This window comes from Asaia krungthepensis NRIC 0535, from assembly GCF_025995175.1.
GTDB classification, from domain to species: domain Bacteria; phylum Pseudomonadota; class Alphaproteobacteria; order Acetobacterales; family Acetobacteraceae; genus Asaia; species Asaia krungthepensis.
Genome location: NZ_BAPV01000007.1, coordinates 1 through 46,449 on the forward strand (window position 1 = coordinate 1; position 46,449 = coordinate 46,449).

General features: G+C 60.2%; 44 protein-coding genes and 1 tRNA gene. 23 read left to right on the forward strand and 22 right to left on the reverse strand.

Annotated features, from left to right (window positions below; translation table 11 throughout):
• Positions 1-174 precede the first annotated feature (174 nt).
• Positions 175-1,536: a PepSY-associated TM helix domain-containing protein gene (locus AA0535_RS05320; RefSeq protein ID WP_264814879.1), complete on the forward strand. Its 1,362-nt coding sequence runs from the start codon at positions 175-177 to the stop codon at positions 1,534-1,536.
• 27 nt (positions 1,537-1,563) lie between these two features.
• On the opposite strand, the gene AA0535_RS05325 is transcribed toward AA0535_RS05320, so the two are convergent.
• Positions 1,564-1,953, reverse strand: a complete 390-nt coding sequence (locus AA0535_RS05325) for a hypothetical protein (RefSeq protein ID WP_264814880.1) — start codon at positions 1,951-1,953, stop codon at positions 1,564-1,566.
• A gap of 472 nt (positions 1,954-2,425) precedes the next feature.
• Between AA0535_RS05325 and AA0535_RS05330 the strand changes: the two genes are divergently transcribed.
• From AA0535_RS05330 to arsH, 3 genes are all read left to right on the forward strand, one after another.
• Positions 2,426-3,286: a glucose 1-dehydrogenase gene (locus tag AA0535_RS05330; protein ID WP_264814881.1), complete on the forward strand. Its 861-nt coding sequence runs from the start codon at positions 2,426-2,428 to the stop codon at positions 3,284-3,286.
• Between the two features lie 160 nt (positions 3,287-3,446).
• Entirely contained in the window at positions 3,447-3,800 is a 354-nt protein-coding gene (locus tag AA0535_RS05335) for an ArsR/SmtB family transcription factor (RefSeq protein WP_264814882.1), read from the forward strand.
• Positions 3,801-3,838: 38 nt separating this feature from the next.
• Positions 3,839-4,531 (forward strand): arsenical resistance protein ArsH, encoded by a 693-nt coding sequence (gene arsH / locus AA0535_RS05340; protein WP_264814883.1) that lies wholly within the window; start codon positions 3,839-3,841, stop codon positions 4,529-4,531.
• On the opposite strand, the gene AA0535_RS05345 is transcribed toward arsH, so the two are convergent.
• Both AA0535_RS05345 and AA0535_RS05350 read right to left on the reverse strand, forming a co-directional pair.
• Complete coding sequence (locus tag AA0535_RS05345) at positions 4,509-5,384, reverse strand: sugar phosphate isomerase/epimerase family protein (RefSeq protein ID WP_264814884.1); 876 nt, start codon at positions 5,382-5,384, stop codon at positions 4,509-4,511. The genes arsH and AA0535_RS05345 overlap by 23 nt on opposite strands.
• The gene (locus AA0535_RS05350) at positions 5,381-6,187 is read right to left on the reverse strand and encodes an alpha/beta fold hydrolase (RefSeq protein WP_264814885.1); all 807 of its coding nucleotides are present in this window, start codon (positions 6,185-6,187) and stop codon (positions 5,381-5,383) included. Before AA0535_RS05350 ends, AA0535_RS05345 begins: the two co-directional genes overlap by 4 nt.
• Positions 6,188-6,492: 305 nt before the next feature.
• Here AA0535_RS05350 and AA0535_RS05355 point away from each other — a divergent pair, with 305 nt between their 5' ends.
• Positions 6,493-6,678, forward strand: coding sequence for a DUF2256 domain-containing protein (locus tag AA0535_RS05355; protein WP_264814917.1), 186 nt, complete (start codon positions 6,493-6,495; stop codon positions 6,676-6,678).
• Between the two features lie 118 nt (positions 6,679-6,796).
• On the opposite strand, the gene rpsI is transcribed toward AA0535_RS05355, so the two are convergent.
• Positions 6,797-7,282: a 30S ribosomal protein S9 gene (gene rpsI / locus AA0535_RS05360; protein WP_023977906.1), complete on the reverse strand. Its 486-nt coding sequence runs from the start codon at positions 7,280-7,282 to the stop codon at positions 6,797-6,799.
• Between the two features lie 5 nt (positions 7,283-7,287).
• On the reverse strand, positions 7,288-7,764 hold the full coding sequence (rplM, locus tag AA0535_RS05365) for a 50S ribosomal protein L13 (RefSeq protein ID WP_023977905.1): 477 nt from the start codon (positions 7,762-7,764) through the stop codon (positions 7,288-7,290).
• 234 nt (positions 7,765-7,998) lie between these two features.
• On the opposite strand from rplM, the gene AA0535_RS05370 reads away from it, so the two are divergent.
• The 5 genes from AA0535_RS05370 to AA0535_RS05390 all read left to right on the forward strand — a co-directional run bounded on the left by AA0535_RS05370 (position 7,999) and on the right by AA0535_RS05390 (position 14,046).
• Complete coding sequence (locus AA0535_RS05370) at positions 7,999-9,420, forward strand: hypothetical protein (protein ID WP_264814886.1); 1,422 nt, start codon at positions 7,999-8,001, stop codon at positions 9,418-9,420.
• 2 nt (positions 9,421-9,422) lie between these two features.
• The gene (locus AA0535_RS05375) at positions 9,423-10,322 is read left to right on the forward strand and encodes an SDR family oxidoreductase (RefSeq protein ID WP_264814887.1); all 900 of its coding nucleotides are present in this window, start codon (positions 9,423-9,425) and stop codon (positions 10,320-10,322) included.
• Positions 10,319-10,804 (forward strand): hypothetical protein, encoded by a 486-nt coding sequence (locus tag AA0535_RS05380; RefSeq protein ID WP_264814888.1) that lies wholly within the window; start codon positions 10,319-10,321, stop codon positions 10,802-10,804. The genes AA0535_RS05375 and AA0535_RS05380 overlap by 4 nt, the downstream gene beginning before the upstream one ends.
• A gap of 180 nt (positions 10,805-10,984) precedes the next feature.
• On the forward strand, positions 10,985-12,454 hold the full coding sequence (locus tag AA0535_RS05385) for a phosphomannomutase (RefSeq protein ID WP_264814889.1): 1,470 nt from the start codon (positions 10,985-10,987) through the stop codon (positions 12,452-12,454).
• 149 nt (positions 12,455-12,603) lie between these two features.
• Positions 12,604-14,046, forward strand: coding sequence for a mannose-1-phosphate guanylyltransferase/mannose-6-phosphate isomerase (locus tag AA0535_RS05390; RefSeq protein ID WP_264814890.1), 1,443 nt, complete (start codon positions 12,604-12,606; stop codon positions 14,044-14,046).
• Positions 14,047-14,155: 109 nt separating this feature from the next.
• Here the strand turns inward: AA0535_RS05390 and AA0535_RS05395 are convergent.
• Positions 14,156-14,231, reverse strand: a tRNA-His gene (locus AA0535_RS05395).
• Between the two features lie 308 nt (positions 14,232-14,539).
• On the opposite strand from AA0535_RS05395, the gene AA0535_RS05400 reads away from it, so the two are divergent.
• Positions 14,540-15,994, forward strand: coding sequence for a SulP family inorganic anion transporter (locus tag AA0535_RS05400; protein WP_264814891.1), 1,455 nt, complete (start codon positions 14,540-14,542; stop codon positions 15,992-15,994).
• Here the strand turns inward: AA0535_RS05400 and AA0535_RS05405 are convergent.
• On the reverse strand, positions 15,980-16,426 hold the full coding sequence (locus AA0535_RS05405; RefSeq protein WP_264814892.1) for an RrF2 family transcriptional regulator: 447 nt from the start codon (positions 16,424-16,426) through the stop codon (positions 15,980-15,982). The genes AA0535_RS05400 and AA0535_RS05405 overlap by 15 nt on opposite strands.
• A 1,179-nt stretch (positions 16,427-17,605) precedes the next feature.
• On the opposite strand from AA0535_RS05405, the gene AA0535_RS05410 reads away from it, so the two are divergent.
• Positions 17,606-18,931 (forward strand): hypothetical protein, encoded by a 1,326-nt coding sequence (locus AA0535_RS05410; RefSeq protein WP_264814893.1) that lies wholly within the window; start codon positions 17,606-17,608, stop codon positions 18,929-18,931.
• Positions 18,932-19,049: 118 nt separating this feature from the next.
• On the opposite strand, the gene AA0535_RS05415 is transcribed toward AA0535_RS05410, so the two are convergent.
• The 9 genes from AA0535_RS05415 to AA0535_RS05455 all read right to left on the reverse strand — a co-directional run bounded on the left by AA0535_RS05415 (position 19,050) and on the right by AA0535_RS05455 (position 29,618).
• Entirely contained in the window at positions 19,050-19,469 is a 420-nt protein-coding gene (locus AA0535_RS05415) for a host attachment protein (protein WP_264814894.1), read from the reverse strand.
• 79 nt (positions 19,470-19,548) lie between these two features.
• Complete coding sequence (locus tag AA0535_RS05420; RefSeq protein ID WP_264814895.1) at positions 19,549-20,421, reverse strand: inositol monophosphatase family protein; 873 nt, start codon at positions 20,419-20,421, stop codon at positions 19,549-19,551.
• Positions 20,422-20,477: 56 nt separating this feature from the next.
• Positions 20,478-21,782 (reverse strand): GTPase HflX, encoded by a 1,305-nt coding sequence (gene hflX / locus AA0535_RS05425; protein WP_264814919.1) that lies wholly within the window; start codon positions 21,780-21,782, stop codon positions 20,478-20,480.
• 27 nt (positions 21,783-21,809) lie between these two features.
• Positions 21,810-22,103 carry an RNA chaperone Hfq gene (hfq, locus tag AA0535_RS05430; protein ID WP_264814896.1) on the reverse strand — a complete coding sequence of 98 codons (294 nt, stop codon included), beginning with the start codon at positions 22,101-22,103 and terminating at the stop codon, positions 21,810-21,812.
• A gap of 125 nt (positions 22,104-22,228) precedes the next feature.
• Positions 22,229-23,614: a nitrogen assimilation response regulator NtrX gene (ntrX, locus tag AA0535_RS05435; RefSeq protein ID WP_264814897.1), complete on the reverse strand. Its 1,386-nt coding sequence runs from the start codon at positions 23,612-23,614 to the stop codon at positions 22,229-22,231.
• Between the two features lie 20 nt (positions 23,615-23,634).
• A complete protein-coding gene (locus tag AA0535_RS05440) occupies positions 23,635-25,989 on the reverse strand; it encodes a sensor histidine kinase NtrY-like (RefSeq protein WP_264814920.1) in 2,355 nt (784 codons plus the stop codon).
• A 248-nt stretch (positions 25,990-26,237) separates the two neighbouring features.
• The gene (locus AA0535_RS05445; protein WP_264814898.1) at positions 26,238-27,206 is read right to left on the reverse strand and encodes a helix-turn-helix domain-containing protein; all 969 of its coding nucleotides are present in this window, start codon (positions 27,204-27,206) and stop codon (positions 26,238-26,240) included.
• Positions 27,207-27,277: 71 nt separating this feature from the next.
• Positions 27,278-28,372, reverse strand: a complete 1,095-nt coding sequence (gene dusB, locus AA0535_RS05450; RefSeq protein WP_264814899.1) for a tRNA dihydrouridine synthase DusB — start codon at positions 28,370-28,372, stop codon at positions 27,278-27,280.
• 205 nt (positions 28,373-28,577) lie between these two features.
• Positions 28,578-29,618: a threonine-phosphate decarboxylase gene (locus tag AA0535_RS05455; protein WP_264814900.1), complete on the reverse strand. Its 1,041-nt coding sequence runs from the start codon at positions 29,616-29,618 to the stop codon at positions 28,578-28,580.
• A gap of 8 nt (positions 29,619-29,626) precedes the next feature.
• Between AA0535_RS05455 and cbiB the strand changes: the two genes are divergently transcribed.
• Together cbiB and bluB are read left to right on the forward strand one after the other, a co-directional pair.
• Positions 29,627-30,685 carry an adenosylcobinamide-phosphate synthase CbiB gene (gene cbiB / locus AA0535_RS05460; RefSeq protein ID WP_264814901.1) on the forward strand — a complete coding sequence of 353 codons (1,059 nt, stop codon included), beginning with the start codon at positions 29,627-29,629 and terminating at the stop codon, positions 30,683-30,685.
• Between the two features lie 31 nt (positions 30,686-30,716).
• On the forward strand, positions 30,717-31,373 hold the full coding sequence (gene bluB, locus AA0535_RS05465) for a 5,6-dimethylbenzimidazole synthase (protein WP_264814902.1): 657 nt from the start codon (positions 30,717-30,719) through the stop codon (positions 31,371-31,373).
• 76 nt (positions 31,374-31,449) lie between these two features.
• Here bluB and AA0535_RS05470 read toward each other — a convergent pair whose 3' ends face one another.
• Complete coding sequence (locus tag AA0535_RS05470; protein ID WP_264814903.1) at positions 31,450-32,361, reverse strand: LysR family transcriptional regulator; 912 nt, start codon at positions 32,359-32,361, stop codon at positions 31,450-31,452.
• A gap of 241 nt (positions 32,362-32,602) precedes the next feature.
• Between AA0535_RS05470 and AA0535_RS05475 the strand changes: the two genes are divergently transcribed.
• Positions 32,603-33,070, forward strand: a complete 468-nt coding sequence (locus AA0535_RS05475; RefSeq protein ID WP_264814904.1) for a hypothetical protein — start codon at positions 32,603-32,605, stop codon at positions 33,068-33,070.
• 55 nt (positions 33,071-33,125) lie between these two features.
• Here AA0535_RS05475 and AA0535_RS05480 read toward each other — a convergent pair whose 3' ends face one another.
• Genes AA0535_RS05480 through cobU form a run of 3 tightly spaced genes read right to left on the reverse strand, consistent with a single transcriptional unit; the run spans position 33,126 to position 35,764 of the window.
• Complete coding sequence (locus tag AA0535_RS05480; RefSeq protein WP_264814921.1) at positions 33,126-34,643, reverse strand: cobyric acid synthase; 1,518 nt, start codon at positions 34,641-34,643, stop codon at positions 33,126-33,128.
• Positions 34,644-34,657: 14 nt separating this feature from the next.
• Complete coding sequence (gene cobO / locus AA0535_RS05485; protein WP_264814906.1) at positions 34,658-35,260, reverse strand: cob(I)yrinic acid a,c-diamide adenosyltransferase; 603 nt, start codon at positions 35,258-35,260, stop codon at positions 34,658-34,660.
• Between the two features lie 9 nt (positions 35,261-35,269).
• Positions 35,270-35,764: a bifunctional adenosylcobinamide kinase/adenosylcobinamide-phosphate guanylyltransferase gene (cobU, locus tag AA0535_RS05490; RefSeq protein ID WP_264814907.1), complete on the reverse strand. Its 495-nt coding sequence runs from the start codon at positions 35,762-35,764 to the stop codon at positions 35,270-35,272.
• A gap of 48 nt (positions 35,765-35,812) precedes the next feature.
• On the opposite strand from cobU, the gene cobT reads away from it, so the two are divergent.
• Both cobT and AA0535_RS05500 read left to right on the forward strand, forming a co-directional pair.
• Positions 35,813-36,835, forward strand: a complete 1,023-nt coding sequence (gene cobT / locus AA0535_RS05495) for a nicotinate-nucleotide--dimethylbenzimidazole phosphoribosyltransferase (protein ID WP_264814908.1) — start codon at positions 35,813-35,815, stop codon at positions 36,833-36,835.
• Positions 36,836-37,609 (forward strand): adenosylcobinamide-GDP ribazoletransferase, encoded by a 774-nt coding sequence (locus AA0535_RS05500; protein WP_264814909.1) that lies wholly within the window; start codon positions 36,836-36,838, stop codon positions 37,607-37,609. It begins immediately after the preceding gene.
• 108 nt (positions 37,610-37,717) lie between these two features.
• Here AA0535_RS05500 and sodC read toward each other — a convergent pair whose 3' ends face one another.
• Positions 37,718-38,263 (reverse strand): superoxide dismutase[Cu-Zn], encoded by a 546-nt coding sequence (sodC, locus tag AA0535_RS05505; RefSeq protein ID WP_373319282.1) that lies wholly within the window; start codon positions 38,261-38,263, stop codon positions 37,718-37,720.
• A gap of 257 nt (positions 38,264-38,520) precedes the next feature.
• Between sodC and AA0535_RS05510 the strand changes: the two genes are divergently transcribed.
• The 3 genes from AA0535_RS05510 to AA0535_RS05520 all read left to right on the forward strand — a co-directional run bounded on the left by AA0535_RS05510 (position 38,521) and on the right by AA0535_RS05520 (position 40,540).
• A complete protein-coding gene (locus AA0535_RS05510) occupies positions 38,521-38,760 on the forward strand; it encodes a DUF1272 domain-containing protein (protein ID WP_264814910.1) in 240 nt (79 codons plus the stop codon).
• A 146-nt stretch (positions 38,761-38,906) separates the two neighbouring features.
• The gene (locus tag AA0535_RS05515; RefSeq protein WP_264814912.1) at positions 38,907-39,992 is read left to right on the forward strand and encodes a catalase family peroxidase; all 1,086 of its coding nucleotides are present in this window, start codon (positions 38,907-38,909) and stop codon (positions 39,990-39,992) included.
• Positions 39,989-40,540, forward strand: a complete 552-nt coding sequence (locus AA0535_RS05520; RefSeq protein ID WP_264814913.1) for a cytochrome b — start codon at positions 39,989-39,991, stop codon at positions 40,538-40,540. The genes AA0535_RS05515 and AA0535_RS05520 overlap by 4 nt, the downstream gene beginning before the upstream one ends.
• A gap of 642 nt (positions 40,541-41,182) precedes the next feature.
• On the opposite strand, the gene AA0535_RS05525 is transcribed toward AA0535_RS05520, so the two are convergent.
• Complete coding sequence (locus AA0535_RS05525; RefSeq protein ID WP_264814914.1) at positions 41,183-41,650, reverse strand: hypothetical protein; 468 nt, start codon at positions 41,648-41,650, stop codon at positions 41,183-41,185.
• A 1,100-nt stretch (positions 41,651-42,750) separates the two neighbouring features.
• On the opposite strand from AA0535_RS05525, the gene AA0535_RS05530 reads away from it, so the two are divergent.
• The 3 genes from AA0535_RS05530 (at position 42,751) to AA0535_RS05540 (ending at position 46,324) form a co-directional block, all read left to right on the forward strand.
• Positions 42,751-44,187: an O-antigen ligase family protein gene (locus AA0535_RS05530; protein ID WP_264814915.1), complete on the forward strand. Its 1,437-nt coding sequence runs from the start codon at positions 42,751-42,753 to the stop codon at positions 44,185-44,187.
• Positions 44,188-44,330: 143 nt separating this feature from the next.
• Positions 44,331-45,293: a CobW family GTP-binding protein gene (locus AA0535_RS05535; RefSeq protein WP_264814916.1), complete on the forward strand. Its 963-nt coding sequence runs from the start codon at positions 44,331-44,333 to the stop codon at positions 45,291-45,293.
• A 5-nt stretch (positions 45,294-45,298) separates the two neighbouring features.
• Complete coding sequence (locus AA0535_RS05540) at positions 45,299-46,324, forward strand: WD40 repeat domain-containing protein (RefSeq protein ID WP_264814923.1); 1,026 nt, start codon at positions 45,299-45,301, stop codon at positions 46,322-46,324.
• Positions 46,325-46,449: the final 125 nt, after the last annotated feature.

Consider the following 46,449-nt stretch of genomic DNA (forward strand, 5'->3'; position numbering starts at 1 on the left):
CAAGCTCCAAGCTCCAAGCTCCAAGCTCCAAGCTCCAAGCTCCAAGCTCCAAGCTCCAAGCTGCTTCTTCCTCATCCCGTTCCCTGTCAACAGAATGCAATTGACTATCACTTGCGCAGTCTCTAGCGATGGCCGTGCTCAAGCTCTCGTGAAGGGACAGCTCTCATCGATAAGGTGCGCCACCCTATCCTGTCTCTTCTGAGGGGACGCCGTGACGCTGTGCGCCCAGCGCAGGCACGACGCGGCGTATCGAAGGTCGATGCGCTGCTATGGCCATTGCGTCGCGGGCGCCCTTCGATGCTTCTGCTTCATCGCTATGTCGGACTTGTTCTGGCACCGCTTCTCGTCGTGATCGGGCTGACCGGGAGCATCAGCGTGTTTCGCGTCGAGCTCGATCGGATGATCAATCCGGATTTCTTCGTCACAGCGCATGAGAGTGCGGCCCTGCCTCTGGGCAGAATCGTGGAAACGATACGGTCGCGCCATCCCGGACAGACCCTGATCGCTGTCGATTATCGCCCCGCGCCGCACGGGACGATCCACGCCTACCTCTCGCCCGCTACCGACAAAGCGGGGCGCACATTGCCGGATGAGTTCTTTCTGGACCCCTCGGATGCGAAGGAACTCGGTAGCCGTGTCGCCGAGGGCTGCTGTCTGGCGCGACGCGTCCTGATTCCGTTCATCTACCGGGTGCATTATTCCCTGGCTGCCGGACCGACCGGTTTATGGATCGTCGGTATTACGGCGCTGGTCTGGAGCCTTGACTGCCTGAACGGCATTCTGCTCACCCTCCCCCCGGTCACACCGCCCTGGCGACGGGGCTTCTGGCCGGGCTGGAAAAAGGCGTGGCTGATTGCGCGCCCCCGCTCTGCGTCGCGTCTGTTTTTCGATATCCATCGTGCATTCGGCCTTTGGCTCTGGATCCTCCTGCTTGGCATGGCGGTAAGTGGGGTGGCACTGTCCCTTGGACCGCAGATTTTCCAGCCGGTCGTGCGCACGTTCTTCCCTATGGCTGCACCCGTGCCGCCCGTGCCATCACCGAATGGCGCGCATCGCCTGAGCCTGGATGAGGCAGAGTCACGGGCCTATGGTTTTGTCGTGGCGCATGGCGTCACAGCGCGCCCTGCCGCCCTTTTGCTCGGTACGGCACCCGAAAGCGCGATGTTCTATCTTTTCAGCGACGATGACAGTTTTCCTGCGGGATTCGGCAGCCCGATGATCACGGTTGATCGCGAGACCGGCGCGATCATTCAGTCGGAATTCCCGCCGCACGGACGACTGGGCGATATGATCCTGCAGTTCCAGGACCCGTTTCACAGTGGCAGGCTGGCAGGATTGGCCGGTCGTATCCTCGTCTGTTTCAGCGGTGTCGTGACGTCCCTGCTCTCAATCACCGGTATCCTGATCTGGCAGCGTAAACGTCGTGCCCGGCTGGAAGCAGCGCGCAAAGTCATGTCACGACAGGCCCCTGACCCTGATCGTGCGCCTCCCAATCACACACCCTGCGCTCAACCTAATAAGCCCGGCAGGGTCTGACTGCCTCGTCTGTAATCGAGCCGACGTTCAGTCCAGAGCAAGGAAAGGTCCGTCGGACAGAACCTCGATGGATAACACACCGGGGCCGGCAATGATCCGCTCGCCCAGCGGCAGGATGGCGTTCCCTGTTGTCCAGCGCGCATTCGGCTCCCCTGCATCGCCCCATCCGTCGAGCACATCCGCCTCGCAATGGGTGGCAATGGCGAGGGTATGATCGGAGTCGAAAAGAGTCATCTTGCCGACCAGCACCCCACGCGGTGTTCCGTCTTTCATCACGCTACTGGCGTGACACAGGGAGACAAGGCGGAGTGCCCGGATCTGACCGGGGATGAGGAATACCCATGTCCGGCCATTCCTGCGCGCGGCCCGTATCCGCCGCCCGCGTTCATCGACGAGATGAAGATCGGGATCATCCATTAGCTTCAGGGCAGGGCTCCCCTCATTCTCACGCGGTTCCTTCCGGAAAATGCGATGGGGAATGACGACCTCAACCCGTCATGACCTTTCACGCCCTCGGGATCGATAACCGCTTCTTCTGGTGTGCTCTGTAACTGGTTCCACCCGTGCAGGCCAGTATCTCGCAGGTAGCAGCTTCGAGAGTATGACCGCTTATTGTTTCCTCGCCGCTCCAGGCAAATGAGACGAGGCCCGGTGAACGATACCGGGTGAACGGTATCGAGCGAGAAAGCAGAGGGAGAATTCATCAGAGAGCGGTACGAAAGCGACCTATGTCATTGGTCCGGCTACAGAGGTTTTTCGCGATAATGAATAGCCATGCATCACAAAACCTCGATCACGTCAGAAAGACAGGAACGACCCTTCCCGCCTCGCATTGATCACAGGTCCGTGAAATCGGGACCTACAATGTTCCACGATCAGGAGAGTGTCCATGCCAGAGCAGATCCCGCCCCAGTCGCAGTCCCATCAACCCGGTATCGAAAAAGAGATGCGCCCTCTCGCAACCCATATCAGGGCAAACTATCGCGGCAGCGGCAAGCTTGCAGGCAGAAAGGCAATCGTGAGTGGTGGCGATAGCGGCATCGGGCGCTCGGCTGCCCTGCATTTTGCCCGTGAAGGGGCGGATGTCGCGATCCTCTATTTCGAGGAGCATGATGACGCTGATGAAACAAAGAGACTCATCGAAGCCGAGGGGGTCAGATCCCTCGCCCTCTCAGGCGATATCCGCTCCAGCCATTTCTGTAACGAGGCTGTCAGCCAGGTTGTCGAAGCCTTCGGTGGGCTGGATGTTCTGGTCAATAATGCGGGCTGGCAGGTCGTCAATCAGGACAGCGCAACCATTACCGACGAGGAATGGCAGCGTCATATGGATACCAACATCAATGGCTATTTCTATCTGACGCGTGCCGCCCTGCCCCATCTCAACAAGGGAAGCGCCATCGTCAATACCTCGTCGATCAATGCCTATCGCGGAAGCGCCGGGCTGCTGGCCTATTCTACCACCAAGGCCGCCGAGATGGGGTTCACCCGCGCCCTGGCGCTCGAACTGGTGGAAAAAGGCATCCGCGTCAATGCCGTCGCTCCGGGGCCGGTCTGGACACCCCTCCAGCCTGCCAGTTGGGGTCCCATAGACCCGGAACAGGTCTCGGCTCTGGCCAGTTCGGTGCCGATGGATCGATGTGGCGATCCGTCCGAGCTCGGCCCGGCCTATGTCTATCTGGCGAGTGAAGATGCCTCCTTCGTGACTGGCCAGACATTACACGTCAATGGCGGAACCATCATCAACGGTTGAGCACACACCCCGATCCTTCCTTTTGATACGGGGAGGCAAAGGGGCGAGGGAACAGTTCCCCGTCGCCCCTTTGCTCTCATCGAGGCCCCTTCGGCTCAGACCAGAACAATATGACTTCCTCGCTGCTTGCTTCGCTCAATATATCTGTTATTCTGGATATATGGATAATTCAGACGCCCTGGCCGCCTTCTCTGCGCTGTCGCAGCCTTCGCGACTGGCGATCTTCCGGCTTCTCATCCAGCACGAGCCGGAAGGATTAAGGGCGGGGGAAATCGCACAGACTCTGACCCAGCCCCAGAATACCATCTCGACCCATCTGTCGATCCTGCAACGCGCAGGGCTTCTGACCTCGGAACGTCAGGGAAGGGTAATCACCTATCGTGCGGCGCTGATTCAGCTCGAGGCGTTGATGCAGTTCATGCTGGCCGAGTGTTGCGCCGGGCGTCCTGATCTCTCGACACCCATCCTCTCTGGCCTACGCCCGTGCTGCATGGGGGCCAAGCCCGAGGGATGAACTCTTGGGGGCACGCATTTTATGAAAGGGTTTCTCTAGTGCCGGACAGCAGCCTCTTCGATTCCCGTCACCTTCCGCCGATCGACATGTCGCGCCTTGAACCGGCAGATCATGCTGCTCACAGGCCTCGCATCCTCCTGCTTTACGGCTCGCTGCGTCCACGCTCGTTCAGCCGTCTGCTCGTAGAGGAGGCCGAACGCATCCTGACCGCCTTGGGCGCCGAGACCCGTATCTTTGACCCGGCGGATCTGCCACTGCTTGACACTGTGCCTGATACGCACCCCAAGGTGCAGGAATTACGTGCTCTGTCCTCATGGTCGGAAGGTCATGTCTGGTGCAGTCCGGAACGCCACGGCACGATCACGGCAATCTTCAAGAACCAGATAGACTGGTTGCCGCTCGAACTCGGCTCCATTCGCCCCACGCAGGGACGTACGCTTGCCGTCATGCAGGTTTGCGGCGGCTCCCAGAGCTTCAACAGTGTGAACGCCCTTCGTGTATTGGGACGCTGGATGCGGATGCTCACCATCCCCAACCAGTCCAGCGTACCGATGGCTTACAAGCAGTTCGACGAGAATGACCGCATGATCCCCTCGACACTCTATGACCGGGTGGTCGACGTCATGGAGGAGCTCATGAAATTCACCCTTCTGACCCGCGACCGCGCCGATTATCTGGTTGACCGCTACAGTGAGAGGCGCGCCAGTTTCACGCTGCCCGAAGCGCTTTAGCCGCGTGATCATCCCAGGCGCGGCGTAGCCCCTGTTTCGAATGGCGTATCACGTCTTCAAGATCCTGGTCGTACAGGCTGTCCGGCACATCTGAAGAGAAGATTTCGAGCGTGCAGACACCCCGGAACCCGGCCTCCCATGTGGCATGCAGCAACGGGCCAAGCGGAATGGCACCCGAGCCGGGAACAATCCGGTCCATGCCTGAAAGCGGCGTGCGCCAGTCGCTGGCCTGGACCACAAAGATACGGTGCCCGGCGCGACGGATGGCCGCACTGCAATCCGGCTGCTGCCAGATATTCCAGTAATCGAGGCACAGCCCACAGGACGCATGACCGACGGCATCCAGCAGATCGAGTGCCTGATCGATAGTCCAGATCGCCGTCTCGACATTGATGGAGGTGGGATTGAGCGGCTCGATGGCGATCTTGACCCCAAGATCGGCGGCGAGAGGTGCAAGGCGGCGCAGATAATGCACCGTCTCATCGAGGCAGCGCTGCATGTTCCCGTCATGCGGCGCCCCCGTGTTCATGACGAAGGATGCGCCCTCGGCATGGGGAGCGAGCGTTTTCAGGCTCTGCGCGAAGGCGTCGACACGCGCCTCGACAGCTTCTGGCTGAGGCGCCATCCTGCTGCCGAAAAATGTGCGTATGCGTGGCTGCACGGCGCTGATTGCCAGACCTGACTGAGACGCCAGCTCCATCTGCGCGGCCGCACGCGAAGGGTCGAGCTTGGCCTCGCAAACTTCGATGGCATCGACGCCAAGCGACGCATAATGCGCAACGTCCTCCTCGAAGGACCAAGGCTGTGTGGTGAATTCGTTGACCCCGAAACGGAAAGGAAAGCTTCCGGTCATGCGATGAACTCCAGAACGGCACAATTGAATTTCTCGGTTTCGTCGATGAACAGCATGTGCGAACTCGCCGAAAAACGCAGTTCTCTGCATTGCGGCATGTTCTGCGCCACCCAACTCGGCCCCTCCGGCACCAGAACCGCGTCCTTCTCGGCAACCATCATGAGGGCGGGCAGCTTCAAATGGGGCAGGACATCACGCCAGTCATGGACCGTATGATCCTCCATCATCGCCGCTCGCGCATGGGCGGGGCTCTTGGCCATCTCGGACAGGAGCATGGCACGTTCTTCTTCTGGCAGCTCGGAGGCACAGCAATCGGCCAGATTCTGACGGTCGAACGCATCAGGCGTCAGGGTGAGTTTCTGAATGGTCTCGGCGAGGCCCGCCTGATCGTAACAGGCCGCATGACCATGCTTCCATTCGGAAGAATAATATTGTCGCGGTGTCTGCTGCACGAAGATTGCATCGCGCAAACGCACAGGGCCGAAGAGCTCGAGATAGGACCAGATGATCGGGCAACCGATGGACCAGCCCAGCACCGTGACATCGTCGAGATCGAGCGCCTGCAGAAGGTCGCGCAGATCTGCCGCAAGACGGGCAATGCGATAAGAGTGATCCGGCTTGTCGGATTCACCATGCCCACGGAGATCGAGGGTGATGACACGCGCATGCTCCGCCAGAGCGGGCACGTTTCGATGAAAAAAGCGTCCGGAGAACGTCCAGCCATGCATCATGACCAGAGGCCGGCCCTGCCCCTCCTCGCGGTAATGCAGCCTTGTGTCGTCGCTGGCAGTGATAAAGGGCATGGGCGCTTCCTCGCATTTGCGTGATCGTCATGGACGTGCTCTGGCAAGCGCGCGAAGCGTGACCGGGTTCCTTGCGGGAGAGAGCGGTCTGACGCGTCGATCGCCGGTGTGTGGAGAGCCGCTCCCGCCGGAGGAAACGCGACTGGCCCGAGGCGTTAAGATTCCGAATGCTGATGTTTCGAGCTGGGAGGCCCCTGATGCCAGCATTCGTGTCGATCATAGCAGGCAGAGCCGAAGCCATGTCACTGCTCAGGCAGGAGCGTGCCTCCAAGGCTCAGATTTATGCGTGTGGGGGCAAGGATATCATGGGACGTGGCAAGGGACGTGTGGCGCCCCGACCGGATAAGGCCAATTTGCCGGAAAAGATGTGTCCTGTCTGTCATCGACCATTCTCATGGCGCCGCAAATGGGCACGCGACTGGGAGCAGGTTCGATACTGTTCCGATGCCTGCCGCAGGAAGGGGCTGCCTTGTGATGCCTCGACTCAATAAGCGGCCAGAGACGGCCGAAGGCCTCAACCCGGATGCAGAAAACAAAAAACCCCACCCTCTTTCGAGAGCGGGGTTTTTCGCAACCCTGAAGCCAGTGGGGCCAAGGCCCCACCGGTGATCAGCGCTTGGAGAACTGGAAGGAACGACGTGCCTTGGCGCGGCCGTACTTCTTGCGCTCGACAACGCGGCTGTCACGGGTCAGGAAGCCTGCAACCTTCAGAATGCCACGCAGAGCGGGGTCATAATGGGTCAGGGCGCGCGAGATGCCGTGACGCACTGCACCAGCCTGGCCGGACAGACCGCCGCCCTTGACCGTGCAATACACGTCGAACTGGTTGTAGCGATCAGTCAGCAGGAAGGGCTGCGTGATCAGCATGCGCAGAACCGGACGGGCGAAGTACGTCGTGACCGGACGACCGTTGACGATGATGTCACCCTTGCCCGGCTTGACCCATACGCGAGCCGTGGCGTCCTTACGACGACCCGTTGCATAGGAACGGCCCTGTGCATCGCGCTTGACTTCGTGAACCGGTGCGGCCTGCGTGGCAGGAGCGATACCGGCGAGGTCCTGAAGCGTACCTGTGCGCTCTTGAGTTTCAGACATATCTCTCAGGCCTCGATCACATTGAGGGTGTTCTTGCGGTTCATGGACGCAACATCCAGCTTGACCGGCTGCTGGCCTTCATGCGGGTGCTTGTCGCCGGCATAGACATACAGATGCTTCATCTGGGCGCGCTGCAGAGGGCCGCGCGTGATCATACGCTCGACAGCCTTCTCGATCACGCTGCCGGGGTTCTTGCCCTCGAGGCGCTGCGTGATGGTGCGCTCCTTGATGCCACCGGGATGACCCGTGTGGTAATGGAACAGCTTCTGCCCCACCTTGTTGCCGGTCAGGACGATCTTCTCGGCGTTGATCACGACGATGTTGTCGCCGCAATCGACATGCGGGGTGTACTGGGGCTTGTGCTTGCCGCGCAGGCGGGTCGCGATGATGGTGGCGAGGCGGCCAAGAACGAGCCCTTCGGCGTCGATCAGGGTCCAGCCTTTCGTCACCTCTGCAGGCTTCAACGAAAGTGTGGTCTTCATGATTCTGACTGATCCAGCAACATGTGTTGGTATTGGGGGCGCCTTATGGGGCGCGTTTGCTCACAGGTCAAGCTTTTTCGACTCTTGTCACCATGCGAAAAATGGCTGTTTTCCGCCATTTTTCGCATATCGGTATCAAGATACCGCATGGAAAATGCATGAGATTGTCCCTGTTGCAAAGCCGGACTAACATGCGGCCAGTCGATTGAGGCCGTTTCAAGAGGATGATCTGACGTGAAAAGACCCTTGCTTGCCACAGGCCTGTGCCTTGTTGTCATCGGTCTGGGTGCTATCGGGGTACGCCACGAATCCAGGGCAGAGCTGCAGCGCGCTCTGGCCAGCCTGCGGGCCAACCTGCCGCCCGATTCACGTTTCGAATATGATCAAGCCTATCCGCGCTTTCTGGCGCGCGGTGCCGGTTTCGAGAATGCCCGCTTCATACAGGGTGATCTTGTCCTCTCCGCACGGCATCTCACCATCAACAACCCCACAGGTTATCTGGCAACAGGGCTAAGCTTTTCCCAGATCCATGCTGATCATGTGACGGTTCAGGGGCCTGTCAGTGGGACCATCGGTGAAGTAACGCTCAAGAAGCTGCTGCTACCGCCTTTCAGCCGCGAGAAACGCGATATCGTCACCCTGCCCCCTGCCTCACAGATCCGGTTTCGGCATGGCCAGATCCATGACATTGCGCTGGTTCACGAGCAGGGCTGCACGTTGAATATCGGCTATGCTTCGCTCGATAATTATGGCCATGACGACGGTAATGCAGGGAGCCTCCATGAAGGCCATGCTTCCTGCTCTAACAACAGTACGCCGGCCCTGGCGCTTTCTCGTGCAATCCGCCAACCCGCCGCAGCACTGGCGCTCGATATAAGGGACATGCACGAGACTGGCACACGCTATGCGCGTTATGTCGGCTGGTGGGAGCAATTCGCGAGCAATCCCTCGCCCGACCATCTCGCCTCGCTGCAGGATGTGCAGGAAACCCCTGCACGCGCTGAAACCAAAGGCGTCGCCGTGACGCTGCTCGGTGCCCGGATCAGCAGCGAGACCAGTGAGGCGCGGCGCTGGACGGAAGGAACCGTCATCCAGACCCGGGGCGAGGCGCGCACGACCCTGCTCAGCCTCAGCCCGGCATCGCCACTGTCACTGCTCCTTCCGCCGGTCACCCATATCGACGTGATGACCCAGAACATCACTACAGACACCACGACCAAGCTGAGCACAATCGTCTTCGCGGCGATGACCCCGAAATCCTTCGCTTTCGAAGGCCGGATCGCCATGGATAATCTGGAGAGCAGCGATGCCACCCATAAGCCCGCCCTGATCTCGACCGATCTGACCTATCGCGACGATGGCGGCAATCTGGACACGCTCATGACTCGTATCGCCGCACAACGAAACCAGTCCCTTTCGGATCTCAAGCAGATGATGGCGCTTCCTGCCGCATTGCTTGTGCAAAAAGTACCGGGGCTCAGCGCCCTGCCGGAATTCCTGCAAGCTCCCACCGGACGGAGCATTACCCTTTCCTTCCATCCGCCAGTCAAACTCAACGGCGAGAACTTGAAGAACTTGAGCGCACCGCTGGCAAAAGACCCGGCCATGCGCGCAGCCTGGTCTTCTCCACCCATCCTCTCCTCGACGTTGAACTGATCATGGCGTCACCGGTCCATCTCATCGGGGCGAACGGCCGTTCGGGTCAGGCGATCGCACGCGCTCTGATGGCAGAGGGCGAGACGGTCATTCCTGTCATTCGCGCGCCGGAGAAGCTGCCGGACGATCTTCGCACATCCGCACGCGTGGCTGATCTCGAGGATGCGTGCGCGCTTGCGACGGCTCTGGCCGATGCCACACGCATTGTCTCGACGGCCCATGCGCGCTCCATACCGGCCATTCTCGATGCGGCTCCTCAGACCGCCTGTCTGATTGCCCTCGGCAGCACGCGCAAATTTACCCGCTGGCCTGATGCCCATGGCAATGGCGTACTAGCAGGTGAAGCTGCCCTACTGGCCTCGGGCCGCAAGGGCATGATCCTGCACCCGACCATGATCTATGGGGCACAGGGGGAAGATAACGTCCAGCGTCTGGCAGCGCTGCTGAAGCGCCTGCCGGTCATTCCCCTGCCCAATGGGGGGCGTTCGCTGGTTCAACCAATCTATCAGGACGATGTGACGCGCGCCGTGATTGCCGCCCTCAGCCTCGCAGCGTCGGGACAGATCATCGGACCTGAATCACTTGTGATTGCCGGTCCGCAGGCTGTGAGTTATCGCGGTTTTATCGAGGCTATTCTTGCAGCTGCCGGTTTGGGCAAGAGGGTTTTCCTGCCGGTGCCAGGGGGCATTCTGGAATTCCTCGCACCGCTCGCGGCCCGCTTGCCCGGCCTACCCTCGATCGGACGCGCCGAGATCAGACGGCTGCTCGAAGACAAGGCGTTCCCGGTCGCGCCTATGACAACAAGGCTGGGCTTCGCGCCTATTCCCCTACAAGACGGACTTGCCCGACTTTTTGCCTCGTCTTGCGACGCGGCGCCCCTTGCCCACGGATCCCGCCCATGACCCGCCCGTTCAGAACCCTGACCCATCTTGCAGGCTCATTGCTGGCTTTGTCGCTGATCGCCCCCCTTGGTGGGTGCACTGACCCGAGCGGTCCGGTCTTCGGTGACTGGTACGGGTTCAATCCGTTACCCACACCCCAGGGCAACATATCGATCGAACTGGTTCTGGATGGGGCACCGACTGCGACATCGGGGCGTTATCGCCTGCATCGCCAGTCCTTCTGGGCGGAGGACATGATGTTCAACCGTGCCGATACGCTGGATGGAACATGGACGCTCAAGGAATATACCGTGGGTGGCAAGATCTGGCGGAATGTCTTCCTGAAAGGGCCAGAACTGCATATCGCGCATTATGTTCTTTTGCCCAATGGCTATCTGACACCGGCTGCCGACGATAACACCCCCGATATGGGAGAGAGTGGCTGGAAGTGCTGCCGTCTTGCGCCAAGAGCTCGAGACAGCTTTGGCTACGGACGTGTGTGAGATAAATTCTGTCTGCCTCGCCCCGATGAACTGGCTCATAAAGGGATAATCCTATTCCTGCTCATGACCTGTCAGGACAGATCATGAGGCGCGTTTTTCATGTCCTCCGCTTTTGCAGGTTCTCTCCTCCTCGATCGTAGAACCACTGGCGTAGACATAGGCCTGAATGGATGATTTACCATGCTGATCGCTGACTGGATGACACGCTCCGGGGTCGCTTTCGGGACGAGTGGTGCACGCGGTCTGGTCACCGCCATGACCGATGCCGTGTGCTTCGCCTACACGCTCGGCTATCTGAAGCATCTGTCAGATCTCGGCGCTTACCATCCTGGCGACGATGTGGCTTTGGCCGGCGATCTCCGCCCCAGCACACCTCGCATTCTGAGGGCCTGCGCAGCGGCTGTGCGCTATGCGGGCGGCATACCGCTCTCCTGCGGCACTGTGCCTACTCCCGCGCTTTGCAATTACGCCTATGCACGCGGCATTCCCTCGCTGATGGTGACAGGAAGCCATATTCCCGCCGATCGTAACGGCATCAAGTTCAACCGGCCACGGGGAGAATTCCTCAAGGAGGACGAGGCCGGGATGAGACAGCATTCTGTCATACTGCCTGAGGGCTGGTTCAATGCAGAAGGAGCCTTGATCCGCGATTTTCCCCAGGCTGAAACCGTCGACGTGCTTCCCGATTACATCGCGCGCTACCGCAATTTTTTCGGCGCCACGGCTTTGAACGGGATGAGCCTTGGCGTCTATCAGCATTCGGCAGTGGGCCGTGATATCCTCGTTACCATCCTTGAGGCATTGGGCGCGCAGGTCACAGCGCTTGGCCGGTCCGACGTCTTCATGCCGGTCGATACCGAAGCCGTGCGTGAAGAGGACATCGCTCTGGCGCGTGACTGGGCCGCGACCGGAGGCTTCGATGCAATCCTGACAACGGATGGAGATTCCGATCGCCCTCTCTTGGCAGACAAGCGGGGCCAGTGGTTGCGAGGCGATGTGCTGGGCATCGTGGCGGCACGGTTTTTGCGTGCTCAGGCGGTCACCACACCGATCAACAGCAACACCGCTCTCGAAAAAACTGCCTTCGCGTCAGTCATCCGGCGCACGCGTATCGGCTCGCCTTTTGTTGTGGCGGGCATGACCGAGGCGGCGAATGCTGGCCACAGCCCGTCGGTCGGTTACGAAGCCAATGGCGGTTTTCTTCTGGCGACATCGGCAGAGCGCGAGGGTCATGTCCTTGATGCGCTACCGACTCGTGATGCCGTGCTCCCCATGCTTTGCGCTCTCGTTGCCTCACAGGATTACAGTGGCGATCTGATAGCTCTCCTCGATGCCCTGCCCGCTCGCTTCACCCTGAGCGACAGGCTTGCCCCACTGCCAACAACACGCAGCACCGAGAATATTGCGATCCTCAAGGAGGATCTGTCCCGACGGGGTGTTTTCGAACCCTTCACAGCCCTTTGCGGCCCTGTCACCCGATACGACGAGACCGATGGTTTACGGGTTGTGTTCGAGCGAGGCGATATCGTCCATCTCCGCCCATCCGGCAATGCGCCCGAATTACGGGTCTATGTCGAAGCGGAGACACCCGAACGAGCCGCGCAACTTCTGACGATAGGTGTGGAATACGTCAGGCCCTGGCAAGGCTGAGCATATCGCCTCTCCATGGTTGTGCAGAGGCCCGTCTCCGATCCGGTCTGCATACGCCGTGGATTTTTAGAACAAGGGCTCTATGATCCCCTTTAATCCCCAGTCCCGAACCCTCGCTTTTCTTCCGGGACATTATATTGGATCATGCCTTGTCTTCATCTGCCCTGATCACTCCGCATCAAATCATCCCGGTGATCCTGTCCGGCGGTTCCGGCAGTCGGCTCTGGCCGGTTTCTCGCAGTAGCTTTCCCAAGCAGTTCTGGCCTCTTCTGACCGAGCGCACCTTGCTGCAAGAGACGGCGCTGCGTGGCAAGGCGGCGGGGCTGGGCCAACCGATCGTGGTCTGTAACGAAGCCCATCGCTTCATCATTGCCGAGCAATTGCGTGAGGCCGGAATCGATGAAGCCCGCATCCTGCTCGAACCTTCAGCGCGCAATTCCGCCCCGGCGATCGCCGCCGCGGCCTTCCTTGTCGCGGAACAGGCACCGGAAGCAATTCTGTGGGTCATGGCAGCCGATGCGGCGATCACCGACCTTGCGGGTCTGTTCGATACGCTCGGCACAGCTGTCGATGCCGCGGCACAAGGCTATATCGCGACCTTCGGCATTCAGCCCAGCAAGGCCGAAACAGGCTATGGCTATATTGAACGCGGGAACGCCCTGAGCGATGTACCCGGCGCCTTTCATGTGGCGCGTTTCATGGAAAAGCCGGACCTGGAAAGCGCGACGGCGCTGGTTCAGGATGAACGTTATTCCTGGAACTCCGGCATGTTCGTCGCCCGAGCCGATATCCTCTTGCGCGAGATCGCGACGTTCGAGCCGGATATTCATGCGCATGTGTCCAAGGCCGTGGCGCAGCGCAGGTCCGATCTCGATTTCGAGCGCCTCGATCCAGACATGTTCAATCGCTCACCCGATATCTCAATCGATTATGCCGTGGCAGAGCGCACGCATCATGCTGCGGTTGTGCCCGCCAGTTTCGGATGGTCGGATATCGGTAGCTGGGATGCCCTCTGGGAAATTAGCCCCAAGGACGACGAAGGCAATGTCATTTCCGGTGATGTCTTTCTGGATACCGCACGCAATTGCTACGTGCGCTCGGATGGCGCTGTCACCGCAGTCATGGGGGTAGACGATCTGGTCGTGGTCGTGACGGAAGATGCAGTCATGGTATCCCACCGCGATCGTGCCCAGGACGTCAAGAAAATGGTCTCGCGCCTGACCGACGCCGGGCGCGTCGAAGCGACAACCCATAACCGCATGTACCGACCCTGGGGTTTTTATGAGAGCCTGATCCATGGGGACCGTTTCCAGGTCAAACGCATCCATGTCGATCCGGGGCAGGTCCTGTCACTGCAAAAGCATTACCATCGTGCGGAACACTGGGTGGTTGTGGCGGGTACAGCGGTCGTCACGCGTGACGACGCTGAAATCATCGTGCGTGAAAATGAAAGTGTCTATCTGCCTCTGGGCTGCACCCATCGTCTGGCCAATCCCGGCAAGATTGCGCTCACGCTTATCGAGGTGCAGTCAGGCCCTTATCTGGGCGAGGACGATATCGTGCGACTGGATGATATCTACGCCCGAATGTGACGCTTAGGCAGAGCCGGGGGCCTGTTTGGGCCTTCGGCGCACATCCGGCGATATTGCTACGCGGGGCGCGTGACGTCCCTGACGTGTCATCCAATTTTTCAGGAAATGCTGGGGCGAATGACGGGACTCGAACCCGCGACCACCGGTACCACAAACCGGCGCTCTACCAACTGAGCTACATCCGCCACACAGCGATGCCCGATTTAGAGAAATGCGGGCGCGGCGTCTAGCCCCTTTCGACGAGATTCTTTCCTGCGGTCCAAAGGGAGCCTCTCGGGAACGCGAAACCTCCGCCATATGGCGACCGCGCCTTGTCCAGACCGGCACGAGGAAAGCGCACTTCGATACGAACCCGACAAGTCAGAGCGCATTCTTCAGCACAGCCTCTTGCGATCGGGCACAGCTCTTTCTAGTTTCAGAACACCATTGCCGCGTCGGGCCGGAATACGACGAGAACGCTTTCGAACCATTCGCTCAGAAAAGGACTCGTCTCTTGAACCTCTCGACCTATCGTGCACAGTGGGCATTCAGCCCGCTGCGCGAGGTGCTGGCTGGCATGGTGGGCACATTCGCCCTGATCCCTGAAGTCATCGCCTTTTCCTATATTGCCGGTGTGTCCCCTGCGGTGTCGCTCTACGCGTCATTCGTCATCAGCGTGGCGATTGCCATAACGGGCGGCCGACCCGGCATGATCTCGGGTGCGGCGGGCTCTGTTGCGCTCGTTGCGGCGGCGCTGGTCCATCATCACGGCATCCAGTACATGTTTCTCGCGACGCTGATCGCAGGTGCCATGCAGATCCTATTTGGCCTGCTGCGGCTGCATGTGTTGATGCGCTTTGTCTCCAAGGAAGTGCAGACTGGCTTCGTCAATGCACTGGCCATTCTGATTTTTTCGGCCCAGGTGCCGCAAATGCTGCACGTGACCTGGCATACCTACGCGCTGATCGCCTTGGGTCTGGCCATCATCTATCTGCTGCCACGCCTGACGACTTCAATCCCCTCACCCCTGATCTGCATTGTCGTGCTGACCCTGATCACCATCTGGCATCCAATGCCGGTTCATACGGTGGCCGATCTGGGGGCGCTGCCAACCGGATTGCCGTTCCTCACCTTGCCCCACCTACCGCTCACTCTTGAGACCTTCGAGATCGTCCTGCCCTATGCGCTGGCCATGGCCTCGGTCGGTTTGCTGGAATCGCTCATGACGGCGGGTGTGGTGGATGACCATACCGACACCCATGGTGAGCCGCGCATGGAATGCACGGGCCTTGGTATTTCCAATATTCTGGTCGGGCTGTTCGGCGGCATTGCGGGTTGCGGCATGATCGGCCAGACGGTCGGCAATCTGCGCTACGGTGGTCGAGGGCGTCTCTCGACGTTCACCGCCGGGGCCTTCCTGTTGATCCTGATGGTGCTGCTGCACAGCTATGTGGCCCAGGTCCCCATGGCGGCACTGGTTGCCATCATGATCATGGTATCGGTCAGCACTTTCGCCTGGGGATCGCTACGTGACCTGATGCGCCACCCCAAACTATCCAGCCTCGTCATGATCATCACCGTTGTCGTGACAGTCACGACCCATGATCTGGCAGCGGGCGTGGCGGTAGGTGTGCTGCTGAGCGGGGTTTTCTTCGCCTGGCGGGCCATGGGCATGCTCCGCATCGAGGCAAAGCGCAGCGAAACGCTCGACCTCTACACGGTTCACGGGCAGGTTTTCTTTGCCTCAGCGGACATGCTCTATGACGCGGTGGATTTCCAGACAGCTGCTAAAACGGTCGAGATCAATGTGGCGGATGCCACGTTCTGGGATATCACCTCGGTCGATATTCTCGAGAAAATCGTTGGCAAGTTACAGGGGCGCTCGATCGACGTTCGGGTCGAAGGATTGCACAGCCGACGCCATGGGCTGATCGCTGAACAATCTGACGAACCGTTACTGTCGATGTGAATTTTGCAAACGCTCCGCCAGGCTGGCGAATTCAGGTGGAGCGAGCAGATCGGCAAGGCTCTGATTGTCGAGGACCGCCATGAATGCCCCAAGCGCCTGACCCAGTACACCCTGTAGACGGCAGGCACCTGTGAGCAGACAGAACTGGCCCGACTGCTCACAAGCCACCAGAGCGAGATCTTCCTCGGTGAAGCGGACTACCTCACCGATCGAGATCTCGGCTGTCGGTCTTGCAAGAACGAGACCGCCCCCCCTGCCCCGCAAGGTGGTGATGAAGCCTCCCTGTCCGAGCTTGTGGACGACCTTGACGAGATGATTTTCCGATATGCCGTAGCATGTAGCGATTTCGTGTATCGACACCCGTCTTTCCTGGTTCATTCCCAGAAATAGCAGGACGCGCAGAGCGTAATCTGTGTGAAGGGTCAGTCTCATGATGAAATTCTACAGCGCCAGTTGGATCAGTCAGTATATCACCGATCTGCTATTTCGATAATCACGCGGTAATCCCGTTGAGCCCGCCGATCCGTCAAGCCTGATCCCGGCCCCGCATGATTTGCCTGTTCTACAGCTTAGGACTTACGACCAGACATGAGGATCACAGCACAGCAAACAAACGACAGGAGCGAGATCGGGCCTCTGTCCGAGCGTCTGGAGCTACGGTGCCAGTCTTTGAGACTGCCGGACATACTTTCAACGCGTTGACGTCGCCGTTACCCACACCTGTGGTGACGGGACGGCCTCGTGCGCGAGTTCCAGTTTCCATACGGAGTACCATCGCTCCTTCTTCCAGTCATTTTCGGAAGCAGTCAGGGTCATATCCTCGGTCGGACAAATGCCGTTGTGACCGCAGGAGAAGTGTCACGCAGGGCTTCGACATCTGCTTGATTTCCGATCGAGGTGACTCTCGCGAGGAAGCTGCACGGTTTGCCGTTCCTGTACGCCGCGTGCAAATCCATGCCCATGACGTTTCCAAAGCGGCCTCTTCGTCCAGCCTTCATCGCTTTGAAGTCTGCAGGCTGCGAAGGCCATACAGAGCGTTTCCAGGCAGTTCGTATTGATCATGGTGGCCCAGCCGGGTCATCGTCAGGTCGTTTGTCACCCTGGAGAACGCCCCTTTGACATCGCGGCATTCCAAAAAATTTTTGCGTCGGCTCAGATTCCTTGTGGGGCACCACGTGCGCGTAATCCGTTACGCATTATAAAAATAATCCCGCTCAACGCATGCCATTCAGCAACCCAGGGCCTCAGCATAACTCCCCGGGAAAATTAGATCGAAGCGCCTGATCTGCTTCTCCGGCCACCGATACCGGCTATCCGTTTCGAGTTACCTTGCTTAGACGCGACCGAGTCTTTCCGCCTCGAGCACAGGGGCTTGAGCCCGAAAATGTAACGTTTTTTCGATAAGATCACCGCATCGATACAGCGCTTCGCTACTATATTGCACGCGCTCAAAACCGTAGCCAGATATCCATATTCTGTAACAGGAATGCAACGTCCCACTAACGATGTATCTCACGTAAATATTACAAAGTTATGTGCAATTCAAAATTACTTTCTTAGCCCCCTCGTGACCGGTAGCTAACGTCTCCTCTGTTTCTGTGGCGGGATGTGATGGCTGTTATCTATGAAGGCGAGGATCTGGTCGTCCACGAGACAGACGGCGACAGCGATTACGCTGTCATCACTTTCGGTGCAGCCGATCATTGCCCACATGCCACTACAGAATTCTATGCCCAGGCACCGCTGCGGGTAAACAACATCAAAAGCATCGGAATATGCACCAAGAAGCAGGACTGGTTCATTTCGCCTGAAACCGACCGGGTTATCGCGCTCATCAATGAAAAACTGGCTGCTTATACCAATCGCGTGGTCATGGGTTTCTCCATGGGCGCTCATCCAGCGCTGAAATGGTCACGTCGCCTTCAGGCCACCTCCGTTTTCGCCATGGTGCCCAAATATTCCCTCGATCCGGACCTATGCTGGATCGAGGAACGCTATGTTCGGGATTATTTCACCGACTCAATGAAAGGCATGCATATCGCTCCGGAGGATGTGGGTGGCAGGGTGTTCATCACCTATGATCCGGAACACAAGCTCGACTGCTATCATGCAGAGCTGATCGCTGCGAAGCTGCCAGATCGCGACATCACGATGATCAAAAGCTTCCACACCGAGCATGAGATTCCGCAGGCCTATAAGGGACGCCATAAATTCCGCCGCGTCATGACAGCGCTGGCCAACGGCACACGTCGGGATGTTGTCCGCACATTTTCACAGGAACGGCGTACGAGTCTGCTCAACCTGGAGGTTCTGATTCGTCGGAATACCCCCAAACATCCGAGGCGGGCATTCCAGGCGCTCACAGCGCGAGCCATCGATCAGCACGATAATCTCAAGCCCATCTTCGGGCGTGTCTGGGAATTGGCCCGTCTTTCACACCGGCTTTCAGAAGCAGGATTTTTCGAACAGGCGCTGACCTGCCGGAATCTTCCCCTGCTCTATCTCCGATTCGGCCAGGCACTGGATCAGGAGCAGCGCAGCCAGAGGGCCCGACAGCATTTTGCTGATGCGCCGCTTGGTTTTCACGGACATCTGCTATGCTATGACATTGAGAAAAAGGCGTTCATCGGCCGTGACCTTTACGGAGGAAGCATGGCCCATCCGCTCGTCAAAATAAGGCATTTTGCTGGCAAGCTGCTGCTGGAAGCGAAAATCGGGGAGGAGACTGCCTATCTTTACGAGAAAGATGGCCAGATTCTCATGTCTGATGACCGACGGGATTCAGGATTTGTGCTCGAGAAAAGCGCCCGGAACGCCCATCATCATATCCGATCACGACTCGGATATCTCTCTTCGCATCCCTACGGGCACTATGACCTGCGTGCGACGAACAAGCTGGAATGGGAGGAATACGCCATTCCGTCCGAATGGCGCTGATCAAGCCTTGGGCGCCGTTCCACTCGAATCTGTGAGGTTATAACTCAGACCAGTTCATCTCGTGGAGCAAGACGGGAAGATTCCTCCCCGTCTCCATGCAGCATGCCCGGATACGCAATCAGGGTTTTGGCCAGCCCGTAGCAGGTCGGTCAAAATGGGACAGCAGATCCTGATCGGGGATATTCGTCAGATCCTTACTTTCGCTCTTGATCAGCTTCTTGCTGGTGGCCTTGGAGAGATGCTCACGGATATCATGGAGCACATGGGGTGCGGCTGCCAGAATCAGTCCTTCGAGGGCGGCGTTGGATGACAGGGCAGAGTCGATTTCTTCTGCAATCTGCCGTGCAAAGCGTTCCTTGACCTGCACCTTGGGGTCGGAACGGGGCTCCTTGATGGATGCCACATCGCCAGCGGCGTCGGCTCCCTTGTCATGGGCACCAAAGCGCTGGATGGTACGCATCTGCTGGCCATCATAGCGCAGAAAGCGGGCTTTTTCCCCGTCGCAAACTGCGTAAAGTACCGGGTCCTGAACGGCCATAAAACGTCTCCTTTGTTCTATATCCGGAAACGTTTTCATGTAATTCAGGTTTCTATCTACACGGTTACTTGACTATCTGTCATGAAGATAGGGCAAGGGCCTGATGGATCATCTCCCAGGAATTCCGGTCAGGGGCATAGAGTAGTCCCCGGCCCGGTACAGCCGCGTGATAAGGGGCACCATTCAGACGTGCGCCATAGCTGCCGGCCTCGTGCATGAGAAGCCATCCAGGGCAATGATCCCAGAGGCAGGTACGGCTATAGGCCAGCACGTGACCATGACCTGAGGCGACCATGCGATATTCATGTGCAGCGCAACGCAGATCCCACAAACCGGTCATCGACCGCAGATTATGGTCGGCCAGGGCAGTATCGCCCAAGGGCAGGGTGCGCCAGGCAATCTTTCCCGTCACTTCCCTGATCGAGGCGAACGGAGATGCTGCGCGAAGTGGCGTGATGCTGCCCGTATCGTCCTCCAGCCACGCCCCTTCGCCACGCAGGGCAAGAGCGCACGATCCGGTCACCGGATCATGAATGACGCTTGCTACGGGAATACCCCTGTCAAGCACGGCGAGCATGACGCCGAAAACGGGTAACCCTGCGGCGTAATTTGCTGTGCCATCGATCGGATCGATCGTCACCGCGAGGGGAGCCTTGCCTGCCTCATCAATCAGATGCGGATGAGCGCTGCAGCGCTCCTCCCCCACAAGGAGAGCGTCCGGCAGCAGGCGCCGGATACGATTTGCGATAAACTCCTCGGCCAGAAGGTCAGCAACAGTGACGAGATCCGATGGCGAGGTCTTGGTCCGGATCTCGCCCTCCGAAAGCCTGCCGAAACGCGGCATGATGATCCGCGTCGCCGCATCACGGGCGATGTTCGCGAGGTCTTCTAGAAGACGGCGATCAATCACCGATGGCGGTTCATTGACCGTGATGTCCTCACCCTTGATCAATACGCCCCTCCCGAAGAACGACAGTCGCTCTTTCGAAAGCCAGTATCATGAGGATTTCAGGCAGATACAAGGCAATCCGGGTAGAGCTGGCCAAAGCGTGACCGGTCCTGCTCGAAAAGGCGGACATCGAGCGTGATCTCTGTCTCCCTGTCGAGACGTTCGAGCACTTCGCCATGCTCATACAGCCAGGCAAGAGCCGCCCCGTTGCTGATATCGAGGCTGACGCGCGTCAGGCTCATCGACGCCGTCATATGCTGGTCGAGCATGGAATAGAGATTTGGCAATCCTTCACCCGTCATGGCCGAAATCGCCACGCAGCCCGGATGGCGTGGAACGGCTTCAATTCCACCGATCAGATCGGCCTTGTTCAGAACCTCGATCGTTCTCTCAGGCCAGTTTTCGTCGAGCATGCCATCGCGCACCATGCCATCGAGCACGTTGATCACGTCTGCGCGCTGCGCGGCACTGTCAGGATGCGCGATGTCACGGACATGCAGGATGATATCGGCCTCGGCAACTTCCTCGAGCGTGGCACGGAAAGCGGCCACAAGCTCTGTAGGCAGTTCGCTGATGAACCCCACAGTGTCGGAGAGAATGACACGACGCCCCGAAGGAAGGCGCAAACCGCGCATGGTCGGGTCGAGTGTCGCGAAAAGCTGGTCCTGCGCGTGAACGGCTGATCCGGTCAGAGCATTGAAGAGCGTCGATTTTCCCGCATTGGTGTACCCCACCAGCGCCACAACGGGGAATGGCACCTTCTTGCGCGCGGAACGATGCAGGCCACGCGTACGGCGTACCTGATCCAGGTCCTTGCGCAAACGTACCAGACGCTCGTCGATCATGCGGCGATCTGCTTCGATCTGCGTCTCGCCCGGACCGCCCAGAAACCCGAAGCCGCCGCGCTGGCGCTCGAGATGGGTCCAAAGCCTGACAAGGCGCGAACGCTGATATTCGAGATGCGCCAATTCGACCTGGAGGACGCCTTCACGCGTTGCGGCTCTGGCACCGAAAATGTCGAGAATGAGCCCGGTGCGATCGAGCACCTTGCAGTTGAGAGCCTTTTCCAGATTGCGTTGCTGCCCCGGAGAGAGCTTGGCATCGACAATCATGACCTTGACGTCGTTATCCTGCACCAGCTCCGCGAGCTGCTCTACCTGCCCCTTGCCGAAAAGCGTTGCAGGCCGCACCGCCCTTATGGCGAGCACTGCCTGACGCACCACAACGAGCCCGATAGACGATGTCAGCCCGACAGCCTCCTCAAGCCTCGCCTCGGCGGCCCGGAACTCGTCGCCGGGAGTCGGCTTGGTCCAGGGAAGAATGACCGCAGCGCGGGTTGCGGGGGGCGTCGTACTGGTCGTCACTGACACGTTTGCTGGAAACTCCTGACGTTACAGACCCATATCGCCGTCAGGGGCAAAAAGTGCCAGGGGGGCGACGGGCATGATCGTGCTTACGGCATGCTTGTAGACAAGCTGCGTGTGGCCGTCACGACGGAGAATGATCGTCTCATGATCAAATCGGGGTATGACGCCCTGAAGCTTGACGCCATTGACGAGGAACACGGTCACCGGGAGACCATGCTGTTGCAGGTGCTGGAGAAAAAGGTCCTGTACGCTCTCCTCCTGCGGGAACTCAGCATATGGGACGTTCTGGGTCGACGGGGTGGGATTTGCTCTGGCCAAGATTGCTCTTCTTCTTTTCGGGTTCTGGTAAGGTGCCCCTGATCCGGGGGTGAGAGATCAACGCGACGGATCGCCTCCGGCTTTGCGGCACTTATCTTATCTTTATTGAAATCCGGTTTCCAGACTCATAACGTCCGGTCTTCAGGAGTCACACCAAGCTGCTTGAGCTTGCGATGGAGCGCGCTGCGTTCCATGCCGACAAAATTGGCGGTCCGGCTGATATTGCCCCCGAAACGCAGAAGCTGAACCTGAAGATACTGGGTTTCGAACAGATCGCGTGCCTCGCGCAGAGGCAGGGCCATTACATCGGCACCTGCATCGAGACGCGTCATCGAGGGCGCGCCCTGGCTCACCGTATTGGGCAGCATATCTGCCCTGATGAGATCCTGCCCTGCAGGCATCATGATCAGGAGGCGCTCCATGAGGTTGCGCAACTCCCTGATGTTTCCGGGCCATTCATAGGACTGCAGTGCAGCCAGCGCATCCACCGAAAGCTCGCGCGGGGCCAGACCCGCATTCTCGGCGTAACGCTGCAGGAAATGCTGGGCGAGAGACGGGATATCCTCGCGGCGCTCACGCAGGGATGGCAGGCGCAAAGGTACCACGGCCAGACGGTAATAGAGATCTTCACGAAACCGCCCGAGCGCAATTTCACCCTGCAGATCGCGATTGGTGGTGGCGATCACTCTCACATCGACCTTGACGCGCGTCGACCCGCCCAGACGTTCGAATGTCTGATCCTGTAGGGCGCGCACGATCTTGCCTTGGGTCTCGAGCGGCATATCCGCCACTTCATCGAGCAGCAGCGTTCCCTTATGGGCGCGCTCCAGAACACCGGTACGGCGCATGACCCCGTCCGACTGTCCCTCGATCCCGAAAAGCTCTTCCTCGAACCGGTTAGGCGCCAGGGTCGCGCAGTTGAGGGCGATGAAAGGCCCCGTTCCACGCCTCGAGCGGGCATGAACCATCCGCGCCGCGATTTCCTTGCCCGAACCTGCCGGCCCAGTGATCAGAACGCGTGAATTGGTGGGGGCGACACGCTCGATCTGGCCACGCACGGCACTGATGCCGGGACCCTCGCCGAAAAGAAGTGTTTCATTGCCGGAGCGAAGGCGAAGCTCGGCGTTTTCGCGCTCCAGACGTGCCGCCTGAAGCGCGCGCTGAACAACCACGATCAACCGATCAGCCTGAAAGGGCTTTTCGATGAAATCATAGGCGCCATGCTGCAGGCTCGACACCGCTGTTTCGATGGTGCCATGGCCAGAAATCATGACAACAGGCAGGCCGGGCTCTTCCGCCTTGATCGTCTTGAGAAGGTCTATGCCATCCAGACGCGATCCCTGCAGCCAGATATCGAGAATGACCAGGGACGGGCGACGTGCCCGGAATGCTGCCAGAGCCTGATCCGAATTTGCCGCGACACGGGTTTCATAACCTTCATCCCGAAGGAGGCCCTCAATGAGAAGCCGGATATCCGGCTCGTCATCGACGATCAGGATTTCATGCTCCATGCGCATTCCTCATCAGACGTTCATTGCTCCTTGCTCGCTTCCACATGCCCGGAAAAGAGATCGCGCACAGGCAGGGTAAGCGTCGAGACGGTTCCCTGACCATCGGGTCGATCCTCAAGCCTGATCCCACCTGCATGATCCTCCATGATCTTCTTGACGATGGCCAGCCCGAGTCCCGTCCCTTTCGGTTTGTGCGTGATATACGGTTCCGTCAAGCGGTGGCGGTCAACAGATGGCAAACCAATCCCGTCATCGATCACCTGAATTGCCGCCTCGGTGGCGGTCACGATCAGCACCACGCGAATGGAACCGAGCATCGCCCGTCCCTCGCTCTGCGTCTGGGCATTCCCCCCTCCCAAATGCGCACCCACGGACTGATCCGCCTGCACGCCATAAGGATCGCTCCCGAAACCTTCGGCAGCAAGACGGGCCTCTTCACGCTCTTTGGCCGCCATGGCGACGGCATCGGCCGCATTCTGCAGCAGATTGGTCAGGGCCTGGCCGATCAGCCGGCGGTCGCAATGGACGATCGGGCCTCTGGGGGGCATCTCTGTCGTGTCGTACAGAATTTCCGGATGGGCGTTTCGCTGCAGCACGAGCGCCTCACGAACCAGGCGCGACAGGTCTTCATCCCGCAGCACCGGTTGCGGCATGCGGGCGAAAGACGAGAATTCATCCACCATGCGACCGATATCGCCCACATGGCGCACGATCGTATCGACGCATTGCCCGAATGTCTCGGGATCGGTGCTGATCTCCCGCATGAAGCGCCGTTTGAGCCGCTCGGCGGAAAGCTGGATGGGTGTCAGAGGGTTCTTGATCTCGTGAGCGATGCGGCGCGCAACATCGGCCCAGGCGGCCTTGCGCTGCGCAGCGAGAAGCGCCGTGATATCGTCGAAGGTAACGACATAGCCCGCCGAATGATCGCTCCGTTGCTCACCCACCACGCGAACCAGAAGGGTACGGCCAGCACTGCCGACGCTCGGCCCGTCACCGAGCACCACGCTCTTTTCAGGGGCATCGATCTGGATTTCGGCTGTATGGGCCTTGTCGGGCTCGGCACGGACCTGGTCGAGCATGCCACCGAACTCGGGGACCATCTCGCGCAAGGGCTGGCCGATCACCTGATCGAGGTCGCGCTGCAACAGGCGCGAAGCCGCACGATTGGGCAATTCGATCACCTGACCGGCATCGAGGCCGATCACCCCGGCAGAAACACCTGATAGCACGGTCTCGGTGAAGCGACGCCGCTCATCGATCTGTTCATAGGCGACCATCAGTTCCGTACGCTGTGTGGAAAGCTGATCGGTCATGCGATTGAAGGCGCGGGACAAGGTACCGACCTCGTCATCACGGCGGACATCACGGCCTTTCGCCTCTGGCACGCGTACACTGAGATCGCCCTCGCTCACGCGCCGTGCAGCAAGAATCAGCAGACCCAGAGGCTGGGTGATCTGCTTGGCCAATACGAGCCCGGTCAACATGCCGATGCTGAGCACGAGCAGGCCAAGAAGCGCAAAGATGAGCACAAAGCTGACCTGAATGGCCGAGCGATGGGCGTTCAGCCTCTGATATTCGGAGACCACAGCGTCAGTATGACGCATATGCTCCAGAATCTTGGCATCGACCGGGCGGGTGATGACGAGCATCAATCCCGAACTGGGGCCCAGACTGACCACAGCGCGCACGGTGCGTTCATCGGGACTGTCCAGAATGGCAACGTCATTGGTCCGCGCAAGGGTGGTGGCATCCTTGGGCGGCAAGGCAAGCTGCTTGCCTTGCAGGGCCGCCAGACCGCCTGAGGCGACCACCTTGTTGGTGTAGGAGTCGAACACCACGGCCTCGTTCAGACCACGCTCCGTGGCCTCGACATCCAGCATCATGCCGAGCTGCCCCGGATCACGCATCAGATCGACGCCACGCCGGTACATCTCGTCGTTATTGGCGGTGATGATGATGTTGGCCAGGGCGAACGCCTCGGTCCGGATATTGTCGTTATGCTCCTGCAGATAACCCGCTGCCACGTCACGGGCTTCGGTCAGCGCGATATTCACCCGGTTCGAGAACCATATCTGGATGCCGAAATGAAAGAACAGCGCGGCGAGACCGCCAATCACCACGGTGGGGGCGACAGCCACCACGCCGAACAGGGTGATCAGACGGACATGCAGCCGGGCACCGGCAAGCCCCGTTCGTCTTTCGGCCAGCATGCGCCCCACACGGATAATCACCGCGGCCCCAAGGAGCAGGAGCACGACGAAGTCGAGGAGGAAAACCAGAGATTCGATCTGCGGGCGATAGGCAAAGCTCAGGCCCCGCGCCAGCACCACAAAGGTGGTGACCAGAAGCACCAGCGCAGCACAGGCGAGAACCATGGCCGTCTTCAGGCGGCTCACCCGCCGTATCACCCGGCGAAATGCCGTCTCCTGACCCGCCGGTCGGGTTCCCCTTTCCGAGGTGCCGGTGGCGTGACCGTCTTTCGGTGCGGAATCGTCGTCGAGCGGGGCGATGGGCGCGAGCTGATCATCGTCCGGCGTCTCCACCCACCCAGTCCCGTCTCTCGCGTGATCCGTTTCTGAAGGCGGACCACCGACCGGGATGGACGGCTCGGGGTTTTCATCTGTCATGACCTTGAGCGTCCGGTTTCAATACCCAGGAGCTGAAGCCGCTTGCGCAGGGTATTGCGATTGATGCCGAGCAGAGCGGCCGCCCTGATCTGGTTGCCATCCGTAGCCCTCAGTACAAGCCGGAAAAGCGGGCGCTCAACCTCGGCCAGAACCCGGGCATGAAGCGAACCCTGAACATCGGTCTCAAGGTCGAGCATCGAGGGCAGATAACGCGCCATCAGCCCCTGAAAAGACGCTGCATCGGGTGTGGCGTCCACGCGATGAAGCTCGGCCAGACGCGCAGCCGTCACGATATTGCCGCGCCGACCTTCGGAGGCATGATGCAGCAATTGTCTGATCTGCCTGAAATTACCCGGCCAGTCCTGCTTTGCGAGCCACGGAACCGTGTCGTCGTGGAGGGCCAACCCGGTATCGGCCTGCCCCATCCAGACAGCACAAAGAGCGGTCAGGTCTTCGCGCCTGTCACGCGCCGGAGGCACGGCGACACAATGGGGCGCCAGCATCGCCCCGAAAGTTTCTCCCACACGGCGATCCTGCACCAGGCGCGCCGGGGTCCAGGAGCTCGTGCAGATCAATGCGGGCCGCTCAGCAGCAGGTCTGCGCTCAAGCAACTGCAGCAGCCCAGTCTGCAGCGCCGGTTCGGTCATTCCAATTTCATTGATGAACAAACAGGAGACCCCGTCACCATGGACCGCTTCTTCGAGAGAGAGCCGGTCTATGATCGGAACGAACCGCCCCGGGCGGGCAGAGTGACGCCAGAGATAGCGCGCTGCCCGCGTTCTGCCGCTCCCCTGCTCACCGACGAGCACATGCAGGCCGAATTCTGACAGACTGGAATCCAGGCCATCGCGCAACTGCCTGACAGCCTCAGACTGACCGTCGAATCCAAGGCTCGCCGGTGCTTTCGTGAAATGATCGGCTGGTTCGCCCTTTGCGGCGTCAGAAAGGATCCGGGCCTCGCTCACAGGAGCACGGCAGCGTCTGGGACAGCCCTGCCAGCGGGCAGGGCCGTGAGGCGTTGCGGGTATCGGATCATTCAGGCCGCTTCTTCGACCGCTTCGGGGCGCTGATGCGTGGATTCACGATCGCGCACGATACCCTGTGCGATCTGCTGATCGTAGAACCCCGTGAGATGGTCGATAACGTCCTGCGCCTTGTCCATCTTGTTGATGCTGGCACGAAAAGCGGCGGACCCCGGCAGACCGTGCGAGTACCACGAGACGTGTTTGCGCGCGAGGCGCAGACCGGGACGCTCGCCGAAATGGTCGAGCATCATGCCGTAATGGCGCAAGACAATGGACTTCTCGGTGGCCAGATCGGGGTCGGGCATGTTCTCACCCGAGCGCAGCGACTGCGCGACCTGAGCCAGGAACCAGGGCCTGCCGTAGCAGCCACGCCCGATCATCACCCCATCCGCACCCGAAGCCGCAAGGGCATCCCGTGCATTCTGGATGGAGACGATATCGCCATTGACGATCACGGGCAGCTTCACGCTCTCCTTGACGGTGCGCACGAAATTCCAGTCAGCCGTTCCGTTATAGAACATCTGCCGGGTACGCCCGTGTACCGTGACCAGACGGATCCCGACGTCTTCGGCAATACGGGCAAGACGTGGAGCATTGAGGGATTGATGGTCCCAGCCCATGCGCATCTTGAGCGTGACAGGCACTGATACCGCCTTGACGGTCGCCTCGAGCAAGGCGGCCGCCTTGACCTCGTCACGCATCAGGGCCGAGCCGGCCGACTGACCGACCGCCACCTTCTTTACCGGGCAACCGAAGTTGATATCGATGAGATCGGCGCCCTGATCCACGGCGATCCTGGCTGCCTGCGCCATGGCCTCGGGGTCGCACCCTGCAAGCTGGACGGAATTCGGTCCGTTTTCGGCACTTCGCGCCATGCGCAGCGTGTTTTCATTCTCACGCACCATGGCCCAGGAGGCAATCATCTCGGAAACGACAAGACCGGCCCCCAGATCACGCGCGAGCTGACGGAATGGCAGATCCGTCACACCCGACATCGGCGCCAGAATGACCGGCGTCTCGATCACCACCCCGTTGCCAAGGTCGATAGGACGTAGGTTGAGACCGCGGCTCGGGGCAGCCTCATCGGGAAGAGATGAATAACTCATGATGGCCCAAGGATACCGGGGCGTTCCGGGCGAAGCAATCAGAGATCGCAGCTGTGCCCCAAGGGATGGCCGCCTGATCTGACCGCCCGCCCTTTCCACCTAGACGTCATGCCTCATGAAAGGGTAACCACAAGGTTTAATCGGGACCCTGTGGCGGCAAAAATCGCCCGCCATCAGGGCTGCGGCATCAGGATGCCGTGATGCCTCAGGTCCGGAGTGCCATGTCGATCCGGGCGAGGGTCGCTTCATCCCGGGGCATACCGAAACGGAGCAAGGCGTCGTCCCAGTCGAACTGACGCACGAGAAGCCCCGCTTGGGCCAGTTTGCCAGCGATGGCCACGGCCCGGGGAGAGCGGAACAGGCTGAAGAGGGTGGTGCCACCAACGAAATCGAGCCCTGCTGCGACCACTACACGACGCAAGTCATGGCTGTCCGCTTCGAGCCGCAGGGCCATACGGTCGCGCCACATGACGTCGAGCAGAGCCTCTCGCCCTATATGGCAGCCAAGCGTTCCGACACTCCAGGGCCCCAGGGCCGCGCGCATGTCATGCAGTACCGGATGAGACCCCAGCAGAAACCCGACACGCAGGCCGGCCAGACCATAGGCCTTACCCAGGGAACGGCAGATGATCAGCCCCGGATGCGGCAACAGGCGGGCCGCGCCCTGCATCTGGAAATCCGCATAGGCTTCGTCGACGATAACCAGTCCACCCATGCGCGCATGACTTTCAGCCAGCGACTCGATTTCGCCCAGAGACAGGACGTGGCCCGTCGGATTGTTCGGCGTGCAGATGATCGTGACGGTATTCCGGGAAGGGATAGGAATACAGGCGCCATGGGGCAACGACTCGACGTTCACGCCGGCTGCGCGCCATGCAGCCTCATGACCGCTATAGGTCGGTGTCAGGATACGAAGTCTCGACAGGGTCATGAGGTGCTGAAGCATGACGGGCAGAAGACCAATTAGCGCCTGCGAGCCGGGCCCGCTCAGGACATAACGGGCCGACACGCCATAGGCGCAGGCGGCGGCCTCACGCAGCGCCTGTTCCTCGGTCGGGTCCGGCAGGCGTGACAGCAAGGCAGCGTCGAAAGGGGTATAGGGATAAGCGTGCGGATTGATGCCTGTGGAGAGATCGATCCAGGGTCTGGGTGCGTCGGGGAAAAGCTGCGCCAGCCTGCTCAACTGCCCACCATGCATGGGCCAGGGCGTCATGCTATGCTCGTGATCCTCATGCTGACCCGTCATCCCGATCCATGTTCCTTTCACTGACCCTGCTCGCCCTGCTCGTTGAGAGCGCATTCGGCTATCCCGACGCGCTGTTCCGGCGGATCGGCCATCCGGTAACATGGATCGGCCGACTGATCACGATGCTGGACCGCAGGCTCAACACACCGCCCCGCGACACAACCGGGAATGGAGGCAATGACGCTGCGGCGCGACCGCTCGATGCGCTATGTCAACGCACCAAAGGTGTGCTGGCCCTGCTCCTGATCGTCAGCCTCCCGACAGGGTTGGCGCTGGCAGCCACGAGACTTGCCCAGTCTTTCCTGCCCGAGTGGGTCGTCTTTCTGCTTCAGGCGCTTGGAGCGAGCACATTGATTGCCCAAAAATCGCTTCGCGCTCATGTGCAGGCCGTGCTGACCGGATTGAGGCAGAATGGACTGGAAGGGGGACGCCATGCCGTGGCGCAGATCGTGGGCCGGGACCCGGACTCCCTCGACGAATCAGGGGTTATCCGGGCGGCGATCGAGAGCCTGTCCGAAAATTTCTCCGATGGCGTGGTGGCGCCGGTATTCTGGTTGGCGGTTTTCGGTCTCCCCGGGATTGTCGCCTATAAGGCCATCAACACGGCAGACAGCATGATCGGCCACATGACCCCGCGCCATGCCGATTTTGGCAGGGCAGCGGCGCTTACCGATGACTGCGTGAATATTCCTGCCTCGCGCCTGACAGCTCTGTGGCTCGTTCTGGCAGGGCTGATCCCGGGCACAGCGCGTGACAGGCCCACAGCAGAAAGCGCTTTCGAAACGAGCAGGAATGCGCTCACCACGATCCGCCGGGACGCCCACCGCCACCGTTCGCCCAATGCTGGCTGGCCCGAAGCCGCCATGGCAGGTCTGCTCGCTTTGCGTCTGGCAGGCCCGAGGCATTATAAAGGGAAATGCGTGACCGATTCCTGGATGGGCAATGGCAGAGCTGAGGCCCGGCAACAGGATCTCGCCAATGCCCTGGGTCTTTACCGGATTGCCTGCGTGATACAGGCGGCTTTTCTGGTCCTCCTCATGGTCCTGTTCGGCCATTCATGGTCTTGATGCCCCGGCACCGTTCGATTGGAGTCTGATTATGAGTGAAGCCGATTGTCCCGCGGCACCGGTTTTCGACGATGCGTTTCGTGACAGGCTGGACGCCTTGTTTCAGTGGCGACGCGATGTACGACACTTCAGACGCGATCCTGTGCCTGAACCGGTGCTCGACCATATGCTTTCGGTCACCTGCTCCACTCCATCGGTCGGGTTGAGTCAGCCCTGGCGCTTCATGCGGGTAGACGCTCAGACACGTCGTCTGGCGGTCAGAAACGAATTCATGCAGCGCAATGCAGAAGCGTTGGCAGCGCAGACAGTCTCGGACAGTACGGCCTATGCCCGTCTGAAACTGGCCGGTCTGGACGACGCCCCGCATCATATCGCGGTCTTCTGCGACCCTGACCCCGCGCAGGGCCGTGGACTGGGACGCATGACCATGCCGGAGACGGTACAGTGGTCGGCAGTCATGGCCATTCACAGTTTCTGGCTCGCGGCCCAGGCCCATAATGTCGGTCTGGGATGGGTTTCCATTCTGGACCCATCCCATATGGCCTCCCTTCTCGACGCGGATCCGCATTGGCGCTTCATGGCCTATCTCTGTGTCGGTTACCCTGAGGAAGAAAACCGGATTCCGGAACTGGAACGTCGTGGCTGGGAGCAGCGTGCCCCGGCGCGGCACCACTGGCTCAGGCGCTAGCGCGAAAAGACCACTATTCCCCGGAGAACCGGCCCGGTTGAGGGATGGCAGGCTTCCAGCGCTTCGGGCCGGAAGCTCAGACAGGGAAAGGCAACCCATGCGCCACGCAGGTCATCCAGTCGATGAAGAGCCGCACAGCCGCTGAACGCTGGCGTGTGGGATAGGTGTAGGCCAGGATATCACCGTCCTCCGCGGACCAGTCCGGCAGGATTTTCTGAAGCATCGGTGCGACGGCAGGATGATCGTACAGGAAATCGGGCAGGATGGAGCAGCCCTGACCCGCCAGCACGCTCTCAAGGATCAGGTTGATCGGCCCAAGCGAGAGATGAGGCCTCATGCCGATCGTACGCGGCTCTCGAGAGGCGCTCGTCAGCCGCCACCCATCCTTGTCTGCCAGATCGACATAGCCGATGAACGGCAGACGGGAGACCTGCTCGAAGGTCTCTATGGGGCCGACCTGATCGTAATAATCCCGTCCGATCACCAGATGGCGTCTGTAACCACCGATACGACGGACATGCAGGGCAGGATCACTGAAAGGCCGTGTGCGGATGGCCACGTCGAACCAGGTCATCTTGCTGTCGGATACGTCGTCAGCCAGCGAAAAACTGATCTTGCAGGACGGATAGCGTGCCGCAAAAGCATGCACCACGGGCAGGACAATATAGCGGCCATAGGCGGCATTGGCGAGAACATGCAGATCGCCCTGGGGAATAGCCCCATGATGCCGCGTATCCAGGAAGGCCGTCTCGATAGCTTCCACACCCGAGGTGCAACGCCTGTAGAACACCTCGCCCGCCCGGGTGGGCAGGAGCTGCTTTGACGTTCTGATCAAAAGATCGGTCTGCAGCGACGCCTCAAGTTCGATGATGGCCTTGCTGATAACGCTCTTTGACACACCCAACATGCGGGCGGCCCCTGACACCGACCCCGCCTCAATCACCGCGATGAAGTACATCATCCCATTGAAATTAAGCTTTTTTCTCATCGTCCCCCGATCCCGTCGTTCGAAAAAACAGAACGATGCGTCGCAAAAACTGTCCTTGTTTTTACATACCATTTCATCCGATGGTGCTCATCGTAAAAATTGATGAATCACTCATTAGAAGCCAGTCAAACTCGTTACACATCGTTAAATACAACAATCAAGTTCGACAGGTAACACTGCATTTACGAATGTCTCTCTAGAAAACGCGGCACACGTTACAAAAACAAGACCGGAGAACGAGATGCACAGATTTAATCCACCTTCCCCATTACAAGCAGAAACCGTGAATAACTGGAATTCTATCACGGATCGTGCTGAATTTTCGCGTAATCTCTCGGACTCCCATCATGATTACTATGAGTCCAAGATGGTATTCGACGCTTCTGCGGCTGAACTCAGCGATGAAACTGATGCACGTTGTGTCGTCAATGACAATCTGGGCGACGCGATTTCTTTTCTCGGCGCGGATACTGGCCTTCTGAGCCGCGCAGAAAATGATCCAGTGTCGATCAGGGTCGTCTGGAACCTGCTCGAGAATGTCTCACGCGTCTACCTACCCAAAATTTCGTCAGCGAACGAGCAGGACACGGTTTGCTTGTCCGTCAAGGGCGACCCCTATTCGGTGCGCGAAAACGGCGTCATGCTTGACGCCCTGAACTACGTGCGCATGCTGTTTTCTGAAACCGCGCGCGCCCTCCCTGCTTTCTGAGTCCCGGTCCCGGGCCAAGTTTTCAGGCCCGTTTTCTTCGTTCCGGCTTTTGACGTCAGATCTTCCGGGCAATATCGAGCAATCGATCGACGGCAATATGGGATTCGAGGTGATCCGCCAGGGCATCGAGCGCGGACTCCACACGCTTTTTGTTGTCGAAAGGGGCCGAACCTGCCCCTAACCGGAACAGAAACGCGGCACGCCCTTCGGCCTTGTCGAAAAATCCATGCAGATAGCTGCCGCTTACCCGGCCATCCTGCGATTGCGCCCCTTCGGCTCGACCATCCTCCATCATGATCAGAGGCCGGGACAAGGCAGAACCGGTCGTCTCACCCGCATGGATCTCGTACCCACGCACATATCCACCATCGGGTAAAAGTTGCCCGGTGGTTTCACGGACGGTTTTTCCGGTTGTGATAACGGTATCGAGCTCAAGAAAACCCAGCCCTTCGCAGGCGATGCTGGGCCCTTCTATCCCGCAGGGATCGGCAATCGAGCGCCCGAGCATCTGGTACCCGCCGCAAAGACCAAGAATATGACCGCCGCGACGATGATGGGCCCTGAGATCGATGTCCCAGCCCTGCGCCCGCAGGAAAGCCAGATCGGCGATGGTCGATTTGGAACCGGGCAAGATCACCAGATCGCAGACGGGCAGCACCTCGCCCGCCGGAACATAGACGATCGAAAGGCCGGGCTCGGCGCGCAAGGCGTCGAGATCGTCGAAATTCGCAATCATGGGCATCAGGGGCACCGCCACACGGAGAATGCACTCGCCCTGTAGTCCATAAGGGGGACGATCGCCGGGTAATTCGCCGAACAGACCACGCCCGTGCATGGCATGGGCGAAGGAGGCGCAGCCTGAAGGCAGATCGCCCGTATCCTCGGACGGAAGTTCCTGCATACGGCTGAAATGAGGAACCAGCCCGCAAGGATCCCAGCCCGTTCTCTCGGTAATGAATTCCATCCCGCTCTCGAACAGGGTCGGGTCTCCCCTCATGCGATTGACGATGAAACCCCGTATCCGCGCCGCATCCGCGGGCGGCAGCACGGTCTGCGTGCCGACAAGACTGGCGATGACCCCGCCGCGATCGATATCGCCAATCAGGATGACGGGACATGATGCCTGCTCGGCAAAGCCCATATTGGCGATATCGTTCTGACGCAGATTGACCTCCGAGGCCGACCCCGCGCCCTCCACAAGGACGATATCGGCCTCGGCCTGGAGCGTTCTGAAGCTCTCCATGACGGCTGGCATCAGCAGTGGCTTGACCTGCTGATAGGCCCGCGCCTGCCTCTGCCCCCATACCCTGCCCTGCACGATGATCTGCGAACCCTGCTCGCTCTGTGGCTTGAGCAGAACCGGATTCATGTGAACGCTGGGGGCAACGCCGCAGGCCATGGCCTGCAGGGCCTGCGCCCGGCCGATCTCACCGCCATCGGGGGTGACCGCGGCATTATTGGACATGTTCTGCGGCTTGAAGGGACGCACCCTCAACCCGCGCCGGGTCAGGGCACGGGCGAGACCAGCCACCAGCACGGATTTACCGACATTCGAGCCCGTTCCCTGAAACATCAGGGCGGATGCGCTCAAAACTCGAAGCCCTGCTGGGCTTTCACGCCGTCACGGAAATGGTGCTTGACCAGGGTCATCTCGGTCACGAGGTCGGCAGCCTCGGTCAGCCAGACCGGGGCATTACGCCCGGTAATCACCACATGCTGGCCGGGCGGTCGGGCGGCCAGCCCGGGAAGTACAGTGGCTTCGTCCAGATAGCCGTAGCGCAGGGCGATATTGAGTTCATCGAGAACGACCAGCGCCACATCCTCGCGTGCGAGGGCAAGCCGTGCCTGTTCCCAGGCACGCTGGCAGGCTGCGATGTCGCGCGCCTTGTCCTGCGTCTCCCAGGTGAAGCCCTCGCCAAGCGCATGAAACTGCGCAAGTTCGCCGAAACGCTCGAGCGCGCGTCGCTCCCCGGTATCCCATGCTCCCTTGATGAACTGCACCACCACGACCTTGCGCTCATAGCCCAGCATACGCAGGGCCAGCCCGAAAGCCGCCGTCGATTTCCCCTTGCCGGGGCCCGTATGGACCGCAAGCAGACCTTTCTCGATGGTCTTCTCGGCGACCTCTCGATCCTGAACCTCCTTGCGGCGGCGCATCTTCTCACGGTGTCGCTCGATATCTTCGCTCATCGGGATCACTCACTTCATTTCGAGGGCACAACCCGCCGCAACGAAAAGGACGCGACGGGCTGACCGGGCCAGAGTCTGATGCAAGAGCCCTGCCTCATCCCGGAAGCGCCTTGCAAGTGCATTCTCGGGTACGATACCAAGACCCACCTCATTGCCGACGAGCACGGTGAGAGCCTCACGCGCCGCGAGGACATCCAGCAACATGGTTGTCTCACGGACGATATCGCGTTCCTCCATCAGCAGGTTCGTCAACCAGAGCGTGAGGCAATCGATCAGAACCGGCCTGTCGCCCTGCAGGGCTGAAGCCAGGTCGAAAGGCGCCTCGACGGTCTCCCAGCCGGGTGAGCGGTCTGCCCTGTGCCGGTCTATACGGGTACGCATCTCATCATCCCAGGCGCGGCAGGTCGCGACATAGCGCCACGGGCCGGGGCACGCCATGACCAGCGTCTCGGCATGATGGCTCTTGCCGGAGCGGGCGCCACCCAGCACCAGGATATGATTCATCGCGCGCTTCCCCTTGCAGAACCGCTTTTATCCCAACAGAAAGGGCGCATGTCACCTTTCCGCTCTATCGAGGCCCTGCAGACGGCCTGCCGGACATTGCCCGCGCCCGATGAATCGGCACGGGCGGCCATTGGCCTGCGCGAGGCCAGCCTGACGAAACCGGCTGGAAGCCTCGGCAGGCTTGAAAAACTCGTCGCCTGGTATGGCGCCTGGCGCGAGCCGTGTCTGGATCGGGTCGATATCTGTCTATTCGCCGGCAATCATGGCGTCCTTGAACAGGGTGTCTCTGCCTGGCCCGCCAGTGTCACGGCCGCCATGATCGAGAATTTCCGTCAGGGAGGGGCGGCCATCAACCAGCTGGCCCGCGAGGCACGAGCGGGCTTGCATGTCATCACCCTCGGTGACCTTGTTCCCAGCGCCGATCTGACGCGCGCGCCTGCTCTGACCCAGGAACAGTTTCTGGACGCGGTATCGACCGGATATCAGTCTGTACCCCCGATGACGGATCTTCTGGTTCTCGGCGAAATGGGGGTGGGCAACACGACGGCGGCGGCGGCGCTGGCCGCCGTGTTGTTCGGCGGGGATGGTGCAGCATGGGCCGGTAGGGGGGCCGGACTCGACGATGAGGGCATACAGCGCAAGATCGAGGCCATCGACAGGGCGTTGTCGCTGCACGGGCGAGACCACTCGCCTCTCGAGAGCGCCAGACGCTATGGAGGCTGGGAGCTCGCAGCGCTTCTGGGCGCCATGCTCGGCGCGCGCCACCAGCGTATTCCTGTTCTGCTTGACGGGTTTGTGGTGACTGCGGCGGTCGCCCCGCTGGCCCTGCTAGACCCTTCAGGGCTCGACCATGGCTATCTGGGCCATTGCTCGCAGGAGCGGGGGCATCGACAGCTTGCAGACCGCCTCGGCTTTGAGCCTCTCCTCGATCTGGAGTTGCGTCTGGGAGAGGGTTCGGGAGCGGCTTTGGCCGTCCCGCTTGTGCGCGCAGCCCTTGCCTGCCACAATGGGATGGCAAGTTTCGACGACATTGCCGTGAGTAATCAGAGTCATCACAAAATAACGACCTGAATGACTATCCTACGCGCAGATTTCGCTGCGGGTCTCAGCCTGCTGACACGCCTGCCGACCGCATGGCTGTATGACCCCCGCAGCCCGATCGAACTGACCCGGTCGAGCTGGTGCTGGCCACTTCTTGGCGGGGGTATTGGGGCCGCAACCGGCAGCATGATGGTGCTGTGCATCTGGCTGGGTATGCCTGCGATCGTGGCGACTGGCTGGGCCATCGTTCTTCAGCTTTTTCTGACCGGTGCCCTGCATGAAGACGGGTTTGCTGACACAATCGACGGTTTTTTCGGCGGGCGCACAGCCGAACGGCGTCTCGAGATCATGCGTGACAGCCGTATCGGCAGTTATGGCGGGCTTGCGCTCAGTGTGGTGATGCTGCTGCGCGCGGGAACCATGACAACCCTTGCGGCCCAGCCCCTCCATATTGTCTCCATACTCGCGACTGCTGGCGCGTTTTCACGTCTTTCGCTCATGCTGCCGCTTCTGTGGCTTCGCCCGGCCCGAGCCGATGGGCTGGCCCATGAACTGCGTCACCTGCCTGCGCGCTGTTTGCTGGTTGCCATTTTCTTTACCGCCCTGATCGCAAGCTCGCTGTCCTTGCTGGGGGCGCTGTCACTCTTTCTCGCGGCCTGTCTAGCCACGCTGGGGCTATGCAGCGTGGCTTATCGCCTCGTAGGAGGCTACACGGGCGACGTGCTGGGCGCCACGGCAATCATCACGGAGCTGGTCGTCCTGACAGGCGCCAGCCTGCATGGTTTCGACAAACTGCCTTTCTAGGCGCTGTCCGACTCACAGGGGCACGTATTGAGTATGAGCAAAGCTACGGCCTGACAGGCCGAGGCCAGCAGACCGCGCAACGCCGAAAAGCGCTTTGCCCCTGAAGATTTATTGCAGCACGGCACAGGCGATGCGTGCTCCGGCGCCTCCAATCGGCTGCGTCTTGTAGTCATCAGGGCTGGCGTGGATCACAAGGGCAGAACCATCTGCATCGCGAAGCGCAGGACGACCCTCTGCACCCTGGACTGAGACAAGGGTGGAGTAGAATTCGACCGTCGCACTGCCATCGCTAGCAACGTACAGGTTGGGCAGATCTCCGGCATCAGTGGCGTTGGGCGAAAGCAACCCGTGCACGACCGGCATCACCGCATGCACATGTCCCCCGGCGCTGGTGAATTTGGGCGGGGTGCAGCTTCCTTTCTCGTGAAAATGAATGCCATGCCATCCGGGTGCAAGCCCCTCGGCAACCACGCGAAGCAGTACTCCCTTCGGGGCTTCGGTCACGGTCACGGTGCCATGCGACTTGCCGTCTGCGCCGAGCAGGGACCCGGTTAGGGTATCCGCCATGCTCTCGGCCGCCTGGGCCTGGGACAGGCCGATTATTGTGCCCGAAAGTAGAAGAACGGAGAGAGTTTTGTGCAGGACAGCGCGCATGGAAAGAACCTCAAGTAGAGAGAAAACGTCGCAGGAAAGCCGAAGCGCAGAACGAAGGACGAGGACAGAGAGCGATTCCTCATAGAAAAAGCCAGTTCTGTTCGCCAACGTGATGAGATTGCATGAGTTGCGAGCGCCTCGCAACGCTCTGTTGCGCAGGGCGTGGCCCCCGCGAGTCCCCTTCGCCATTGCTGGAAAACAGAGACGGCGTACCATCGTGCAGGCTACGCTCTGCTCCCCATGCAGGAAAAAGTCCCATGCTCGAACTCCGACCGAATTGCGAATGCTGTGATACCGACCTCCCACCCGAGTCAGACCACGCCTGGATCTGTTCTTTCGAATGCACATTTTGTCAGGACTGTGCCGAGACAAGGCTCGGGGGCGTCTGCCCGAATTGTGGCGGCGGTCTTGTACTGCGCCCAATCAGGCCCGCAGCCTGTCTGGTGACGAGGCCGGCATCAACACGGCGGATCACGCGCGATCATCCTTGCCCATGAGAGGGCAAGGAATAATGCATGTTCATTCTTAAACCGGAATTTTATACGCGCGCCCTAGCGCTCCGGAGTAGCATGGAGGGTGTCAGGCTGAATATCGGGCGGCGGCATTGTGCTGACCGGCGATCAGGCACCAGGGCCCATGTGACATGCCTCAGAAATTGCCGCATTCTTCAGGGCGGGTCCTACGCTGGCTGGGTGTTGCCTCCCTGCCGTGCCTGCTCGCCGCAGGATTTGCCGTATCAGGAGGTTGGCTGAGCCCCCATCGCGTCACACAGAATACCCTGATCGCGGCGCTGCAGGGCGTCGATGGGAAACATCCTGGCTTCAGGCGCAACCATGCCAAGGGCGTGTGCGTGACCGGATGGTTCGAGGGTAACGGCACGGCAAGCGCCCTTTCCACTTCCTCTTTCCTCGAAGCCCGTCGTGTGCCGGTGATCGGACGTTTCGCCCTGGCGGGCGGCATGCCCTATCAGGGCGATGCCCCGGGTAAGGTGAGAAGCCTGGGCCTCAGTCTGAGGGGAGCTGACGGTCAGGAGTGGCGCATGGGGATTAACGATATCCCGGTGTTTCCTGTCAGGACCCCGGAAGAATTTCAGGCGCTTCAGCTTGCCGTTCGCCCCAACCCTGCAACCGGCAAACCCGACCCTGCGCAGGTTCAGGCGTTTCGTGCAGCTCATCCTTGGCTCGCCTCTGCCGGTGCGGCACTGGCAAAGCGACCAATTACCTCAGGCTTCGAAAACGACACCTATCGCAGTCTCGACAGCTTCCTGCTCCAAGACGCCAAGGGTCATGTGACGGCGGTTCGCTACGCTATGGTGCCAGAAGAAACCGATGTGACGATCCCTGCCCTTTCGGGGGAAAACGCCTTGTTCGAGAGACTGGCAAACGCCATTGCCGCTCACCCCCTGCGCTGGACGTTGGTTTTTACCGTGGCCGGGCCGGGTGATGTGATCGACGACCCAAGCCGTGAATGGTCCGGGCAGGATCGTCAGATCGAGGGAGGGATCCTGACCATCGACAGGATCGAGAGCGAGGAAACCGGGAGCTGCACCGGGATTACCTATGACCCCCTGATATTGCCGCCGGGGGTCAGTGCCTCAGGCGATCCGGTGCTCCAGGCGCGCTCAGCAGCCTATATGCGCTCTTTCGCCGAACGCTCGCGCGAACCCCGCCCCGTTCCCGCAGTCACGCCTGCCACGCTCGAAACGAAAAGCCAGGACAAAGCATCATGAGCCGTCCGGATGTTTTCTCGGGCCCCTCGCGCCTGCTTCACTGGCTCATGGTCGTGCTGATCCTGACGATGCTGTTCGTCGGTGTCTTTATGGCGTCCGGCGCCGGGCCGCACTACCACATGCTGGTATCGTTCCATCGCCCGCTCGGTATCGCGATCCTGCTGCTGGCCATCGTCAGGCTTATCAACCGCCGATTCAATCCGCCTCCCGCGCTGCCAGCCGATCTCCCTCGTGTCATGAGTCTTGTCGCAAAGGCCTCACACTGGGCACTCTACGTCCTGATGATCACCCTGCCTCTGGTAGGCTGGGCCATGCTCTCGGCGGGCGGCTACCCGATTCCCCTTTGGGGACAGAGCCTGCTCCTGCCTCCCATCCTGCCACATGATGCGACTGTCTGGGGCTGGCTGCGCCTGACCCACACTGTGCTCGCCTTTGGCTTGTTCGGGCTCATCATGGCCCATGCGGGAGCGGCGCTGTTCCATTTCCTGATCCGGGGCGACAGGGTTATGCAGAGCATGACAGGAATGCCTTCCGACCCGGCAGAGTAGTGACCTGCCCGCTCCGAAACGGGACTGAGACAAATCCCACATTGCCGTTCAACGTATCCTCAGGAGATGGCAATCCCCTCGGCAAACCGGGGTCTTATATGTGCCATACAATCATTGGGGTCTCGTTCTCACCCTCTTGAGATGGGGCAGCCAGAGAAAGCGAAAACCAGAGGAGGCGGACCGGACTGGATCATGGACCCTGTATGTCTGCCCGGGGAGCTCCTCCGAGATCGCACGTACCATCTGTCTGACCCCACAAAAGAGTCGGCCCCGCACTTGGGATGAGAAGGCGTTGAACGATGGGATAGATGCTCCCGGGCTGCCTGGCGTCGCTCAGCCCGATTCTCTATACGCGACAAAGCTTCGACCTCTGACGAACGCGCGAGGGACCGCCACTGGGTCAGTCAAATCAGACCGCCTCGCCCGCCGTATACTGATGCAGATCCGCGCCCTGATGACCTGATATTGGCGACATGACGTCTTGCAGCTTGGATAGCGCGGCGTGACCTAAGCGGACCATCCCCCTTGAAAAAAGCGGCCCTGGGGCCGCTTCCATCAGAACAAACCGTGGGCTCATCGGAGACCCGCTTGTCCGAGGCTCATCGAGGCAGCCTGTCAGCCGCCCCGAGGGCTCTTTTCGCCTCAGTCCACCAGCTGGAAAGACAGACCCTGACCGCCCGCGGCCAGATGGGCGCCGCGCGTTGCTGTGGTGATCTTGATCTTCACACCATTGCTGTTGCTCAGAATTGCGCCACCGATGCCGCGATCCAGCGTGGCGTCGCCATTGAGCGCACCGTAACCACCGTCGAAATCATGCAGGTTCTTCAGGTTGTAGACAACGCCCGTAGCCTCGATCTTCGAGAAGCCAACTGCAGCGATATTGCCACCCGAAATCTTGAAGCGATAAGTCTTGTGCCCGAAGGTCAGGGTGCCCTGCCCCCAAGTATACCCGATGCCGACATCGGCAGATTTTGCCATCATCGTGATATGGCCGACCGGTGTTCCAAGAGCGTCAGGAGCCTTTGGATCGGCATGCGCTACCGGCATGATGGCCAGCGCCGCAGCTGCGAAGGTGGAAGCGGCAAGGGCACGGCGGGTGAATGAGCGCATTGTTCTTGTTCCTCTCAGAAAGGGAATGCGTTGCGTGGCGTTAACTCGCTGCTCTCCGGTTCGTTCCCGTCATGAAGCATGATCGCGAGGCGTTGACTGACAACCGTGCCATGTGCGCAGGGACGGAGCCATGAAATCCGGCTCTATCTAATTAAGAGCATGACGACACTCACTGGCCTCGATATTTTCTTGTCATGCTGGCTCAGACACGATGCCGGACCTTCGATCTGTCGATTTGTCCCTGCTTGCGCGCGTCATGGCGCCACCATCGCCCTCCGATCCGGGACCCTGCATGTGGCCGATGCCAGCATCGATTTCCCATACAGTGCCGCGGTGGCCTTGGGCCCCTCTACGGCAACCGGACAGCGATCGAAGAAAAGCGGCCAGAATCGCGGGGACGCTCCTACACGGATCATCGCCGGAAAAGCCGATTTCACCCATTATTCTGCCAGCGCAGCCATCCATAACAGAGCGGCCCGAAGCCCATCACGATTGCGTCATATCTGAGCGCATGACTAGCGCATGAGGCTGGATATCGCGCGCGGTCGTCAGTCGCTCAGACAGGCTAACGGAGGGCTGGATGATAGCGATAAGGACAGAGAAGCTGATGTCGGTCATGTCCTTTCGCCGCACTATTGCTCGACCGCGGTGGCACGAATCTTGCCCACCTCGCATTGCCTCTCATGTTCGGTGGCCGCATTTTGCACCGGGGTCCTGCCATCGATCCGGTGGACATACCGGAAGTCGATCCTGACCGTTTTCAAACAACATAGCGATCCCTTGATTCCCCGACGGCTGCGTCACGGTAGACTGTCGCGATAGAGTTTGGGGTTGTCAGGCCAAGCCAGGCCGAGCTTGGTAGCCAGCCCTCCCCTTGGAGCATCTACCGCCTCTCCGCTCCGGCACGTCCTATGGGCACCTCGCCATGACCGCGCCCATGAACCGGGAACGTGTCAGTAAATCTCACCCCGCTCCTGATCGCCTTGTGAAGGGGCCTGATCACCGCACTATCTTCAGGGCCGCTTCACAGTCATCCACGCATTCCCGAAGCCCTCAGCTTGATACGGGGGACTGATTTCCCGCTCCGCCGGATTGTCATCGTGTCGGTCGTCATCGGCATGGTCCTTTGTCAGGTACGTCACATCCTGTTTCACACGACACGACCGGACATTCGATGCGTCTCTTGCGCCCGCCCCGGCGAGCGGGCATCACCCAATGCCATGACCAGAACCGCCCGATGTATCCCTGCGCTCGATCGCCTCGGTTTCGTGGCGACATTGCTCATGCCGGTGTTCCTCACACATGGGCGTGTGTTCTCTGAAATCTCCATGGATCTTCTCGCCGTCCTGCTGCTGGTACGATCCGCCTTGGGTCTGGGGTGGTTCTGGACGCGCCAGTTCTGGGTCCGTGTCGCCTTCCTCTGGTGGGGCTGGCAGATCGTTTGTTCCCTGCCCCATATCGGGCTTGGCTCATCGCAGGCACTCACCCAGGCCTGCCTTGCCATACGATTTCCACTCATGGCAGCGGCAATGCAGGTCTGGACGTTGCGCGACGCCGAATCACGCCTCTGGATGAGTCGGGTACTGGTGGCATGCTGTGCCTATTTCGTCCTGCAATTCGTGATGCAGGCGCTGCTCGGTCACAATCTTTTCGGTTATCCGCGCTATATCGATGGCACCTTGACCGGCCCCTACGCCCATCCGCGCGCCGCCGCTCCTTTTTCGCGACTGGTCCTGCCGGTCATGATGCTGGGCTGTGCCTTTCTGGTGGCACGGTCCGGGCGAGCTGAGAGCGATACATCTCGTTCAGTCGGCACAGGGACGTTTCTTGCCATGAGCGTGCTCGCTGTACTGGTGCTGGGCCTGATGGTGCTTGCCGGACAGCGCATCCCCATGGCCCTTACGGCGCTGGGCATTGGCGTTTGTGCATTATTCTACCGCCCCCTGCGCCCCGCCGCCGTCGTGGGCGCGCTCAGCCTGCCCGTACTCGTGCTTCTGGCGCGCTTCGTTGCACCGCAGGCGTTCCAGCATCTTGTGATCCTGGCCGCGCATCAGCTTTCCCATTTCTGGGAGTCGCATTACGGCCTTGTTTTCACGCGGGCCATGGTCATGGCTGAGGCTCATCCTGTGACCGGCCTCGGCTACGATGCCTTCCGTCATGCCTGCGCGAACCCGGCCTATCAGCATGGCTTGCCCTGGTTCAGTACGGCCAGTGACGGCGGCGGCGCAGGCATTTGCGTGCAGCACGCCCATAACCACTACCTGCAGGCCCTGACCAATGCCGGTGTGCCGGGGCTCTTCCTGTTCGGCGGCCTCGTTTTTGCCTGCCTGCGTGCACTATGGCCGGTGCGAGGAGCGCATCACGCCTGGCGTATCGGGCTGTTTGCCGCTTTTTTCATCCAGGAATGGCCTTTTGCTTCGGCCAGTGATTTCCTCAACCTGCCTCTGGGTGGCTGGGCCTTCATGCTGCTCGGCGTCGGCCTTGCCGAGGCTGAGCACCGCCAGAGCGTTGAACCGAACCCTTACCCCGTCCTGTAATCCCGTAGGGGCGAGCGCCGGCATCCACGATCCACGAGAGTTCGTGCACGGCCGGCCGGGTGGCATGCCGCCTCTGTTCCTTACCCCCTTGCCACCCTATATGCTGAGCCGACCATAACTCTTCGCGAAGATCCGGAGTGCCGATGTCCGAAACCAAGACCCCCGTCACCGTTCTCACCGGCTTTCTCGGTGCCGGGAAAACGACCCTGCTCAATCACATTCTCTCAAGCGAACACGGACGCAAATATGCGGTGCTCGTGAATGAGTTCGGCGAGCTCGGGGTCGATGGCGATCTGGTGGTCGACGCCGATGAAGAGGTGTTCGAGACCAATAATGGCTGCATCTGCTGCACCGTGCGTGGCGATCTGATCCGTATCCTCGGCAGTTTGCTGCGCCGTCGCGGCAAATTCGATGGCATCATTGTCGAGACTACCGGGCTAGCCGACCCCGCCCCCGTGGCCCAGACCTTTTTCGTGGACGAAAACCTGCGCGAGAAGTCCCGTCTCGACGCCGTCGTGACCGTGGTGGACGCCTATAACGTGATCCAGACTCTCGACGAGAGTCCCGAGGCCATTCGTCAGGTCGCGTTTGCCGATGTGATCATTCTCAACAAGACCGATCTGGTGGATGAGGCAGGACTCGAGGCCATCGAAGCCCGTCTGCGTGGGATCAATGCCAGCGTGCAGATCCATCGCGCGCAGCACAGCGCCGTGGCGCTCAGCACCGTGCTCGATCAGGGCGGGTTCGATCTCGAACGTGCCCTCGAGACCATGCCCGATTTCCTCGAGAACAATGAGCATTCGCATGAGGAAGGCGTGACCAGCATGTCTTTCTCTGTTGCGGAACCGCTCGACGAGCAGCGCTTCCAGGCCTGGATCGGTGCGATTTTGCAGGAGCAGGGTGCCGATATCCTGCGCTCGAAGGGCATCATGCATTTTGCCGGCAAGGAGGAGCGCTTTGCATTCCAGGCCGTCCACATGATGGCCGATGGCGATTTCATCGGGAAGGGCAAGGAGGGTGACAGCACGGAATCACGCATCGTCTTCATCGGCCGCAACCTGAACCGTCCGCAACTGCGCCGTGGCTTCGAGAGCTGCCGCGCATGAGCGAGATGACCGAACTCCTCGCCACACGTGGCGCGGAAAAGACCATTGGCTCCCCTGTTACAGCGGTTGCCTGCGCACGCGACGGACAGAGTTTCGCTCTGGGCACGGTCGAGGGTGAGATCTTTCTCATCCCTGTGGCCGGGCTCAAGCTCCCCGAGACCTGGCAGCGTGTCGAGGCCCATGACGGTGCGGTGCTCTGCCTGGCTCCCGATACGGGCAAGACCGGGTTCGTGAGCGGCGGCGAGGATAGCCGTCTGTGCCGCACCCTGCCCGATGGCACGGTGACCGAACTTCACAAGGGTCGTCGCTGGGTCGAGTGCGTGTCGACCACCCCCGAGCACATCGCCTTTTCCATAGGCAAGCAGCTCGAAATCCGTAACGCGCCCGGCGATACGACGCTCAAGACCCTCGAACACCCTTCAACCGTGACCGGCATCGTTTTCGATGCCAAGGGCAAGCGCGTTGCGGCCTCGCATTATAATGGCGTGTCGATGTGGTTTGTAGGCGCAAAAGTAGATACCGTGCGCCCGCTCGAATGGAAGGGCAGCCACACCACCCTCGCCATTCATCCTGCTGGCGAGGCGCTCGTGACAGCGATGCAGGAAAATGACCTGCATGGCTGGCGCCTGTCCGACAGCCATAACATGCGCATGAGCGGCTACCCCAAGCGCGTGACCTCGCTCTCCTTTACCCGTAACGGGCGCTGGCTTGCGACCTCAGGCGCCGATGCCATCGTGCTCTGGCCTTTCTTCGGCGGCGGCCCGATGGGCAAGCCGCCTACCGAGCTCGCCCGGCTGCCCGGCGTGTTCTGTTCCGCGGTCGCAGCACACCCCAAAAACGATATCATCGCCGCTGGCTTCGAAGACGGATCGGTGCTTCTCGCCGAACTTGGCTCAGAACGCGTTCTGCCCATCTGCCTCGGCAAGCGCGGCAAGGTGACCGGTCTGGCCTTCTCCCCGCTGGGTGGTGTCATGGTGTTCGGTACGGATGACGGCGTGATCGCCGCGATCGATCTTTCTTCGGCGAGTTGAGCCGATCATGGGGCTCCGCCCCATACCCCGCCAAAGGACAGTCGTCCTTTGGAAACCTGTTCGACTAAGCCGGGATGAAAGGGGCGTGCCCCTTTACGGGGGCAGGGCAGCGCCCTGCAGACGCC

Coding starts and splice junctions, on each gene's coding strand:
- AA0535_RS05515 (WP_264814912.1), top strand. CDS start 38,907: ATGCCTCAGAAATTGCCGCATTCTTCAGGGCGGGTCCTACGCTGGCTG.
- ntrX (WP_264814897.1), bottom strand. CDS start 23,614: ATGGAGCATGAAATCCTGATCGTCGATGACGAGCCGGATATCCGGCTT.
- cobU (WP_264814907.1), bottom strand. CDS start 35,764: ATGAATCATATCCTGGTGCTGGGTGGCGCCCGCTCCGGCAAGAGCCAT.
- AA0535_RS05405 (WP_264814892.1), bottom strand. CDS start 16,426: ATGAGACTGACCCTTCACACAGATTACGCTCTGCGCGTCCTGCTATTT.
- AA0535_RS05480 (WP_264814921.1), bottom strand. CDS start 34,643: ATGTTTCAGGGAACGGGCTCGAATGTCGGTAAATCCGTGCTGGTGGCT.
- AA0535_RS05335 (WP_264814882.1), top strand. CDS start 3,447: ATGGATAATTCAGACGCCCTGGCCGCCTTCTCTGCGCTGTCGCAGCCT.
- AA0535_RS05520 (WP_264814913.1), top strand. CDS start 39,989: ATGAGCCGTCCGGATGTTTTCTCGGGCCCCTCGCGCCTGCTTCACTGG.
- AA0535_RS05325 (WP_264814880.1), bottom strand. CDS start 1,953: ATGGATGATCCCGATCTTCATCTCGTCGATGAACGCGGGCGGCGGATA.
- AA0535_RS05500 (WP_264814909.1), top strand. CDS start 36,836: ATGACTATCCTACGCGCAGATTTCGCTGCGGGTCTCAGCCTGCTGACA.
- cbiB (WP_264814901.1), top strand. CDS start 29,627: ATGTTCCTTTCACTGACCCTGCTCGCCCTGCTCGTTGAGAGCGCATTC.
- AA0535_RS05345 (WP_264814884.1), bottom strand. CDS start 5,384: ATGACCGGAAGCTTTCCTTTCCGTTTCGGGGTCAACGAATTCACCACA.
- AA0535_RS05380 (WP_264814888.1), top strand. CDS start 10,319: ATGACCCGCCCGTTCAGAACCCTGACCCATCTTGCAGGCTCATTGCTG.
- AA0535_RS05410 (WP_264814893.1), top strand. CDS start 17,606: ATGGCTGTTATCTATGAAGGCGAGGATCTGGTCGTCCACGAGACAGAC.
- AA0535_RS05355 (WP_264814917.1), top strand. CDS start 6,493: ATGGGACGTGGCAAGGGACGTGTGGCGCCCCGACCGGATAAGGCCAAT.
- bluB (WP_264814902.1), top strand. CDS start 30,717: ATGAGTGAAGCCGATTGTCCCGCGGCACCGGTTTTCGACGATGCGTTT.
- dusB (WP_264814899.1), bottom strand. CDS start 28,372: ATGAGTTATTCATCTCTTCCCGATGAGGCTGCCCCGAGCCGCGGTCTC.
- AA0535_RS05540 (WP_264814923.1), top strand. CDS start 45,299: ATGACCGAACTCCTCGCCACACGTGGCGCGGAAAAGACCATTGGCTCC.
- AA0535_RS05475 (WP_264814904.1), top strand. CDS start 32,603: ATGCACAGATTTAATCCACCTTCCCCATTACAAGCAGAAACCGTGAAT.
- AA0535_RS05330 (WP_264814881.1), top strand. CDS start 2,426: ATGCCAGAGCAGATCCCGCCCCAGTCGCAGTCCCATCAACCCGGTATC.
- AA0535_RS05510 (WP_264814910.1), top strand. CDS start 38,521: ATGCTCGAACTCCGACCGAATTGCGAATGCTGTGATACCGACCTCCCA.
- rplM (WP_023977905.1), bottom strand. CDS start 7,764: ATGAAGACCACACTTTCGTTGAAGCCTGCAGAGGTGACGAAAGGCTGG.
- AA0535_RS05440 (WP_264814920.1), bottom strand. CDS start 25,989: ATGGTTCTCGCCTGTGCTGCGCTGGTGCTTCTGGTCACCACCTTTGTG.
- cobO (WP_264814906.1), bottom strand. CDS start 35,260: ATGAGCGAAGATATCGAGCGACACCGTGAGAAGATGCGCCGCCGCAAG.
- cobT (WP_264814908.1), top strand. CDS start 35,813: ATGTCACCTTTCCGCTCTATCGAGGCCCTGCAGACGGCCTGCCGGACA.
- AA0535_RS05350 (WP_264814885.1), bottom strand. CDS start 6,187: ATGCCCTTTATCACTGCCAGCGACGACACAAGGCTGCATTACCGCGAG.
- AA0535_RS05525 (WP_264814914.1), bottom strand. CDS start 41,650: ATGCGCTCATTCACCCGCCGTGCCCTTGCCGCTTCCACCTTCGCAGCT.
- AA0535_RS05385 (WP_264814889.1), top strand. CDS start 10,985: ATGCTGATCGCTGACTGGATGACACGCTCCGGGGTCGCTTTCGGGACG.
- AA0535_RS05375 (WP_264814887.1), top strand. CDS start 9,423: ATGGCGTCACCGGTCCATCTCATCGGGGCGAACGGCCGTTCGGGTCAG.
- AA0535_RS05535 (WP_264814916.1), top strand. CDS start 44,331: ATGTCCGAAACCAAGACCCCCGTCACCGTTCTCACCGGCTTTCTCGGT.
- rpsI (WP_023977906.1), bottom strand. CDS start 7,282: ATGTCTGAAACTCAAGAGCGCACAGGTACGCTTCAGGACCTCGCCGGT.
- AA0535_RS05415 (WP_264814894.1), bottom strand. CDS start 19,469: ATGGCCGTTCAGGACCCGGTACTTTACGCAGTTTGCGACGGGGAAAAA.
- AA0535_RS05455 (WP_264814900.1), bottom strand. CDS start 29,618: ATGACGGGTCAGCATGAGGATCACGAGCATAGCATGACGCCCTGGCCC.
- sodC (WP_373319282.1), bottom strand. CDS start 38,263: ATGCGCGCTGTCCTGCACAAAACTCTCTCCGTTCTTCTACTTTCGGGC.
- AA0535_RS05470 (WP_264814903.1), bottom strand. CDS start 32,361: ATGAGAAAAAAGCTTAATTTCAATGGGATGATGTACTTCATCGCGGTG.